The organism is Runella zeae DSM 19591 (assembly GCF_000423565.1).
GTDB lineage: Bacteria > Bacteroidota > Bacteroidia > Cytophagales > Spirosomataceae > Runella > Runella zeae.
Genome location: NZ_AUIF01000003.1, coordinates 171,596 through 229,266, shown reverse-complemented (window position 1 = coordinate 229,266; position 57,671 = coordinate 171,596). Strand labels below are relative to the sequence as shown.

Genomic DNA, 57,671 nt, shown 5'->3' with positions numbered 1-57,671 from the left:
TTGTGCCACAACGTAAACATGAATTAAGATGAACCTAAATCTATCTTTTCAAATCGCCCAAACTCATCTTTTAGCCAAAAAACGCCAAACCCTCGTAGCTATGCTGGGTGTAACGTTTGGAATAGCGATGTTTATCGTAATGATAAGTTTCATGCAAGGTGTCAATCAATTTTTAGAAGATTCGGCATTGGATGCCAGTCCTCACGTAAGGATATACAACGAGGTAAATACCCAACGCCCTAGTATTTTGGATGATACTTTCAAACAACAAGGCACGCTCAATATTGTATATCACCAAAAACCTAAACAGCAACTGGCTCGTATTAAAAATGGCCTTCAAATGGTAAGCATGATCGAGCAAATGCCCGGCGTACTAGGGGTATCTCCTGAAGTGAGTTCACAAGCTTTTTTCAACAACGGCCCCATTCAGATTTCGGGGGTGATAGCGGGCATTGATTATCCTCGCGAAAATCGCCTCTATAACCTAGACAGTCGTATCAAAACGGGTAGTTTCAAATCGCTTTTGGCCAACCCAAACGGTATTGTATTGGGTGCTACTTTGGCTCGTAAACTCAATGTAAGGCTGGGCGATAAAGTCAGTGTCACCACCCCACTCGGTGGCAATATCACTTTAAGAGTAGTAGGAACGTTTGGGTTTGGGATAGGCACTATCGACAACATCCGATGCTATACCAGTATCAGTACTGTTCAAGAAATTTTGGGAAAAGATGCAAGCTATATTACTGATATTCACATCAAAATGAATGACCCTCTTCAAGCCATTAGTTTTGGCAAAAAACTAAGTAAACAATTCAACACTTATGCTGAAGACTGGTCAACGGCTAATCAGGCTATCTTAGCGGGGGAAAAAATTCGAAATGTGATGACCTTTGTGGTATCTATGACGCTGTTGGTAGTAGCTGGATTCGGAATTTATAATATTATGAATATGAATGTCATCAACAAACTCAAGGACATTGCTATCTTGAAAGCTACGGGGTTTGGCAGCAAAGACGTCGTTGCGGTGTTTTTATTACAAGCCGTTATCATTGGACTAGCGGGTGGTTTACTAGGGCTAGGTATCGGTTTTGGTATTAGTCTGTTGCTCTCAATTACTCCTTTTGACACCGGCGACATGATTAGTCTCAAAACTTTTCCGGTTATTTTCAGGACCGAATATTACGCCATGGGATTAGTGTTTGGACTGATTACTACCATTTTGGCGGGTTATTTTCCTTCACGCAAAGCTTCCAAAATTGACCCTGTCGCTATCCTAAGAGGTTAAGTTTCCGCATTTTATCTTTACAGACATGACTAGTACTGTTCTTCAAGCCAGCCACATCAATAAGTATTTTTACGAACCCGAAAAGTTTCAGGTTTTGCAGAATATCAATTTTGAAGTAAAAAAAGGAGAATTTTTATCCATCATCGGCAAGTCGGGCTGTGGCAAATCTACCTTACTCTATATTTTATCTACGATGGATACGGATTATGAAGGTGTTTTGGACGTAAATGGTAGCCGCCTTACGGGTCTTAGTCAAGACCGTTTGGCTGATTTCCGAAACGAACACTTAGGGTTTGTTTTCCAGTTTCACTTTCTTTTACCAGAGTTTACGGTATTACAAAACGTAATGCTACCCGCCCAAAAACTTGGAAAATATAGTAACAAAGAAATAGAAGAGAGAGCCTACGAAAAGCTCAAACTAGTCAACATGGAAGCACACGCCCGTAAGCAGTCTTCTAAACTCTCGGGCGGTCAACAACAGCGCGTGGCCATCGCCCGTGCGCTCATCAACGACCCCACCATCATCATGGGAGACGAACCTACTGGCAACCTTGACAAAGCCAATTCTAATTTGGTTTTTGATATTTTCCGTAAGATTTCTCATGAAAATGGCCAAACCATCATCACCGTCACTCACGACCCCGACTTTGCCAAAGGCGGAGACAGAATCATCGAAATGTCAGACGGCAAAATCATAAGTGGAGGATAAAATCACTCCACTATGTGTCCTACAAATTGGGCCGTATTGTCAATGATTTTGCCACCTCGACGGTAGCCCAATCCACAAGCTTCGCCCGCCCAAAACACCCCCGCTTGGTAGCGCTGTCCGAGAGCATCTCGTGGAAATTCGACGTATTCTTGGTATATTTTTTCATAATCTCCGTAATCACCCTCAGCTGCCGAGACCACCGCCCCATTGCTTTCTAAAATACGCACATTAGCCCCTTCACGACCAAAAAGCACTTTTTCTACGCTCACTTTATTAGTCAAAGGCTGGCTCATCGTAGGCAATAAAAGCGGATGATTAGGATATAAATCCCACAGCAACTTTAAGATATACTTAGATTGAAACAACAAAGTATAGGCCGGATTGATAATCATCGCTTTTCCATTCTTAACGATTTGGGTCAGAATTTCGGCCAAGTCGGGTTCGTCATAGCCGATGTATTCCCAAGGCACGAGCTTAAACCAAAAGTCAAATTGTTCGAATTTACCATTGTGAGGATTTTGTTTGAAAATACCCTCACTAGGTGAAAATTCAACTTCATCCATATAGCTAAACTCCACATCAAAACCCGCCTCACGAGCCGCCTCTCCCAGCACCGCCACATTGGTATCGTCTTCGGGGGCATCGCGCATGGTCGAAAAAAGCAAAGTAGGTGCAAGGTGCATATTGCGACGACGAAGCTCCGCAAATTGTTCTTTCAAGGCTTCATAAACGTTATTGAATTGCTGGCTTTCGTCCATTTGATTGGCCTTAAGGTGCGCCCACTGGACCACCGCCGTTTCGGGAATACAGGTAGCCGTATCAGCATTAAATTCAATGAGTTTAATTGGCTCACGTTTTACCCCTCCGGCCAAATCAAAACGCCCATAAATATGCCAATGACGGTCATCTTCCCAGGTTATTTTGATAAGCTCAATAAGGTTTTCGGGAATACCCATTTCCTTCCATAAATTACGGTCTATGGCATGTTGGGCAGCTTCGGTATAAATCTCATATAATTCGTTGGCGGCATTGAAATACGCCTCTGCTTCATACGATTTGATAGTTACTACTTCATTGGCAAGATAAGGCAACGTATCAGCCCCTAGCATCCAATCCCAGCCTACATTTCGTAACTGAGCTTCAGGGTTTTGATTCAAATATCGAGTGTTTATCATGAACTGAATTTCTTAAACAATTAATTAATTTTAACCACCAAAACTGCGTCCGCTACGGCTAAAGAACCCACTTCTCCCACTACTAGGGCGCGAAGCCGAGCTTTTGCGATAGCTATGGTAACTATCATGAATTCCCGAAGAGCGCTGATATACCGAGGAGTTGGCATATACTCCCGAAGTATACTGTCGCTCGCGGCTTTCATTATAGTATTGGGAAGAATTATTACGCCCCAGCATATACCCCATCCCTCCCCACAAGAGCGCGTTGGAGAGAGAGCTACTGTGATGATAATGTGAGTGATAATGATTGGGATTGCTATAATAATCGCGCGTAGTGGAATCCGACCTCACCAATCCTCGCGCTTCAGCTACCGTAAGAGTGTCCCGTCTTCCGTCAAAATAACGAACAATTGCTCCGGCTTCAGATTCTTTGCTGACGGCCACTTCGTCCGTAATTTTAAACTCTCCCGGCTTCATTTCAGTAATGTAGGTTCTTACGGGGCGTCCTTTGTAAGATGTTTGTTGCTGATAGCCCTCATCCGAAGAACCTCCGCAGCTCTGAAGTGCCATACTTCCTTGAAGCAGCGCCACCGTCAGAGCAGCTCCGATTGTAATATCTTTGACAGTCTTCACGACTGTCCCTTTCCGAATAGGTGTCATGTTTGTAAAGGTTGGGGTGATAATCAACGATAAAGTTAATGTTTCATGGCTAAAAAAGGTGCAACAAAGATACGGCAGTGATTTAAAGGTCTGCAATCAAAATAGGATGAGTAGCTTTTTTCAAGAAAGGGTGTCTTGTAAAAACTGGATGAACGGCGTCAGACTATATGTTTTTAGCATTAAATCTACCTTTAAGAGTAGCTTTAAATGGTTTTCACCCTATATTTACGCCCAGTTTTAAAAAACCGTTAATTCACCAATAAATTCATAATCCCAATGAAAATTACTGTAGTAGGAGCAGGTGCAGTAGGCGCAACCTGTGCCGACAACATCGCCCGCCGTCAGTTGGCCCAGGAAGTAGTATTGCTCGACATCAAAGAAGGCTTGTCGGAAGGTAAAGCGCTTGATATGTTTCAAACAGCTACTTTGAACGGGTTTGATACTAAAATCACTGGTTCGACAAATGACTACGAAAAAACAAAAGGTTCGGAAGTGGTAGTTATCACTTCAGGAATTCCTCGTAAACCGGGCATGACTCGTGAAGAACTCATCGGTATCAACGCAGGTATCGTTAAGGGAGTTGCCGAAAACATCTTAAAATATTCGCCCAAGGCGATCATCATCATCGTATCTAACCCAATGGATACTATGACTTATTTGGCATTCAAAGAATTGGGATTGCCCAAAAAGCGTATCATTGGAATGGGCGGTATCCTAGATAGCGCACGCTTCAAAACTTATCTTTCGTTGGCGATGAATGTATCTCCTAACGACCTTCATGGAATGGTAATTGGAGGCCACGGAGATACTACAATGATTCCTTTGACTCGTTTGGCTACCTACAACGGTATTCCAGTAAGTCGCTTCTTGTCAGAAGAGCAACTACAGCAAGTAGCTGCCGATACTATGGTAGGCGGTGCTACTTTGACCAAATTGATTGGTACTTCGGCATGGTATGCGCCAGGCGCTGCTGTCGCTACTTTGGTAGAAAGCATCGTTCGTGACCAAAAACGCATTTTCCCATGTTCAGTATATCTTAATGGCGAGTATGGTCAAAAAGACATTTGTATGGGTGTACCTGTAGTGATTGGTGCAGGCGGTTGGGAAAAAATCGTTAGCCTTCGCTTAAGCGAATCTGAAAAAGCGGCTTTTGCCAAATCAGCAGACGCTGTCCGCAACATGAACAATGTACTATCAACAATGTAATTCTTTGATAGAAGTATTAAAAAAGCGGGGTGCCATAAGTACCTCGCTTTTATTTTGGGTAAAAGCCAGTGCTTATTATCTTTATTACTAAAAAATAAGGCTTACTTTTCATGAAAAAAGTATTAATAAATTGTTTAGTTGGATTAGTAACATCTTCGCTTTGGACTCAGGCTCAGAATCGCCCCATGACCGAAGATGATTATTATCGCATTGTTACACTACCCATCCCCGAAAACATACAACTCGAAATTGGTGGTGTAGCCGTATTGCCTGATGGCCGTGTGGCTGCTTCTACTCGGCGAGGGGAAGTGTGGATGATAAACAATCCCTACCTCAAAGGTTCAGGCCAACCCACTTACAAACGCTTTGCCCACGGCTTACATGAGCCTCTTGGTCTTTTGTATCGCCCTGATGGCTCTTTTTTGGTTTCACAGCGGGGTGAAATCACCCACCTTATCGACTCCGACAACGACGGCACCGCTGATGTGTATGAGTCTTTTTACAAATGGCCTCTTTCGGGCAATTATCATGAGTATTCTTATGGGCCCGTGTTAGCTCCTAACGGCGATTTGTTGGTGACCCTCAACCTTGATTGGATTGGCCGTGGCGCAAGTTTAGCAAAATGGAGAGGTTGGCTTTTAAAATTTGATGATAAAGGAAATATGACTCCCATTGCGACGGGTCTACGTTCACCAGCAGGCTATGCGGCGTTGCAGTCAGGAGATATATTTTATACCGAAAACCAAGGTGACTGGGTAGGCTCGGGCCGAATGACTCACCTTGAGCCCGGCGATTTTGCGGGTAATCCTGCCGGCCTCCGCTGGAGCCAAGAACCCGAATCGCCCGTCAAATTGAAAGAACAAGACATTCCCAACACGGGCGAGCCTCTTTATGAAGTAGCCAAAAGAGTACCTGGCTTAAAACCTCCAGCCGTATGGTTTCCTCATACGTTGATGGGCATCTCTACCTCCGACATACGCGAAGACATTACAAAAGGAGCATTTGGGCCTTTTGAGGGGCAACTTTTTGTAGGCGACCAAGGCCACAGCAAAATCATGCGCGTAATGCTCGAAAAAGTAAACGGCAAATGGCAAGGTATCTGTTTTCCTTTCCGTGAAGGTTTTCAATCAGGGATTTTACGAATGGTATGGGGGCTTGACGGGTCGATGTTTGTTGGTCAAACAAGCCGTGGATGGTCAGCTACCGGAAAAGACGATTTTGGATTACAACGTCTTGTATGGACTGGCAAAACTCCTTTCGAGATGAAGGCGGTTCGGTCCATGCCTGATGGATTTGAAGTAGAGTTTACAATGCCTGTTGACAAAGCAACCGCTCAGAATGTAGATTCTTATCAATTCAATACCTTTACTTATAAGTACCACCGTACGTATGGTAGCCCTATCATCAATGCGTCGGAACGAGTAATTCGTCATATTGCCGTGTCTGACAATGGTCTAAAGGCTCGCATTGTGCTAGACAGCCTAAAGCTAGGATATATTCATGAAATCAAAGCTGAAGGCGTTCGTTCTGCTGCTGGATTGCCTCTTTTACACAATGTAGGTTATTATACATTAAACGAAATTGCAGACGGGCAAAAAATCCCTAGCTCTCAGTGGAATGCCGCTCAGCCAAAGGCCGCGACTGTCACGACTGACCACAGCAATCATAGCATGCCTACCGCTACTCCTTCTACTAACAAAGGACCTGCAAGCGCTAAACGTAACACCGAACAACCCGCAGACTGGACAAACGGCCCTGACCAAACCATCATTGTTGGTACCAAACCGGGTCTTAAATTTGACATCAGTGATGTACAAGTAAAAGCAGGAAGCCGTATCAAATGGATTTTCAACAACAACGACGATATGCTTCACAATTGCGTGATTGTGAAACCCGGCACAGCCAACCCTGTTGGAGATGCTGCCATTAAGCTAGGTCTAAAGGGTTCGGATATGCAGTATGTTCCAAAATCGGCTAACGTGCTCTTTCATACTAATATACTGCAACCCGAGACAAGCGAAGCTATTTACTTCGTAGCTCCAAAAGAACCCGGAGAATATACATTTTTATGCACATTCCCCGGTCACCATACGCTTATGCAAGGAAAACTGAAAGTCACTAAATAATGAATGACTCTGTTACTGCCGGGTACGATTACTCATTTCTAATGGAGTAAAGTCTTTGAAGGTGCGGCCGATAGCTTTATCGGTCGCTTCTTTTTTATTCTCCCACCCGGCGTCTAAATCAAGTGTAACAAGCCCTTTGATCGCAAGAGCAGCTCGGAACTCATCTCTCTTTTTAGCAAAATCGTTTTGACGTCTCGCTGCTTTCAATGCAAACTCGCGAGCAAAAACATCTCCTTTATTCTGGATTTCGATTTTTTTCTCCAACACATAATTATAACGGTCGAGCAAGTCACGTAAAGGTTTTCCAATCACCTCCGCCGCTTCCAGCGCCCCAATCGTCACAATCGTAGTACCTCCTACTGCCGACACAATCGATTTTGTCTGAGGCGCTTTGATGACCGCTGGCGATAGCCCCGTGGTAGCGCCCAAGCCAGCATTTACCATTGAGCGGTTTTTCTTTCCTTTTTTAGCTTTCAGATAAGAACGCTTCAATTCTTGTTCTTTTTCACTTAGCTGAGTCACCAAATTCCAAGCTTCTACTAGCGAAGCTCGGTACAAGTCATACATCTGACGATCTTTTTCAGCTTCATTGACAGCATTCAGAATAGTAAACCTTATTTTTTGTTCATCACGATTCTGTTCTTTATCAATCACAAAAAAAGTAATTGTGAAAGATAAAGAGTCATTAGGATCCTTTACAAAGTCATAGCTAGGAGTCCAGATAAACTCATATTGATTAGGAGTATTTTTGACCAAAGTGCTTGAAGGCACATCTGGATTATCGGTCACAAAATCAAAAGCAGCAATATCATCATCTCCGTTGGGATCAGACAAGAAAAACTTAAGATTAATCGTCGTATTTTCTTTGTGTTTAAAATACTCACCTTTTGGAATTTGGATAATACTCGGAGGTAAGTCCATTTGCGTAGCTTCTACTTTGATGCGTCCTTTTGCACGGGATTTTGCAGGTTGGTCTTCTACCAAAAAATCAATGTAGATAGGCTGATTTTTAAGGTTATTGAATTGCGTAAGTGAGGGCTGCCATGTAAGCTCCCCTGCCGATGATAGTTTAGCCCCTTCGGGTAAAGTTTCCGTCACAGGAATCACCACGATAGGGTCACTGTCCTCGTCTTTGAGGGCATTCGGGTCTATTCGGTAAATATTTTGCGTACGGTTTTGTACATAAAACGGCTTGAGTTCTTCTACGCGTGGAGGGCGATTGACATGAAGAACTTTCAGTTCTATCGACCGAGTAGCGGTTTCGTTTTGATTATTGCGCGCCTCAAAAATAAGCTGAATTGATTTTTGGGTGTTGGTTCGGTCAGCCATATCATAAGAAGGTACCCACGAAAAATACCCCGTCGAATCAAACTCCATGCCTTCTACTAAGCCTTGCATGGCTACAAAAGTGACGGAGTCTCCTTTTCCTCCCACGGTTTTGAGAGTAAACTCAATACGGCTTCCTTCCGAAACTATATTCCAATTAGGTTCATTGGGTACTTCTATCTGAAAATTAGTTTTATTGTCTTGGGCCCAAATCAAATGAATACAACCAACGAACGCCAGAACAAAAAAATGAATTGAATATCTCATAATAGCAGCTAAATTCTCATCTGATTTAATACAACGCAAAATTAAGGCTTTGATTTCACGAGTCAGTCAAAAAATTGCTTTATTTCTACACCTTATTCAGAAAGACTTGAAAAATCAAGGCGTTTATTTGGACAATTTCAAGATTGCTCCAAAATTATTTATCCTTTACTAGACTTCTATTGATAATTACTTGATATTTAACAAAAAAGACCCCAAAAACACTTCAACAAACCATGAAATCTTTGATAGTCACATGGGCAATAAGCCTTCTATTTTCATGTTCTTTTGCACAGTCAACAAGGCTCCGTGATTTGGGAGTGAAAATAGGAATCCTACCAACGGGAAGCTTAAACGCAATCACTGACGTCAAAGGACTTAAAGTAGGTCACACTACCCTATCTATAGGTGACAGTATACGTACAGGTGTAACAGCGATTATACCTTACGAAGGTAATATATTTCAGCAAAAAATACCCGCCGCCATCGAATTAGGCAATGGATTTGGCAAATTGGCCGGCTATAGTCAAGTGGCTGAGTTAGGCAATATCGAAACTCCTATCGTACTTACCAATACCCTCAGCGTGCCAGTCGCTACGGGGGCTTTGGTCGAGTGGACACTGCGTCAAAAAGGTAACGAAACCGTTCGCTCCGTCAATCCTATCGTGGGAGAAACCAACGATAGCTATCTCAACGACATCCGAGGAAGGCATGTTCAGCAAAAAGATGTACTTAAAGCCCTAGAAAACGCATCTTCTGGCGCAGTCAAGGAAGGAAATGTGGGAGCCGGTACGGGCACGGTCTGTTTTGGATGGAAAGGCGGAATAGGCACCTCTTCTCGCAAACTCCCCGCCAAAGTAGGCGGCTATACGGTAGGAGTATTGGTACAAACAAACTTTGGGGGAGTACTCGAAATCGCAGGAGCGCCCGTAGGCGTCGAACTTGGAAAATACCCTTTCAAAGAAACCCTAGACAAATCGAGCGATGGCTCTTGTATGATTGTGGTAGCTACCGACGCTCCTCTGGACGCCCGTAATCTCAAACGTCTTGCCAAAAGAGCATTGATTGGACTAGGAAAAACGGGCGGGATTATGTCTAATGGAAGTGGAGATTATGTGATTGCATTCTCCACGGCCTATACTATTCCGCACGATTCCAATGGTAAACTTGAAACCTATCAGCTCATCCACAATGACGACACTTCTGGCCTTTTTTTGGCTGTAATAGAAGCAACCGAAGAAGCCATCTTAAATTCTCTCACTGCTGCCGAGACTACACGTGGCTACCAAGGGCATACAATCGAGAAACTTCCGCTTCCAGAATTGAAACAAATCTTAAAAAAATACGGAAAAATAAAATAAGAAGCTTTTAGCGACGCTCAGGCTGACTTTCCAAGTTGAACAAGTCATTCAATACATCAATGAGGGTTTCGGCTTCTCCACGTTTGCAGGCTGCTTTGAGCTGAAGTACTGGAAGTTTGATGATTTTTTGCATCATACTAGAGGTAATCTTATCCACTTTGGCTACTTCCTCTTCCGACAATCCCTTCATAAAACGCGACATCTCTTCTTGACGGATTTGTTCGAGGGCGTTTTTGAGCTTCTGAATGGTAGGAGATACCACCATTTCTTTTGACCAATCACTAAACTCTTCCAAGGCTTGAGTAATGATTGATTCTACGTGAGGTATAGAATCTAAACGACGGCTCAAAGCCTCATTAGCCCGGTTTTGGATATTATCTATGTTGTAGACAATCATACCCGGCACTTGCTCTACATCCGCAGCAATGCTCCTCGGCACCGACAAATCAATCAGGTATTTGAAAGAATAACGGGATGCAGATTGGAGAAGAGATTGAGTAATAAAGGGTTCATCTCTTACAATCGACGAAATAACTACGTCAGCTTTGTTTATTTCCTCTTCTACATTTTCAAAATCAGCAACCCCAAAACCAAGCTCAGAAGCAAGCGATTGAGCTTTTTGAAGAGTACGATTGACGATCGTAATATTGGTATATTCTTTTTCTTTGAGGTTACGACATACATCCGTTCCAATCTCGCCCACTCCCAATACCAAAATAGAAGGATTTTCTTTCAAGGCCGTTACTTGCTCAATAAGCTCCACCGCTACATATGAAGTAGAAGCCGCTCCATCTCTAAAAGAGGTCTCTTGAGCCACTCGTTTATTAGCAAAGAAAATAGTATGCAAAAGACGATGCAAAAAGGGCCCCGCCATTCCCAAATCTACTGACCATTGATAAGCATGCTTGACTTGGTTGGGAATTTGCATATCTCCTACTACTTGCGAATGCAACCCCGTAGCTACTTCAAACAAATGACGTACAGCCGCTTGCTGAGTAGAATAGTAAGCAAAATAAGGCAGATATGCTTCTGTATTGATGAGACCTTTTTCTATCAAGAGCAACTTAGCAATAGCCACGTTGTGGTCTTCGACAGAGTTATAATAAAACTCAGTACGGTTACAGGTAGAAACAACCAAAATATCAGAACCACCGAAAAATTCTTGCACTTTTACCATCAAGGCTTTGGCCTCGTCTTCATTTAATGCAATTTGCTCACGAATTTCAAGTGGAGCTGTTTTATAAGAAATACCAACACTTCTAAACTGTAGAGATTCCATGTCACTTACCTTACAAAAAGTTTACAAAGTTATTTCAAAAACCGTTTTCAAAGAATTAAAATGCGATTACAAAGTAATTTAGAACAAGTATAAATTAGACATAACCTATTTAATGCAAGATGGGCTTCTTTAAAAATGGGAATAATGACTTTTGACACCCCCAAAAACTGACTTTTGTCATATTTGTACGACCTCCTAACATATCTTGAGCCAAAAGCTATTAATGCACTATTACAGAGGCTCTCAGCGTTTGGATCTATGTACGCTTTTTCCCAAAAACTAGATGTGCTAATGACCTATCTTCTTTAATTTAGAAAGTATCTAAACAGCTACCGCCTACAGAAATCTGCTCATTTAGGGTGCTTTAGGTTAAAGTAATGTCACTTTTTTTGGGAGAGACCCCAATAGCTTTTTTAGATAAACAGTTGTATCCTTATAAATTTGTCGTTGATACTTCCCAATAGATTCTACAAAATCATCATTCTGCGCCTAATCAAAACATGAAGCTGCCTACTATAGATATTTACAGCCAAAAAAATTTGTATCAGATTTTTATTGGAATTAACCTTGCCCTTATTGGCATTGCCTCTGTTTTTTATACTTACAACATTGTCGAAAGCCTAGAAGCTCGCGAGAAGCGGCAGCTTACGGTATTTGCCCAACTCATTGAATATCAAGCCAATCACACAGACCTAACCGAAGATTACACTTCTTTGTTTGAGATTGTGAAAGAAAATATCCAACAAAGCCGCATACAGACTATCATTTTGAGCGAAGATTTAGAACCCACTGGCGACATCAATTTAGACCTTCCAACCAATCTTCCCTTAGCGCAGCGACAAGTGCGTGTAAAGGAAGCTTTTGAAGAAATCAAAGAAGACAACCCTCCTATATTAGTTGATTTGTTAGGTACCAAACAGTACATTTATTTTAGTGACTCTCCCCTATTAGTACAGATGCGTTACTATCCTTATGTACAGCTATTAAGCTTATTGGTTTTGGCTTTCTTGGCCTATCTGGTTTTCAGTGCCTCGCGAACCGCCGAGCAAAACCGCGTTTGGGTAGGTCTTGCCAAAGAAACGGCTCATCAACTCGGTACACCCATCGCTTCATTGATGGGATGGATTGAATTTTTTCGTACCGACCCCGAACGCTATCCTGATGAATATACCCTTGAAATGGAAAAAGACATCAAACGGCTGGAGATGATTACGTCTCGTTTTTCTAATATTGGCTCTACTCCTACGATGAAGTATGAAAAGATAGCCGAAGTGGTAGGCCCTTTCTTAGATTATCTCAAACGCCGCATCTCTACCAAAGTAGAGCTTACCTTTGTAAATGAGCTTGATACAGAGAAAACTATGTTTTTGAACCGAAATCTTTTTGAATGGGTCATTGAAAACATCTGCAAAAACGCCGTAGATGCCATGACGGGTGTCGGAGCTATCAAAGTCAGGATGTTTGCCCTTAACAAACAAGAGGTTGCGATTGATATAAGTGATACCGGAAAGGGCATTCCTCGTTCGAGTTGGCAAAAAGTATTCAAACCAGGTATCAGTACAAAAAAACGAGGATGGGGATTAGGACTAACTTTGGCCAAAAGAATTGTGGAAGAGTATCATGGTGGTAGGCTTTTTGTCAAATCTTCCGAAGTAGGGAAAGGAACTACTTTCAGAATTATTTTACGAAGGTGAGTTTAGTCCTCAGTCGGGCCTTCTTCACGGGTTTCCTTTTCAAGTTTTTCTTGAGCTAGCTCTTTATCTTCTTCCGTCGGCTCAGGCTCGTCATGAATTATCGCTGCCCGTGGCTCATATTGAAGCTTTATATACATCGGAAAGTGATCCGAACCACTATTTTTGAGACGAGCAATTTTGATGAGTGTAAAGTCTATCGAACAAAAAACATGGTCGAGAGGAAAACGAAGAAAGGGAATTTTGGCATGAAAAGTATTAAAAAAGCCTCTCCCACGCCGAGGATCTAACAAGCCGCTCATTTTTTGGAACAAAGAGGTAGTATAGCTCCACGCTACATCATTCAGATCGCCACAGACCAATACGGGCAGCTTACTTTCTTTGGCCATTTTTGCCACTATCAAAAGTTCTTTGTCTCGTTCTGTTGAACGCGGGTTTTCTTGAGGAACAGGAGGCGTAGGATGAATACAAAAAAGCTGGATAAATTCTCCCGACCTTAACTGTAGCTTGGAGTGAATAGAAGGTACACCTTCCTCTACCAAGTATTCTACTCGCTCTTCGGACAAAGGAAGTTTAGAATAAAGCAGCATCCCGTACGTATTTTCGAGAGGGACATGCACAAAATAAGGATAGGTTTTTTCTAGCGCGGCTAAATTCTCCTTCCACCATTGATCAGTTTCGGAAAGCAATACAATATCCGAATCCACTTGGGCAAATAGCTTAAGAAAAGGCTGACAAGAGCGATTGTATTGATATACATTCCACATTACTAGGCTCACCGTACGGTCGGGATTAGTGATATGAGTTTTGAGTAACTGTTTAGAAGCAAAAGGTGTAAAAGGAAAAACCTGCCAAAAAAGATAAATACTAGTGCCCAGCATTACCATTATTACTCCCCAATCTTTCCAATCATTTCTGAAATCCACAAAGGGATAAATCAATATGATAGAAAGTGCCAATAGGAGTTTCTGTACACGAGGAAACTCAAACACGCGAAACGTCCAATAATCGCTTCTGACAAAAGGCAGGAGTGTGGTGACTAAAATGAATCCACTCAACGATTGTAAAAACAGCTTCAAGGTATTGCAGGATTGAAAGGTCTACAACATTAGTGAATAAACACCCTTTATCAAAAACTGTAAGCAATTATTTGCAATTAAATAACGTCAATCAAAGAAGGAGCAAATAGCCCAAAACTCGTTTTCGCACAATATTTTTCTAAAAATTTGTGCATTTCTATAAAAAATATCCAAAATACAACAAACGGGTATTTGGGTTTGATATAACAAACAACTAATTTTGCGGCCTGAATGGATGAGTTAATAGTTATCCGGGTCTTCGTTGAATCTTAATTCCAAAATTATCAACGAGTAACGATAACCATTAACGGATAACAAATAACTGATAACGTTTATTTTATAATAATGGCAAACACAACAAACATAGGCAAAGTAACGCAGGTGATTGGCCCAGTTGTGGACGTGAGTTTTGAGGGAGAAGGCAAACGGCTACCAGCAATCCTTGACGCATTGGAACTAACCAAGCCTAATGGACAAAAGGTAATCTTAGAATGTCAGCAACACCTTGGAGAAGATCGCGTACGCACTATTGCGATGGAAGGTACCGAAGGTATCCAAAGAGGTCTTGAAGTAATCGACCTTGGAGGCCCCATCAAAATGCCCATCGGGGAAGATATAAAGGGTCGCCTCTTCAACGTGGTAGGTGACGCTATCGATGGTATGAAGCAAGTTGATAAGTCAAACGGCTTATCAATTCACCGCTCTGCTCCAAAATTTGAAGACTTAGCCACTTCTACCGAGGTTCTTTATACCGGTATCAAAGTGATTGACCTTTTAGCACCTTATGTAAAAGGAGGTAAAATCGGTTTGTTTGGTGGTGCGGGTGTAGGTAAAACAGTATTGATCCAAGAGCTTATCAACAACATCGCCAAAGCTTATGCTGGTCTTTCAGTATTTGCAGGGGTAGGTGAACGTACTCGTGAAGGAAACGACTTGATGCGTGAAATGATCGAAGCGGGTATCATCAAGTATGGTGAAGCTTTCAAACATAGCATGGAAGAAGGTGGCTGGGATCTGTCGAAAGTAGATTATGAGGAGCTCAAAAATTCTCAGGCGACTTTCGTGTTTGGTCAAATGAACGAGCCTCCAGGAGCGCGTGCTCGCGTAGCTTTGTCAGGATTGACCGTAGCTGAGTACTTCCGCGATGGCGACGGCACCGGCCAAGGTCGCGATATTCTTTTCTTTATCGACAACATCTTCCGCTTTACTCAAGCAGGTTCTGAGGTATCAGCTCTTTTGGGGCGTATGCCATCAGCGGTAGGTTATCAGCCTACGTTGGCTACCGAAATGGGCGCCATGCAAGAGCGTATTACTTCTACCAAGCGTGGTTCTATCACTTCGGTACAGGCGGTATACGTTCCTGCCGATGACTTGACTGACCCTGCTCCTGCTACCACTTTTGCTCACTTGGATGCCACTACGGTATTGAGTCGTAAAATTGCCGAGTTGGGTATTTATCCTGCGGTGGATCCGCTTGATTCAACTAGCCGTATCCTTACCGCAGAAACTCTCGGTGATGCCCACTATAACTGTGCTCAACGCGTAAAAGCTATCTTGCAACGTTACAAAGAATTGCAAGACATTATCGCAATCTTGGGTATGGAAGAATTGTCAGAAGAAGATAAGCTTACCGTAAACCGCGCTCGTCGTGTACAACGTTTCTTGTCACAACCATTCTTCGTAGCTGAAGCGTTTACCGGCTTGAAAGGGGTACTTGTTGATATCAACGATACTATCAAAGGCTTCAACCAAATCATGGATGGAGATTTTGACCACTTGCCAGAAGCAGCCTTCAACCTTGTCGGTACTATCCAAGACGCTGCCGAAAAAGGTGAGCGTCTGTTGAGAGAAGCGGCGGGTAAATAATTTGGAAATGAGTTGATTTGAAAATTTGGAAAAGAGCATTTTCAAATTTTCAAATTTTCAAATTGATATACTATGACACTAGAAATCATTACTCCTGATAAAAAAGTCTTTTCAGGCGAAGCCAGTGCGGTAACGTTCCCTGGCACCGAAGGGCAGTTTCAAGTATTAAATAGCCACGCGCCCCTCGTAAGTACCCTTGGCAAAGGCAATATCGTCGTAGAAGGCTCTCATAAAGAAACTTTTACGGTAGACGGTGGTGTAGTAGAAGTACTCAACAACAAAGTGCTTGTACTAGCCGAATCGATTTTATAGGTGCTTTTGCACCCAAAAATACCAGCGTGGGACTCTAAAAGTTCCACGCTTTTTTTGTGCTTCTTTCTTTAAGCTTTTCTTTATCATTTAATCTTTTTCACTATTTTCAAAGTATATTTCAACAAATCACAAAATCATAAAAGATGAAATCCATTCAGCGTTTGGGTCTAATTATTTTCTTGTTAGGCTTTGGATTGTGGCTTTATACTTTGTCAATGAATGAATTTAGGCTTACGACAACGATTTTAGAAAACAATCTTAAGCCAGAGCATCAAGCCACTTTGGGAAAAGCCTTACAACCTTTGCTCAACAAAACTTACACCAATGGATGGCTTTTTACTTATGAATTTGACCAAATTTTCAATCGTCTTAATAACTCCTACAAAGCCGCTCAACAGTGGGATAAAGTCATTTATGACGAATATAGTTTTAATATTACTAAAGCATCTGCTAGCGGCCCACTCAAAACCCAGCCATTTTTGTGGTTGTTTTTGACCTTTGGCTTGTCCATTATAGGAATACTACTCTACATACTTCCTGATATTCAACAGCTTGCAGGCATCAAAAACAATCATATTTTTCAAAATGGGGCAACTTCTCGTGGATGGATTGGCTGGGGAGTAGGCACTTTTCTGATTTTTTTCTACATTCTTCTTTATTATTATCCCCAATATTTAGTCAATTGGACGATATTGGTCGACCCCATCAGCCAATCATTAAATGGCGGCGAAGCTAGTCGGTGGTTTTTGTACGGCTTTTTGTACACTGTCTGCGTAGCGGTAATGGGTATCAGAATGCTTATCAAATACCGCCATAGCCGCTATCAACAATGGCGAACCCTGTCTGTGGTTTTTTTCCAGACAGCCATCGCTTTTATCCTTCCCGAAATACTGGTCAGCCTCAACAAGCCCTATTACGACTTCAAAAATATCTGGCCTTTAGATTATGATTTTTTCTTTGACTATCACCTAAACAGCCTGATTCAAAGCGGTGGACTGGGCATTTTTATGTTGGTATGGGGTATCTTGCTTTTCTTGGTGGGAGTTCCTATCATGACTTATTTTTTTGGAAAACGTTGGTATTGCTCTTGGGTGTGCGGATGTGGCGGCCTTGCCGAAACACTTGGTGACCCCTATCGCCAACTCTCTGACAAATCACTTAAATCATGGAAAATAGAACGTTACCTTATTCATGGAGTACTGGCATTTGCAGTAGTGATGACCGCTATGGTGCTTTACACGTATTTTACAGGCTCGGCTAACGTGCTTTTTATAGATAGTAATAGCGTCCGTTCTGCTTACGGATTTTGGATTGGAGGTATTTTTGCAGGAGTGGTAGGAACGGGCTTTTATCCTCTAATGGGCAATCGAGTATGGTGCCGGTTTGGTTGCCCTTTGGCGGCCTATTTAGGCTTATGGCAAAAAAAGAAATCACGTTTTAGAATTACTACCAATGGCGGACAATGTATTTCGTGTGGCAATTGTTCTACTTATTGCGAAATGGGCATCGACGTACGAGCTTATGCCCAACGTGGCCAAGATATTGTGAGATCTTCTTGTGTAGGTTGCGGGATTTGTTCCGCAGTATGCCCTCGCGGCGTCCTTAATCTTGAAAATGCTTCAGAAAATTCGCGCGTCATGATTGCTCCTGAAATATTACTTGGCAATGACATGAACCATCAACACCGTCAATCCTAAAATCCATAACGAAGCCCTGCTCCTAGTCCAAATAACTGAGGTTTAGCTTCAAAAATCGCACTCGACCGCGTCGTCGAACCTAATGATTGCTGGTAATTGCCACTCACCAAAGTAGTCCAATGTTTATTCATACGATACTGGACTCTCAATCCAGTACTAGCCGACAACGACAATGTACGATAGGGATTGTCGGCACCACTCACAGTCACTATTCGCTCTTGTCCAGTTTCGAAACTATTTCGTAGAAAAATATTATTTACCACTCCACCCAATACCCACAATGAAAGCTTGCTTTTGGCTTTGATGATGGCATACCCAGCTTGTACAGGTACTTGAAGGTATTGATAAGAATTACTGATGCTTTGAGTAGTAGCCAAAGTCTGAATTTGTGATTTGTCGGTGATAAATCCAGGAAAATCACTGGTAACGTTCTTGGAGTTATTAGTACTATAATTTACAGCGGCCTCCAAGTTGTTGACATAGGTATTGCTGAAGACGTCAAATCCGCTTGTTCCTTCAAACCTTGAATTTCCTTGTAAATAATTCAGCCCTGTTTCCAGAGACCAGCGTTGGTTGAGTTGAAGCCCACCCTGCCATTGTAAAGCATACGAAAGAGACGGGCGATTGGTACTGGTAGTGCTGCGATTGGCGACATTTGCCAACGCATACTGACCTGATGCATTAAATGCTCTATTAGAGGCGTTTCCACCAATCGACACGCCTGCATTATAACTTGCCGGCATTACTCCTACAGAGGCCCAGTATTCTTTTGGGAGAGATTTTTTCTTATTTGCAGACTCGCTGGGTACCTCTTGATAAGCCACCCAAGGTTGCCGTTCTGTAAGTCCCAGCAAGTCTTGCAAATTTTTGATAGAAATTGAATTAATAGAACGTGATACGGATATAATGTCTTGATTGGTAGCTGCTGCTACCGCCTCTGTACTTGTATTTTCCACATTAGAAAGAGAGAGTTCAGTAGAAGGCCGCTTCTCAATTTTAGATGCCACAGCATTAACTTCTGATGTGGGCGATAGTTTCTCATTTTGGGAGTTCGTTTTCAGGGTCTTTGTAGACTTTGGGGAAGAAAAAGCCAACTCAGCCAACTCTTGTTTTTTAGGCGATTTTAGAGACGTAGCGGCTTCTTCTCTTGCTGTACTCTTTTGTGGTACTTCAGCAACCGAAGCTGCCGCGTTAGGAGCCAATATCGCATTGTTTTTTTCTACCCTCTTACTTTTAGCATTACTTTGAGCAATATCATTTGGGGAGCTAGTAGTTTGGTTGAACCACCCCACTCCCACCGATAGCATTATGAGCGCTACACTTGCTGCAGCAAGCCATCTCATACCCTGAGCACTTTTCCAAAAAGGTACAATCAAGGCACGCTCTTCGTCTTCATCCAATCTTTCCTCAATTTTTGCCCACACCGAAGCCGGAGGAGCTTCTTCTGCCTCCTCAAAAGCTTTGCGCCAGTTGTACTCAAAATTATTTTCTTCCGCAGTATCCATTTCTCAATTCCAAACTTATTTTTCTTACTTACTTCCTCTCTGCACTTTCTAATATCTTGGCTTGTAATAATTGTTTCGCGCGAGCATATTGCGATTTAGATGTACCTTCTGATATACCTAGCATTTCCGCGATTTCGTTGTGTTGATACCCTTCTATTGCGTAGAGATTAAATACCGACTGACACCCCGGTGGCAATTCTCTGACCATCGCTAATAGCTGTTGGTACTGAATGCCCGAAAGTGCGGTTTCGGTTTCGGAGGCTACTTCCATATGATTGTCTACATCGGCTTGATCCAAATAAGGTTTTTCTTTGCGTAGATATGAAATAGCCGTATTGATAACCACCCTCTTTATCCATGCTTCGAGCGGGCAGTCATAACGAAAGGTATGAATTTGACCAAAAACCTTTACAAATGCTTCCTGAAGCACATCTTCAGCCTCAAAACGACTACGTGTGTAGCGTTGACAGACAGCAAACATCCGCCCAGCAAAGCGCTCATAGAGCGTTCGCTGGGATATGCGGTCTTTATTTCGACACCCTTCTACTAACGTTCGTTCATCTTTCATGTATGCCGTTATACCCACAAGACGCTAGTGAGTACAAAAAAGTTGGAATGACACAGCAAAAATTTAAAAAACTTTAGGCCTTCGTCTTCAATTGTTCAATTAGCCTTAAAGCCTCGCTTATTCTTTTTTCCAATGCTTCCCAGTCTTGATTTTTGAGGATTTCGGGAGTCAGTAGGCGCGAACCTATTCCGACCGCATCGGCTCCCGCCCCAAACCAAGCTTTCAAGCTTTCGTGGGTTGGTTCTACGCCGCCTGTTACTAGCACTGTAGTCCAGGGCATCGGTGCTTTGAGTGCTTTTACAAACGACGGCCCGAGGCTATCGCCAGGAAATAACTTCACGATTTCGACGCCCCAAGCCTCTGCATTCGAAATCTCCGTCAACGTAGCGCAGCCTGGCAAATACGCTACTTTACGGAGATTGCATACTTTAGCTACTTCTGGATTGAAACTCGGACTTACGATAAAATTGGCTCCTAGTTGCAAATACAACGCTGCGGTAGCGGGGTCAATGATAGTGCCTACTCCAAGTACCAAATCGGGATAATCTTGCCGCGCAAATTTGACTAACTCTGCAAATAACTCATGCGCAAAATCACCCCTATTTGTCAACTCAAATGCTCTTATTCCTGCTTTATAGCTAGCTTTCAAAACATTTTTACAGATATCTAAGTCATTATTACTAAACAATGGAACCAAAGGAACTTGGTGCATTGCTTGATACACATGAAGACGAGAAAAGCGAGCCATAAGAAATTAAACAGTTTATGATTAAAATAAGTAAATAAGTACAATCAAACAAGGCCAATAACTTTCACTAAGTCACTGGCTATCAACCCAAAACAACAATTAACAGATACCAATTAACTGTGCGTGAGCCCTTAAATGAGTCTTTTGGGTGAACAATTTAAGGTTCCTTTTTAGTTAATTCAAAAACAACTTTTTCCTAATCACTAATGATTACAATTGTAGTCGGTACCAATCGCCGCCGTTCTAAGTCAAAACAAGTGGCCGAGTTTTATCAGAAATTACTCACCAACTTAAATGCCCCTAGTCAGATTTTAGACCTGTCTGATCTTCCTGATGATTTTATAAGAACGGCATTGTATGAAAATAACGGTAAAAACGAAACATTTAACCACTTTCGACAAATGATGCATGAGTCAAGCAAGTACGTTTTTATTGTACCCGAATACAACAATTCTTATCCTGGTGCTTTGAAAGTATTTATTGATGGCTTGAGCTACCCGAGCGAGTTGCTCCACAAAAAAGCCGCGCTCGTAGGAATTTCGGACGGTATGCAAGGCGGAGCTTTGGCGCTGAGTCATCTCAACGATGTATTTAACTATCTTGGCATGAATGTGCTCGCCCAACGTGTCAAGATTCCATTTATGAAAAAAAACTTTGTAGAAGGCAGCATTCAAGACAATCTTATCAACAGACTTATCCACGAACAAGCAGAATTGTTAGTAAATTTTTAAATTGCCGCCATTCCAATTTATCATCCATAAAATCATTGACACATGGCACATAGTTTTGATATTCCTTTTGAGGGACCATCCGACAAAATCTTAGAAAAAGCAAAAAAAGCAATCGAAGCCGGCAATGGCACCATGAGTGGTGACCCTTCCAAAGGTTCGTTTTCGCTACCCGCTGGCATTAGTAAAGTAAAGGGAGAATATTTGGTTGAAAACAGTACACTAAAAGTGACAATCACCGATAAGCCGATTTATGTGAGCGGCGACATGATTGAAAATATCCTAAAAAAACATCTCGCTTAAAAACACCAAGGTCATAGACTCGCAGTGGTCTATGACCTTGAATTCAAAAACTCCAGTGCTCTTCGTTCTGCCCAGGTATATTCGTCGTTTTTGACCAAAAAACCCACATGCCCCCCTGTTTTGGGCGTTTCGACAAAAATCAAATCGTGCTTTTCGGCCAAAGATTTAGGAACACAATCTTCATTGAGAATGGGGTCGTTTTGAGCATTGCAAATCAACACTGGCACTTTGACGTCTTTAATAAAATTGGCCGCTGATGCTTGTTCATAAAAATCGTCAGCATCGCGATATCCATTAATCGGTGCCGAAAAAAAATCGTCAAACTCTTTCCAAACTTTCACATTTTGGAGATTGCTCAAGTCAATCACCCCAGGATGAAGCGTCGCTTTATGGGTCATTTTCTTGACCAATTTTTTCATAAACCTTTCGCGGTACAAACGATTAGAGGGTAAATCGAGCAGTTGAGCACTTGTCTTGAGGTTGGTAGGTGCCGAAAACGCCGCTACACCGCGTATGATATCGGGCATATTTCGGCCCTGTACACCGGTATATTTGAGCGCAATATTCCCCCCCATACTATAGCCTACCAATACCACACTTTCGTAATTTTTGGTACGAATCGCATGATTGATGACCTCGCTTATATCTCCGATTTCGCCATGATTGTAGAGCCGAAAGGCTCGGTTCATCTCTCCGCTACACGAACGACAATTCCACGCCAATACGTCCCATCCGTGCTGCGCAAAAAGTTTGGCAGTCCCCTTGATATAATGCCGATGAGAATCACCCTCCAAGCCATGCGTTAAGACAACAAGTTTTTTGCTGGATTTGTCAATCCAATCAATATCTACAAAATCCCCATCAGACAACGTAAATCGCTCTCGCTCATACACTACTCCTTCGACCTTTCGTAACAAACTCGGTACAACTGTCTGTAAGTGACCATTAAACAAATACCGTGGAGCACCCGGATAAGAAGACTGACGAATAATGGGCATGGCTTTAGTTTTTTGCAAAGTTGAGGGTATTTTTTCAGAAATCCTTTTTGTACTTGCCAAAGATTATTCTGAATTTATCCCTAAACTTCACTAGTCCGTCGACTCGATAGGTTGATAGAGTAGAACTTTAGACGTAAATTTGCGGTTAGTATTTTTTATATACAATCAACAACTATAAACTCTGTATCACGATGATACGTTCTCTTGCCGACCGTGTATATTTGGACAATGCCGCTACTACCCCTATCGACCGCGAAGTAATCGAAGCCATGCTTCCGTGGTTGACAGAACAATACGGCAATCCTTCGTCTATCCATGGTCATGGACGAGTGGTGAAGTCGGCCATCGAGCAATCCCGCAAAACCGTAGCTAATCTGCTCAACACCTCGCCGGCTCAGATTTTTTTTACATCGGGTGGTACAGAAGCAGACAATACGGCCATCACGTGTAGCATAGAGTGTTATCAGCTTACGCACGCTATTTCGTCACCGCTAGAGCATCATGCGGTATTGCATACTCTAGAACATTTGGCAAAAGCAGGAAAAATCAAACTCAGCATGGTAAACCTCGACGCCAAAGGACACGTAGATTTGAATCATTTGGAGGAATTACTTCGTACTTCGCCGCGCTCTTTGGTGTCGCTCATGCACGGCAACAACGAAATCGGCAACTTGTTGGATTTAGAAGTAGTAGGAAATCTGTGTGAGCAATATAACGCCATTTTTCATAGTGATACAGTACAAACTATGGGACATTTGAGGCATGATTTAAAACACCTCAAAACGCATTTTGTAGTAGGTGCTGCTCACAAATTCAACGGTCCTAAAGGAGTAGGCTTTTTGTATGTAAACGATAATATCAAAATAACTCCTTACATCTATGGCGGCGCTCAGGAGCGCAATATGCGCGGTGGTACTGAAAATGTGTATGGAATTGTAGGATTAGCCAAAGCGCTCGAAATTGCTTACCGAGACATGGACGCGCATCGCCAACATCTGGAAATGCTCAAGAAAAGAATGATTGCAGGATTTCGCGATAAGATAGAGGGCGTACGCTTCAACGGAGATTGCGACAACCTTGAGCGTAGCAATTATACGGTGTTGAATGTTAGCCTTCCAGCCTCTGACATAAGCGATATGTTGCTTTTCAACTTAGACATTGCCAAAATCTCTGCCTCCGGGGGTAGTGCTTGCTCAAGTGGCTCAGAGGTAGGCTCACACGTATTAGGAGCATTGGGAGTTAGCCCTGACCGAGGGAATGTTCGCTTTTCGTTTGGAAAATACAATACTGAAACCGAAATAGACTATGCAGTAGAGACCGTCGCCGAAATGTATAAAACCGTGGCAGTTTGATAAGGCTGATAGAGAAAGAGATACACTAAAGATTGGAGCGTATAATAGCCCGACAGAACGTCAAAATTTGTAGTCAAAAAGGGTTAGGTTAGACTTCTCCGAAGTACTTATTGTAAATGAGAAAACTCAATGCTACAAAGATTAGGCTTCACCGAAGCCATTCTTACACCATAACGTTCTCCTATTCTGCCTCGGAGAGGCGCAAGGTTTGTAGCGGAAAAGTCCCCACAAAAAACAAATGACTTCGGAGAAGTCAAACAGAAGCAGAATATTAAACGACATTTATAAAAAGGATAGCTACCATAACTACTATGATAAACATAAAAAGACCTTCTATTTGCATTTGAGCATTTGTACATACTCAAAAACACAAATCAGAAGGTCTCATCTATGAATCACCTAACTTCGGGATGATTCATGTTTTTTATTGATGTTAAGCTATCCACGCTTCTACCTCTTCTTTTTTGGGCATTGGGGCATCGATTTTCAACTTCTTGCGCAATCCCCCCAAGTCATTAAAGACTTTGTTGGGATTGGCTTCTTTGAGGGCATCAATAGTCAAAAAGCCCATTTTTTGTAAGGCAGGCACCCAAATTGCGGGCACTCCTTGCGCTACATAATCGGCCTCAGTTGCCATTTCTACTTTCTTTTCTGGGCGCATTTGTGGGAAAAACAATACTTCCTGAATGCTTGTTTGGTCGGTAAGCATCATCGTAAGTCGGTCTATCCCAATACCGATGCCCGAAGTAGTAGGCATTCCATATTCTAACGAACGAATAAAATCTTCGTCCATCGCCATTGCTTCTTCATCGCCTCGTTCGGCCAAACGCAACTGCTCCTCAAAACGCTCACGTTGGTCGATAGGGTCGTTTAATTCAGAGTAAGCGTTAGCTACTTCTTTTCCATTAATAAACAATTCAAAACGCTCCACAAGCCCTGGTTTGCTACGGTGCTTTTTGGTCAATGGCGACATTTCGACGGGATAATCGATGATAAACGTAGGCTGAATAAGGTTATCTTCTACTTTAGCCCCAAAAATCTCATCAATCAACTTGGCCACGCCCATAGTGCTATCGGTTTCGATACCCCATTCTTTACATTGAGCGATAAGTTCTTCTTCGGTTTTCCCTTCTACATTGACTCCCGTAAACTTCTCAATTGCCTCAAAAATGCTCAATCGCTCATACGGGCCTGCAAAATCAATTTCGTTACCCCACGATTGTACTTTTGTAGTACCGTGCACCGCCAAAGCCACTTTTTCGAGGATTTCTTCGGTGATGTTCATCATCCAATGATAATCTTTGTAAGCCACATAAAACTCCAAAGAGGTAAACTCAGGATTATGAGTACGGTCCATGCCTTCGTTGCGAAACATCTTTCCAAACTCATATACGCCATCAAAACCGCCTACAATAAGACGTTTGAGATAGAGTTCGTTGGCGATACGCATATACAAAGACATATCAAGCGTATTGTGGTGGGTTTTGAAAGGACGTGCCGTTGCACCCCCATGAATTGGCTGCAAAATGGGCGTTTCTACTTCGAGCCAGCCTTTATCATCAAAAATACGGCGCATGGTGCTGATGATTTTGGCCCGCTTCACAAAAATATCTTTCACGTGGGGGTTCACAATCAAATCCACATACCGCTGACGATAGCGCAGTTCTGGGTCAGTAAAGCCGTCGTAGGTTTTGCCATCGGCCTCTTTTACTACAGGTAGAGGCTTCAAAGATTTATTGAGAATCTTAAACTCTTGGACATGAATCGATACCTCGCCCGTTTGGGTTGTAAATACATACCCTTTTACGCCGATAATGTCGCCAATATCAAGGAGTTTCTTAAAAACCGTATTGTAAAGGGTTTTGTCATCTTCTGGACACAAATCATCACGGCGAAAATAAAGCTGAATACGCCCTGTACTGTCTTGTAACTCTACAAAAGAAGCACTTCCCATGATGCGAAAGCTCATCAAACGCCCTGCAATGGCGACACTTTTATAGTTAAGCTTATCGTTTTCGTAGTTTTTATGAATATCAGCCGCCGTAACATTGACCTCAAACATCTCGGCTGGATAGGGGTCTATCCCCATTTTCATCAATTCTTCGCGCTTTTGTCGGCGCAGTAATTCCTGTTCGCTTAGCATTTATTTATTATTTATTGTCCGTTACATGTTATTTGTAACTTTGCCTTCCGACAATTAGTACGCAAAATTAGGTAAAAGACTCTAAAACCCAGTAGATACATGAAAATCTCCAAAATCATTATCAAAGATTTTCACCAATTCAAAGATTTTGAGCTAGACCTGACACATCCAGAGACGGGTAAGCCTTTAGAGAAGGTGTGCTTCATAGGAAGTAACGGAACCGGGAAGACGAAGCTCTTAAAAATTATAGATACCTTATTAAATCCCTCTTCTACAAGCGAAGAATTGCTTTTTTGTAAAACAATCTCAGTTGAAGCACAACCACTTTGGTTGGTACTATACAAAGGAAATAGATTTGTATTTAATGTAGAGATAGAAACGATTCCTGATTGGCAAACTAAAATAGTTAGTCACATCGAAGCTTCCGAAATGCTTATCTATAAGTCAAATGTAATCAGTTATCCTTTTGATAACTATCTAGTCGACAAAACTACAATCGAACAAAATCAACCAGATTTACATATATATATCCCTTCTGAAACAGAGAGTAATCAGTTTATACAGCTTTCAGATGTACCTACTACCAATGTGGATGAAGCACTTAAAATGTTTCATCATTTCCCCACTCATCATGTTGTTTCAAACGAAACGATTTCTGATTTTTGGAGAACTCTCATATACTATCTCAAAAAGAGAGAGAGTGACTTTCAGTCTTTTCAAAATTTAGAAGAAAATCAAAATCAAATCGTAAGAAACGTAAAGGCAAAATTTGACCAGAAAAACCCCAATATTTTGAATGAAATTGCCTTCATTTGGGACGCAATACTTTCAAAAAGTGGGCTAGAATTTGACACTTCTAGTGCTCAAAATCCTATTCAACTAACCGACAATCTTAAAGCTTACATAAAACTAAAAGGAACCAACAAATACATTAACTACCGAGACCTAAGTACAGGCATCCGTAATTTTATATTCAAGATCGGTCATATTTATTCCTTATATTTTAATCGAAACATACAACGAGGTATTTTACTGATTGACGAACCAGAAAATAGCCTTTTCCCAGATTTTCTATATGATTTAGTAGACATTTACCAAAGCATTATCCAAAATACCCAAACCTTCATTGCTACCCACAACCCCATTATAGCTGCTCAATTTGAGTCATACGAGCGTTTTATTTTAGAATTCGTTGACGAAGGTTATGTTCAAGTAAGGCGAGGAACTGTACCTATTGGCGACGACCCAAACGATATTCTATCCAAAGATTTTGGCGTACGTAGTCTATTAGGGAAGGAAGGCGTAAAAAAATGGGAACGCTATATCGAACTCCGTACACTCATTCGGCTAACCAATAACCCTGATGAAAAAAGTAAATTGCTGGATGAATTCATGAAAATCGGAAACGAATATAATTTCTCCAATGCGTTATCTTAGAAAATACCCCGATTCTCCACTGGCTCAGTCCGAATTAAGCTACGATAAGGTCAGTGATAGACTTCCTATCCGCAAACAACTGCTGAAGGAACAGCAAGGATTTTGTGCTTATTCCGAACGTTTTGTTAAATCAACCGACGAAACACATATTGAGCATTTTGACCCACGCTTAAAAGAAACATCGCAAGACAATTACTTTAATTGGTACGCCGTCTTACCAAGATTTAATTCTCAAAAGCCTAAGCATATTGAACCTTTTCTCCCTATTCTATCTCCTACTGCTCTCGATTTATCTGCTCGTATTACTTACCAAAGTGAAATAGGCGTTTTTCAGGCTACAAACCCCCATGATATTGAAGCTAAAAATCTAGTAAAATTTCTAAAATGGGATAGTTATGAATTGCATGAAGATTGCCAAAAGCATCTTCAGCGCATCAAAACCCTCCAAGAATTATGCGGAGATGAAACCCTCTTCCTAGAAAAACTTACTTTTGATAAAGACAATCTCAGCTTTGCCACTGCTTTAGAAGCCGAATTCGGTCTCAATATATCCGAACTTTTAGCCCGTGTAGCCTAAAAAACTTCTTTCATCCATTCATACTGTCCAACTACCTTTCGTAAATCATTCAAGAGGATAGCCAAACAAATTTTGTATCATTGTGATATTATTTTAATATCAATATACTCGCATGAAAGAAAAAGAACTTACCTCAGCCTCTGGTTATGTATTTGTTGTTTTAGGCATATTGCTTTGGCTTTTTGGGGGCATGTTTGCCTCTAGCAATGCTGGTGCATTAGCCGCCCTTACTTTTATTGCAGGGGTCATCATGACAGCAGGTCTTACCGTTATCAACCCCAACGAAGCCGCCGTTGCTACTTTTTTTGGAGAGTACATCGGTACCATGAAGCAAAATGGATTGCGATGGGTCAATCCCCTCTATCGCCGCCGGAAAATAAGCCTCCGTGCTCGTAATCTCAACGGCCAAAAATTGAAAGTGAACGACAAAATGGGCAACCCTATCGAAATCGCTGCCGTAGTGGTCTGGAACGTTGAAGATACCGCCAAAGCCGTTTTTGAAGTAGATGACTACCAAAAATTCGTCGAAATACAGTCGGAAGCCGCCGTAAGAAAATTAGCGGGTATGTACTGCTACGATACTATCGAAGACGAAGATGCTACGATCACTTTGCGCGATGGCTCCGGAAAAATCAATGAGATGCTCGAACAAGAGCTCAACGAACGCCTCGAACGTGCGGGCGTAGCCGTGCTAGAAGCTCGCATTAGCCACTTGGCCTACTCACCCGAAATCGCCGGGGCTATGCTTCAACGTCAGCAAGCTTCGGCTGTGGTAGCAGCCCGCAAACAAATCGTGGACGGCGCCGTAGGCATGGTAGAAATGGCCTTGGCCAAACTCTCCGAAAAAGAAATTGTACATCTCGACGAAGAGCGCAAAGCCGCTATGGTCAGCAACTTGCTGGTAGTTCTTTGTGGCGAGAAATCCGTCAGTCCCGTACTCAACACGGGCACACTCTACAATTAATCTTTCGTATAATAGCGTGATGGTCAGAAAAGTTTCTTTTGAAAAAAAGAGCTTTTCTGACATTTTTGCTTCTCAATCACCCTTGATAAAGGTTTACGATGGCTAGTGAAAAAAAAGCATTTGTACTCAGAATCAGCCCCGAGATGTTGAAAGAGCTTGAACTGTGGGCTCAAGAAGAATTTAGAAGTACAAATGGTCAAATAGAATACCTCCTCAGCGACGCGCTCCGCAAACGGCGGAAAGCCCCTAAGCAATCGCCTTCTTCTAATCCTGAATAAAATTTTGGGAGTCTTTCCGAACATTGAAGAACGCAACAGCTAGCATATAAGAGGTGTCAGATAGAAGCTATGCTTCCAAAACGGCATTCTCACATTCTGCCGATGACTCATGTTTGGTGGAAAATTAAGTTTCTCTTTTTTTGTTTGGCTATTACCCAATTCGGGGGAACAAATCCTACAAAAGCACTAAAAAATATTAGTTACTTTTTATTGGAAGTGAGTATATTTGGGAAATAGTCGAAATGGTTATGGTTATACTCTACCCGTTGGCTGCAAGGCTATTTGACACCCTACAAACTTTGAAAGATGAATGACAGAATAGAAGATAATCCTTCACATAAAAAATTAAAGAAAGAGCTTGATGGGGCAGATGCACTAAGCAAGCTAACAGGTTTATTGTCATTGTTTGGAGCAAATTCTAAAGACCTAAAAGAAGCTTTTGAACCTTTTGCAGACATTCAAAAACAATTTGACCTGATTTCCAAAAGCCCTGACAAATTCAATGACCATTTTTCCCAAAAAGGCTGGATAGCACCTGAATCGATGAATAGTGATTTAATGCTTACTTGTATTGAATTTGCAGAGAAAGGACATAGTGAATTAGCGGAACAAGAACTTATAAATTATTATAGTTCAGACAAAATGCAATGGTTGACATACCAACTTAAAGGCACTAAGGAATTTTCTATAAGGTACTCGTTAATCAAAGCAGCCTACGAGGACACAATAGCAGAAAAATATTATGCTTGTATTCCTGTTTTATTATTAGTTATAGACGGTGGCGTAAATGATGTTGATAGAAATAAAGGATTTTTTGCGGAGAATACAGACTTGACTGCATGGGATTCTATTGCAGCCCATAGTTCAGGTTTAGCAACTTTAAAAGAAATTTTCAACTACCCGAGAAAGCGAACAACAGAAGAAGAAATTACTATGCCTTATAGACATGGAATTCTTCATGGCAGAGACATTAACTATGCAAATAAAACTGTTGCTGCAAAATGCTGGGCTGCTCTTTTTGCATTAAATGATTGGGCGAAGGCTGTAAAAGACGGCAAAAAGAATCCGCCCCCAGATGAACCAAAACTTAGTTTTGGTGAAAGTATAAATGAATTAAAGACGACGCTTGAAAAGTGTACAGAGAGTCAAAAAAGGAATAAGGAAGTTAGCCGGAAAGTAGATGAATGGTCAGCAAGGAATCTTGAAATTGGGGTTAACGTTCCGCCAAAAGGTTTACCAAATGATTATGAAGCGTTTACACCAGAAAGAGAAGCTATATCATTCATAGAAAATTGGAAAAGTAAAAACTATGGAGCAATCGCAAAACAGATACATTTTTTTACCAAAGGAGAAATCAATTGGGGAAAGGAAGCAGGTAAAGTTAGAAAAATCTTTCAAAATAAAATTCTAAAAGATTATGCTATCACGAATATAAAAGACTGTTCGCCAGCAATCACAGAAGTCACCTTGTCTGTTGACCTTATTTACGAAGAAAAAGAATACAACATAGAAATCACATTGCGACTCATTTATGATGGACCAAACGGGGAAATTTTAATCTTCGGTGACAAAGGTGGACAATGGAAATTTATTGAATCTTTTTTCCATAAAATTGACTATCTCTACTGACAAGCCCAGCAGCCAACAAAAGGTTTGCGGCAACGCTGGCGAACGGGATAACAATCGGAAGTTGTAATACTATCAGCTAATATCGGGCTATACCGAATTCTATTTGGGTTTTAGTTGTTGACTCCAACTTGTTTTTTTTAATTGACTTCAGTTGCCAGGCGGACACAGCAACAATTCCAACTCTGCGGCAAGCCCTAACGTTAGCGGCTACTTTAGGACTACATCGCAACAAACGACAACTTGATAAAAGAACTTTACATATCTAGTGGACTTGGTGATTTGTTTAAGGCTCCACCACGCGGCCGCTTTGTTCTTCGATTAAATCCCGAAAGTTTTCGGAATGCTAAAAATCCCCATCGCAAAACCCTTAACCCTAGGCAATGGCAGGACGACGATACAGCAGACCTACATTTCCTTAAAGAACAACAACGCCTCTATCCTCAGGCGTTTGTTTGACTCCACCGCTAGATAATTTTTTAAGTACATCTATTTCATTTTTGCTAACTTGAGGTCAAAATATACCTTTTTGTTAGTAGTATGAAATTGAAACATCTATTATTAGGCGGAATCGCTTTATTATCTTCACATTTAGGTTTTTCGCAAGTAGGCGCTTGGCAGTTCAACAACTACGCCGGTCTCCAAGGAAGTTATTTAAACCCTGCCTCCTTGAGCGATTCGCGGATTGGATGGCAAGTCAATCTAGCCTCTATTTATACACGCGGTGGAGTGAAGGAAGTAGACTATCCAAGCAACTATGTGCTTTTTTCGGGAACATCCCTAAAACTCAATAAACAAACTTGGGCACCCACTTATACGGATGTAAGAGGGCCGGGCTTTATGCTTCAATTGCCTAATTCTCACGCCTTTGGAATCACTACGCGCTATCGCGCTGCTAGCCTTAAAATTGGCGCTTCTGAGAGTACCAACCCCATCAATAGCATTTGGGAAACGGAAGCTTTCAATGAAGTTGCCTTGTCGTATGCACTGCCGGTATTTTCCCACAAAAATCACCGCATCAGAGCAGGAGCTACTTACAAACTTCTTGGTGGGGTATTTTATGACGGTCTAAACGCCAACGGAAATATCGGAAGCAGCGGTTTTTCGGGAAATATTCGTGGGGCATCATCGGGTTTCAATCAGTCGTTTGAATGGTCCCAAATAATTCCCAAAGCAAACGGAGGAGGCGCTTTTGATGTAGGTGTTATTTACGATTTTATCCCTGATGTCGAAAATTATCTTTATAAAATGGACGGGAAAGAACTTTATGATGTCACCGAAAACAAATATTTAGTGAGAGTTGGGTTATCATTGCTCGACAATGGTTCTCTTTCTTACAAAGCTTTACAAGCTCGTGACGCCACTTTCACTAATCATATCGTACCCACTAAATTTGGTGAAGAAAATTTAGTCAAAGATCTAAGGGGACTTCTTCTTACAGACGGGACAGCCCAGGCACGTGACAATATTTCCCGTAAACTCCCTAGTATCTTTACGGCCAATGTGGACGTGCGCCTAGGCAAAAAGGGATGGTACCTTAATGCTTTGGTAAATAGTGCAAAAAAAACAGCAAACGCTTATAATCCTTTTCTACTAGCAGCGCTTACCCCTCGAATTGAAAAAGACGGGGCCGAATTTTCGATGCCTGTCAGCTACTGGAGAGATACCAAACAATGGGCCGTAGGGATTCATGTTAAATTAGGAGGGTTGTTTTTTGGCACCGAAAGTATCAATTCTCTTTTTGGCAGCAAAAGCCCCGCGCCTACGGTCTATGCAGGCTTTTCGATTCAGGGTTGGGCAAAAAAAATAAAGGATTCCGATGGAGATGCCGTCTCAAACAAACGAGATGAATGTCCCGACTTAGCAGGACTTTGGACTTTCAAAGGCTGCCCCGACCGTGATGGCGACGGTATCAAAGACGCTGACGACCAATGCCCCGAACACGCTGGCCCCAAAGAAACCAACGGCTGCCCCGATTCTGATGGTGATGGTATTTTTGATAAAAATGATGCTTGCCCCAACGCCGCTGGCCCACAAAAATTCAACGGCTGCCCCGACACCGACAACGACGGTATCGCCGATAGCGAAGATGCTTGCCCCGATAAAGCTGGCCTAGCGGAGTTTGGTGGGTGTCCCGATACCGACGGTGATGGCCTCATGGACAAAGAAGACGAATGCCCCGATGTGAAAGGCTCTAAACTCTTGCGTGGCTGCCCCGACTCTGACGGCGATGGTATTGCCGACAAAGACGACCGCTGTCCCGACCAAAAAGGCTCTCCTGAACATGGCGGCTGCCCTGATAAAGACAATGACGGCCTAGCCGACAATGCCGACCAATGCCCCGATGAGGCTGGATGGAAAGCCTTAGAGGGCTGTTTGCCTAAGGTATTTTTTAAATCCGACCCTGCTCTTAGTGTTACACTCAACAATGCACTAAAAACCTTATCGACCCAGCTCCTGACGACCTCTGCCAACGAAGTACCTGATTTGACCGCTATCAAAAACTGGCTTAACGAACATCCTTCTGCTACCTTGAATGTGGTATTTGCAGGTTCTAAAGCCGAAAATCTCAAGGCTGAATTGTTGCCAGTAATTCAAAAAACATTGGGTTCGCTGCGATACGAAACCACCGTTGAGCCTCAACTCAGCACCAACGGCTCAGGCATACTACTCAGATTTATTAATAAGCCTTAATTAATCATGAGATTATTACTTTTACTATTATTACCATTTTTGATGTGGGGTCAGGGACGAAAACGCCTCCCTAGCCCCATCAATGAAACCGAACATATCGAATACGCTCCCTCTATCAGTGCCGACGGGCGAACGCTCATTTTTCAGTCTGACAAATACGGGCTGTTTGTGAATGCCGCCAAAAAAGTCCCTCAAATCAATTCGGATGGGCGTTCCGACAAAATACTTGATGAATATGAGGCCAACTTTTTTGGAATATATGAGGTAAAACTTCATCCATCGGGCGAATGGATGAAACCCAACCATATTGCCCCTATCAACGAATACGCCCGCGAAATGATGACACCCGTCATGGGCGGCCCCAGCATAAGCTACGATGGTAATACGCTATTCTTTTTTGCCAACTTTGGTAAAAGTGGATACGGTCGAGAAGATATTTACTACTCAATACGCGAAAAAAACGGCTGGAGCAAGCCTATCAATATCGGCTCCACTATCAATACCGACGGCTATGAAGGCTTCCCGAGTGTATCACCCGATGGCAAACGGCTGTATTTTACCCGTGAGGATGTTGGAAAAAATGTCGATGGCAAGCAATGTTACCGTATCATGGTATCCGAAAAAGGTCGCAATGGCAAATGGAAACCACCTTTTGAGCTTCCTCCACCGGTCAATTTGGACTGCGAAAAAGCCCCTCGCATCATGGCCGATAGCCGTACGTTGGTGTTTTCTTCCATTAAAAAATCGGGCAAAGGAGATTTTGACCTTTATAAATCAGTATTGCAAGACAACGGCAACTGGTCAGAACCACAACCTTTGGAATTTGTCAATACCAAAAAATCTGACTTGTTTGTGGCCATAAGCCCTTGCGGCGATTTAATGTATTTTGTGAGCAATGGCGATATTTTTACGACCCCCGTTCCCGATGAACTACGTCCGTTTAAGATAGCCACTGTACAAGGCTATGTTTTGGATTCGCTAACTAAAGCTCCTATTGCGGCCACTATCGTGGTCAAAGATGTGGCCTCGGGGCAGTCAGTGGCAGTATTGGAAAACAATCCCTCCGACGGGCGTTTTACGGCGCTTGTTCCTGTTACGGGCGAATACGAACTTTCGGTCAATCTTGCAGAATTTTTCACCAAAAACATCCTTATCACCAAAGATTTTTACAAAAACTGCGAGGTGATTTCCCGCGATTTTTTGCTTCAAAAATTGCCAAGTACGACCGCGAATGCTCCCTCTCTTGCTACTAACAAAACCTCTAGCCCCTCCGCAAATCCTTCTAGACCTACCGTAGCGATTGTAGAGCTAGATACTCCACCCACTGAAAAGAAAGAAGAAACGCCCGTACTAGCTACCAATGCTCCTTACTCCTCTCCTACCCAGCCACCTGCCACTCCTACACCCAAGGCGTTGGAAGAGATAGAGCTGGTGGCCGATTCGCCTTCTACTCAATCCGTAAAAGTATCTGCCGAAGGTCAAAAACCCGATGATAGCAAGTTGATTGTCGAATACGCCCTGATATTGCGGATTGTAGATAAAGAGACCAACGAATTTGTTGCCAATCCTCAAGTGATTTTGAAAGACAAAGAAGGCAAACCAACTTCCTTGAAATCCGAAATTTTAAACAATGAGTTTTATATCAAAGTCAAAGAAGGGGATGAATTTGGACTTACCGTACAAGCCGCTGGCTTTCTGCCTTTTAGCGCTGCTATTCCTAAATTGACACAAGATAAACGTGTAACGGTAAAACTTGCTAAAAACTTACCCAGTGTACTCAATATCGTAATGGTGGATGCACAAACCAATCAGCCTTTGAGTGGAATAGCTCGTGTCAAGTCAGCCACAGGCAAAGAAACGCTCCTTCAAGTCAGCAATGGAAAAGCGCAAGTCTCTCTTACTTCAAATGACAACTTCCAAATCACCGGCGAAACCAATGGCTATTTTCCCTTGTCTAAAACTTTGCAAGTTGAACTTCCCGCCGAAGGCAACAAAATCTATGATTTAGAGCTTCGTCTTGTATCAGATGAGTATTTTATCACCGCCGAAGCCTACAACATCGAAAATGCCCAACCCATTGCTTCTGCTCGTATTTATGTCTTGGATGCCTCTGGAAAACGTGTATTAGAACTTACCGCTGATGCCACAGGAAAGGCGACTGCCAAACTACCATCCAAGGCTAATTATACCGTAGAATGCGTAGCAGAAGGCTTTCAGACGGCTACCCAAACCCTCAAGGATTTGCAGCACCAAACCATCGTACAGTTTAAGCTAGTACCTATCAAGAAAAAAGAAAAGGAGCTAAAACTTATTGTATTGGATGCTTACACGGGCGAAGAACTTAACCTCAAAGCTACCCTCAACGGCAAACCCACTGAGCGACCTACTCCGTTTTTTGTGAAAGGGACGGAAGGTGAACGCTTTGAACTAAAACTATCAGGCGAAGGAATTGACCAAAATCCGATTGCTTTTGCTTTTGTGGATTCACTCATCAATCGTACAAGTCTTACCTTGCGCGTGCCAAGGTCTACCTATGATTTTGATTTTGGAGTGGTATCTCGCAAAGACCGAGGTGCCGTGGCCAAAACACAATTCAAAGTAATAGATTTACAAACCAAAGCCGAGGTGCCTGTATCAGCGGCCAACGGTAAATTCAAATATTCACTACAGCCTACCAAACAATACGCGTTGCAAATCAAAGCAGATGGGTTTGAAGACTTCAACACCCGCATCGAAACCCTGAAGTGGATTTCGGACGGAGAGTTGGAGAAAACTTTTGTTTTAATACCCAAAGTTGCACAAACTCCTCCTCCTGCTTCTTCGGTAGCTAGTAGTCCTACGGTCATCGAATCCAAGACTTTTGGTAAGATTGAAAAAGGAAAGGCAATTATCCTCAAAAACATTTATTTTGACCAAAGTAGCCCCGTTTTACGTACCGATTCTTATCCCGAATTAGACGCCCTTGCAGAAGTAATGAACCAAAATCCTTCGATTCGTATCGAAATTAAAGGCCATACCGACAATGTCGGCGATTTTGATTTGAATGTAAAACTTTCCAAGGAGCGTTGCCAATCGGTAGAAGCGTATTTGATTCAAAAAGGAATCACTAAAGAGCGTTTGCAGAGTGTAGGAAGAGGGAGCCTCGACCCTATCGCACCTAATACTAGCGAAGAAAACAAGAAAAAAAATCGTCGTGTAGAGTTTACCGTACTTTAGGGAGGGGTCATTTGCGTAACTTTGCAGTATGCACTTATACATTCATATTCCTTTTTGCAAACAAGCTTGTCACTATTGCGACTTTCATTTTAGTACCAATCTAAAACTAAAAGCCGATTTGGTGGCTGCTATTTGTCATGAAATTGCGCTTCAAAAAGATTATTTACCACACAATACCCTCCAAACCATTTACTTTGGTGGTGGTACTCCTTCTTTGCTTACTACCGAAGAATTAGGGAAAATTTTTGAGACTATTCACCTTTATTTTCAGATAGAAACTAATGCCGAGATTACGCTTGAAGCCAATCCGGATGATTTGAGTTATGAAAAACTAATGTCATTGAAACCCTTCGTAAATAGGCTTAGTATTGGGCTACAGTCCTTTCATGAGCCTTATTTGCGATTTATGAATCGTGCTCATAGTGCCTCACAATCTTATTCAAGTGTCAAGCTAGCACAAGACTGTGGTTTCGACAACCTGACCATTGATTTGATTTATGGCATGAGTCAAAAACAGTTAGGTATTTCTTCTTCTAGTGATAGTGATGACATTCGTCTGTGGGAAAAGGATTTGGAAATGGCCGTAGGGCTTAGCACACCCCATATTTCGGCTTATAATCTGACCATTGAACCTCAAACAGCCTTGGGAAATTGGTTAAGAAAAGGCAAAATCAAAGCAGTAGAAGAAGAACTATCAGCGCGTCATTTTGAGATGATGGTAGCGTATTTAGAAAATCATCATTTTGAGCAATACGAAATTTCAAACTTTGCTCGAAATCATCAATACGCTATCCACAACAGCAGCTATTGGAAGCGCCGCCCTTACCTAGGAATTGGGCCAAGCGCTCATTCTTTCAATGGTAGCACTCGCCAATACAACATCTCTAATAACATAAAGTATCTCAAATCATTAGAAGCAAAATCGCTCAATTTCGAAATAGAAACACTTACCCCCTTCGACCAAGTAAATGATTATATTCTGACAAGTCTACGCACGATTTGGGGGTGTGATTTGGGGATTATTCAGGAAATTTCGGGAATAAACTTACTAGAAGTACAAAAACATTACCTTAAGTCGTTTGTTGAAAAAGCATGGCTTTATGTAGAAAACAATAAACTCTTTCTCACTCGCACAGGAAGACTTTTTGCCGACCGTATTGCTGCCGACTTGTTTTTGGTTTGAAAGATTCTCCCTTTTTTTTCGATTTTTGTATTTCTAAATACTAAAAACTCGCTCTAACCCTCTGATATGGCTGTCAATCGAATTCGCACTACTCCTCCTCCTTCCCCCAAATCCACTCCCACTCGTAGTTGGAAATCAGTAGTAACTCGTATTGTGTTGAAAGGTATCCTTTACTTTTTTATTGGGTCAGTCATTTGGGTAACGGTTCTCAAATTTGTGCCTGTTTGGGTCACTCCGCTTATGATAGCGCGCAAAATAGAAGCAATCGCCGATGGCCGTGATAGTAAAATTCATTCTGATTGGACTTCGTTCGACGAGATGTCAAAAGAAGCCCCTTTGTCGGTTGTTTCTTCCGAAGACCAGCTTTTTCCTGAGCATTGGGGATTTGATTTTAAGTCTATGAACAATGCGTTTAGATACAACCTCAAAGGGAAAAAAATCAGGGGAGCGAGTACAATCTCCCAACAAGTCGCCAAAAATGTGTTTTTGTGGCAAGGACGTAGCTATATTCGGAAAGGACTAGAAGCTTATTTTACAGTATTGATTGAGGTCATTTGGGGTAAAAAACGCATCTTAGAAGTTTATCTCAATGTAGCCGAAACCGGCAAAATGACGTTTGGGTATGAAGCGGCAGCCCAACGTTTTTTTAATAAATCTGCCTCTGCCCTCACTCGCTCCGAAGCCGCTCGGATTGCAGCGGTATTGCCTAGCCCGCTTCGATTTTCTGCCAAAAACCCTTCCAATTATGTGCAGAAGCGTACCCAGCAAATAGCCCGTCAGATGCGCATGCTTGGACGCGATTATATCGCCCATCTATAACCTTTTGTTTACCAAAAACAGCCTTTCATTTACAGATAATTATTTTATAAGATTCTTTCTTTTTCTTAGATTTTTTTGGCACAATTGTTGAGAAGAGCATCTGCATACCCTACATAACACATCACCTTTCTTGATGCTTAGTGTCAATATTGAAAAGACAATCAAGTAAATCAAAGAGGAAATTGAAGACAGAAATACGTTGGACAAAACATCTATCCCAGTTCAACAAATTCTCATTTATCCAGTAACAGTGTAGGGTATGGCAAGACATTTAAGGTACTATCTTTGGCTAATGTTAATAGCCATTTTGGAGGTTCTGACTCCACAAGAGGCCAAGAGTCAAATATTACCATGTGGAGTTCCACATGAGTCTCAAGAAAGTATTTTAGAGAGAGAAAAAATTCTTTTCAAGCTCAAACAACAGTTTGTAAAAAATTTTCAGACCGCCAATCATACCATACAGTACATCCCTATCAAAGCCCATATATTGACCCGTTCTAATGGAACTGGAGGTCTCAGCCTTGCAGATTTAAACAAAGCCCTCAATCAAGCTAATACTTATTTTATCAATGTAGGCTCCGGAATTCAATTTTATTTCTGTGGCTCAGTCAATTATATAAATAGCGACACTTTCTTTGAGTTTAACACAAACAATGAGACTAGCCTTTGTGCGGTCAACGACGTCAATAATGCCATCAATGTATATTTTCCTAATAGTATCCTGTTCGGTTCTTTAGAGGTTTCAGGCTATGCTTATATGCCTAGCACCTTGAGCGTGACAAATAGAGTATTTGTACGAATCAGCAATGCTACCGATTCGCGCACCCTCCCTCACGAACTGGGTCATTATTTCAACTTACTTCATACTTTTCAAAATAGTACCTCTACCAACCTTACTGAGCGAGAATATGTAACACGGGATCCCTTACAAGGTGCCAACTGCTCTACCACGGGAGATTTGCTGTGTGATACACCTGCTGACCCATTTGGTAGAGATTCATTAAGTTTGTTTGGCTGTAGTTTTCAAGGAATCGCTCGCGACCCTCAGGGCAACCTTTATAATCCCTCTCTCTCCAATATTATGTCTTATTATCCCATTACATGTGGTAATAATTTTACTTCTGGGCAGTATAGTCGCATGAATGATGGCCTACTACTTCGTACCTATGGTGGAAATCAATATACCTTAAACTGTGGCCCACTCGTAACAAGCATCAACGTACCTAGTAATCTTACAGGAACCTTAGGGATGTCGGGTGTATCATTGTCTTTTACCGACAATTCTTCTAACGAAACAGGATTTATTATTGAGCGTTCTACTACGTCAAATACCGAAGGTTTTGTAGCCATTGGCGGTTTAGCCCCAAATGTTACCACTTTTCTAGACCAAAATACTACTGCTTTCACCACTTATTTTTATCGGGTCAAAGCCTCGAATTCTACCGATCAGTACAGCCCTGTTTTTGTAATCTCAACAGCCCTCAATTACTGCCAAGCTACCTACAATACCTCCTGCAATACCGTCCCGGTTGTGATTGATGATTTTGAGTTAAAACAAGGTTCTACTTTTATTATTAATCAAGGAGATAGCAACTGCTCTCCAAATAATTATGGCGATTTTACCAACACTAGCTACAATGTAATAGCTGGCAACACCTATAGTTTTGTAGCAAGAGCCACTTACAATGGTAGCGGACTTTATTATGACCAACACTTGTCGATATGGTTAGATTGGGACAGAGATGGCATATTTGAGCTAGAAGAACGTGTTTTCAAAAGCGATAGCATATCCCAAATGCCTCGGATGAACCCTACGGCTTCTGGATCGTTCAGCATTCCAGTGGGAGTGTCTTCAGGAACGGTAAGAATGCGTGTACGGTCTTCTTTCAATTTTGGCCCAAGTAGTGCTGCAATTCCTCCGTGCGGCCCCCTTGACTTTGGGGAGGTGCATGATTATAATTTGGCCGTAACAGGCGCTGTGACTCCTACCATCACTACCACCTCTGTAACACCAAGCACTCTATGCGCAGGCCAAACCATAAGTGTGGGTTTTACTGCAAGTTCGCCTTCGACACCCTATATGGTTCAGCTTTCTGATCTTAACGGTAACAATTTTGTTGATATTCCGACTTCAGGAAATAGTAGCCCTTTGACCGCCACGATTCCCCTTTCTACTCCTACAGGTAGTGGCTATAAAGTCAGAGTAAATGCTGTATCTCCTAATGTAATTGGAAGTGAAAGCTCTAGTTTTACTATCAATGCCATCCCAGCGGCTCCCACCGCCGTGGCTACGGTGACTTACTGCCAAAATCAAACTCCCGTACCCTTATCAGCCTCAGGTACTAACCTCAAGTGGTACTCCAACGCCTCAGGAGGCTCTGGAAACACCACCGCTCCTACCCCAGTCACGACTACCGTAGGGACTGTTAGCTTTTGGGTATCACAGACTGTCAATAGCTGCGAAAGCAGCCGCACCAAAATTGATGTAGTAGTTTTGCAAACGCCTGCTGCACCGTCGGTCGTTAGTCCTGTCAATTATACTCAGGGACAAACTTCAGTTCCTTTAACCGCTACTGGTCAAAACCTTAAGTGGTATACTACATCTTCTGGAGGGACTGCATTGCTTTCAGCACCTACTCCCTCTACCGCCACAATCGGAAGCACGCTCTATTATGTCTCACAAACTGTTAATAATTGCGAAAGCTCCAGAGCAAGCATTCAGGTCAACGTCACCTCAGCCCCTCCAGTGGCGACATGCTTTGAAGTAAAAGTATACTTGGAAGGTCTCTGGAATGGAACTCAATTACCCACCTTTTTGAATCAAAAAGGCTTGCTTCCTGGCCAAACCCCTACCGATACTGCATTAGGAGTACCTACTCCCGCCGGTCAACCTTACAAAGTAGCGCCGTGGTATTATATGGGCAATGAGTCGATTATCCAATATGACAACAATGTGGTGGATTGGGTACTGTTATCGTTGCGAACGAATGTAGCTGATACCAACACTACGGTTTATCAAACAGCGGCCTTACTGCGCAATACCGGGGAGGTTACGCTTGTATCAGCGTGCCCCCTTCTCAACCCTTCTGATTCCTATTATGTAGTGATTGAGCACCGAAATCATATAGGAGCTGTTTCCCATATACCTGTTTCTATTGTCAATAATAAAATCACTTATGACTTTACACAACAGCAATCTTATATACCAATCAATACACCCGCATCGGGACAAAAAAAGATTGGAGCGGTATATTGTTTATATGCAGGAGATTCCCGCAAAAATAGTTTTTCAGAAATCAACGCCAATGATTCGTCATTATGGCGAATCGACAATGGAAAGTTTTCTCGCTATATATCAACCGATTATAATCTCAATGGCGATATCAATGCTATTGATGATAGCTTATGGCGGCTCAACAACGGCAAATTCTCAGGAATTACATTTTAAACTGGCACATTTATTGCTTGAATATACCTAAAGGACAAATACAGAGTCCGCAAAAATTGAACCATATTTTTAACTCATTAAATATGAAAAAATTTTTCACTTTTTCTTTTTTCGCAGTCAGTCTGTTTTTTTCGACACTACTGCAAGCCCAAACTTCCACAGGAAGGTATGAAGTAAGACTTGTACATGACGCCTATAATTGCGCCAAAGACTCTGTAGTTGTCTGTGTAGAAATCCGCGCTACCTCTGCTGATAGTGCTTTTGTAATGGGTAATGCCAATTTTTTAATATTGTACCCCAACAACCAACTTAGCGCGCCTACCATCAGACGTAGAGGGATATTCAGTGGAGGCTCCTATGCCACTATGACTATGACCCGGACCGACGGCGACCCTACAAGCGCCCTTAGCATCAACGTGGTAAATACAGATGTAGGAGGAGCTGGCGTGCCAGTTAGTACAGCTTGGCAGACCGTAGCGTGCATTGCCTTTAGTACCGCAGGTAATACTAGCAAATGCTACAATCTTACATTGAGCGCTAGCAATCCAGCTACCATCGTAACACGCTCTTTTGAAAATCCTTCTGATCCAGAAGGAATCTCCCTTACACAAGAAGTAACCCAAGGGAATTTGACTTCTATCACCAATCAATGCCCCGCCAATCCAACGGTTGCATTATCAGGAGGTGGTACTATCAACGCTGGAAATACGGCAACACTCACCGTTACATCACAAAATAATGTTTTGCCTGCCCAAGTGACTTTATCGGGCGGAATTCAAGTAAGCTTGACGGCTCAAGAACCTAGCAAAAACGTTTTGGTTTCGCCCAATGCTGATACTACTTATCAAATACTAAGTGTAAATGGTGACTGTGGAGCGGGGACAGGGCAAGGAGAAGCTACAGTGTTGGTAGTGAGTCCTCAAAACTGTCCGCCAGCAATATGTATTCCCATCACTGCCCGAATCATCAAATAACCTTGTTTTTATTAAAAATACCCAAAAGATAAGTGGCTGCTTTCATAGGCAGCCATTTGCCATTTTTAATATACTCTTCCATTTGAGGTAGGCTATTTATAATATCGTTATTTTGATAAAATTGCTCTTCGAGAGACTGCCGAATAAGTGCGTGTAACCATTCCAAATTTTGCTCTTGACGATGTCTGGTATAAAATCCATTAGCCATAGTGAGCTGCATATATTGCTCTACCATCGCCCAAACCTCCGCAATGCCTCGTTTTTCTAAGGCGGAAGAAGTCAATACTTTAGGAGACCATCCATTGGCATTAGGCATCAATAAGTGAAACGCATTTTGGTATTCTAGCACTGCTCTCTGAGCAGCCGCTTTGTTTTCACCGTCAGCTTTTGTAATCACAATTGCATCGGCCATTTCCATGATGCCTTTTTTGATACCTTGTAGTTCATCTCCTGCTCCCGCCAACATGAGAAGTAAAAAAAAGTCTACCATTCCTTTGACCAATGTTTCGGATTGACCTACCCCAACAGTCTCTACCAAAACTACGTCAAAACCCGCTGCTTCACACAACAATATGGTCTCTCTTGTTTTATTAGCCACTCCCCCCAATGACCCACCAGACGGCGAAGGACGAATGTATGCCATAGGGTCATGCGCTAACTCTTCCATACGAGTTTTATCCCCCATAATGCTCCCCTTTGTGAGTTGGCTTGTAGGGTCTATGGCTAAAACAGCTAGCTTTTTGCCGTGTTGTGTAAGGTGTTTACCAAAGGTTTCAATAAAAGTGCTTTTTCCTACCCCCGGCACTCCCGTAATACCCACCCGAACCGACCGCCCACTATGAGGTAATATTTGCTCTAGTACAACCTGTGCAAGCTCTTTATCAGAAGAAAGTTGACTTTCTACCAAAGTAATCGCACGACTTAGTACAAGGCGGTTTCCCGTCAATACTCCTTCTACATAGGCTTCGATAGAAAGACGATTTCTGACCAAAAGTAGGAAATGTTTGTTTGAAAAATTACAAAGATAGTAGCTAAAAAAGCTTCTAGACTAATCTTCGGTAGAAGCTTGCTTCAGTAGAATACTTTCTGCCCAGAGCATGTCATCAGAAGTGGTGATTTTGATGTTTTCGTAGTCACCTTCTACAAGAGTAATAGGATAACCTGCAAAATCCAACACACTAGCGCAATCCGTAAAAGTAGATTGTTCTTCTTTTTCAAAGGCCGTTCTCATCCAATCAAGCCTGAATGTCTGGGGAGTCTGAACTAGTCGATAATCACTGCGATTTACGGCTTGATTAGAGCCGTCTTCGTTTGTTATTCTTACTGAATCTTTGAGAGGAACACAGGTCACTGCGGCACCATGCAACTGAGCAGTTTCAAAACTCTTATGGATAATTTCGGAAGTCACAAAGGGTCGTACGCCATCGTGTACTGCTACTACTCCTTCTTTGGCGGTGATTCTTTTCAAGCCATTTTTGACAGATTGAAAACGGGTATTTCCGCCAGTGACGGTTATAATTGGAGGATAAAATTGGTATTTATCACAAAGCGCATACCACATTTTCATGGCATTGGCAGGTAGCACCAAAATCACTTGAAGTGAAAAATCGTAGGAAAGAAATTTTTCGATAGTATGCATCAAAATAGGCTTGCCGCCTATGAGCATAAACTGCTTGGGGATTTTGCTACCCATTCGGGTGCCACTTCCGCCTGCTACAATAATGGCAAATTTGGTCATAAAAAAGTCGTTGGTTAACAGTCGTTCGTCAAAATACTTAACTAAAGGACTTATTGACCAACGACTAAAAACTTAAATAATAAGCATTGCGTCGCCGTAGCTAAAAAACTTATATTTTTCTTTCATCGCTACTTCATATGCTTCCATGATAAGCTCATGGCCGCCAAAAGCGCAAGTCATCATCAACAAAATAGACTCTGGCAAATGGAAGTTTGTCAAAAGCGAATTTGATATTTTGAAATCATAGGGAGGAAAAATAAACTTATCTGTCCAACCTTCAAAAGGCTTAACGCGATTATTGGCCGAAACTGATGACTCAAGGGCTTTAAGCGAAGTAGTCCCAATGGCACATACCTTCTTACCTTTGTCCAAAGCTTCGTTTATCACATTGGCCGACGATTCCGTAATCAAGTAGTTTTCAGAATCAGTCTTGTGCTTAGTCAAATCTTCTACATCTACTTGACGAAACGTACCGACCCCCACATGCAACGTAATAGGCGTAAAATTAACGCCTTTGATTTCCATACGTCGCTGAATCACTTTCGTAAAGTGCATCCCTGCCGTAGGAGCAGCTACCGCTCCTACATGCTGCGCAAAAATCGTCTGATAACGCTCACGGTCAGCATCTTCTACTTTACGTTTGATATCACGGGGAAGAGGCGTCTCGCCTAGTTCATCAATCGCTTTCATCAATTCCTCATGATTTCCGTCATAAAGAAAGCGAATCGTACGACCACGAGAGGTGGTATTGTCGATTACCTCTGCCACTAAGTCGCTATCTCCAAAATAGAGCTTGTTGCCTACTCGGATTTTGCGGGCAGGGTCAACCAACACGTCCCAAAGACGCATTTCACGGTTGAGCTCACGCAAAAGGAATACTTCGATTTTAGCACCCGTTTTTTCTTTTTGCCCATAAAGGCGCGCTGGAAAAACCTTGGTATCATTGACAACCATCGTGTCGCCTTCTCCGAAATAGTCAATGATTTCGGAAAATTTTTTGTGTTCTATCTTTTTGGTTTGACGATTTACTACCATTAGACGCGATTCGCCTCGCTCGGCAGGATAGAGCGCAACAAGGCTCTGGGGAAGGTCAAACTTAAACTCGGAAAGTTTCATATATCTTTTTGGCTCAAAGACACCTCAAAAAATTAAGACCGCAAAAGTACTAATAAACTCCTTATTATTAGTAACCTTTGCTTTTTTTTTTGATTAAACGGTTCTTTTGTTACCAAATGGCACTTTCTATTAGTTGATTGATTGATTTTGATTGTTTTAAGTTAAAAATTATGGTGCCACTACTACATTGAACGTAACATTGGCATCATCGCTGCCCGGCGTAGCTGTACCATTCTTAACAGGCACTCCTCCCACTGGCGGTTGATGACGAAGCTGTACTTGTATCGTACCAGTAGCTGCCGAAGTAGTCACGATTTTTCCAGTAAGCCCTATGGGATAGTTACGGCTATCTTTATCATCATAGGTGTAAGTCAATAGACCAGCTGGCTGTGGTATAACCACCACAAGGTGTTCGTCTGCTTCTTCTTTTATTTCCTCTGTGATATTATCTACTGGAGTGACACTTTCGTTCAAAAATTCGACTTCTAACTTATAATTACGATTTGTTTTTAAACCCACCGAGGCTATTGTAGGGGCACTCCCCCCTTCTCCGTCCAAATCTTTCCAATCGAAAGTTTGAGTAGTGGTGGTTCCGTTTTCGGTAAACTTCAGCCTTACTGTCGTGATAAGCTCATTTTCGTCTTCTGGTGCCGGTTCTTCTTTTTTACAACTTGTCACTAATGCAAGCGTCAATACCAACGCTAGAGCCCAAGAAAAATGTAATCTGTTCATAATGCGTGCGTTTATTTATTTTTATGTTAGAAATTCCACTTTATTCTCAAAGATATATTGCGCCCTTGCTCTAGCGAGTAGTACCTAAACCGGTTTAGATAGTCTCGGTAGGCGGCGTCCAATAGGTTTTGTGCTGTTAGACTCCATCCTATGCTTTTATTCCAATCCCCGCCAATCAACACACTCCACAAATGATAAGCCGCTGGTGGATCTACAAAATCGCTGTTGGGAGGCACCCGTTTTTGTTGGGCCGCCCATAGATGCGTAAGCGATAGATAGAGATTTTCCCATTTGCCTACTTGAGTCCAATTATACTTTAGGGTATTTTCAATTCTATTGGCTGGGATAAGTACCAAATATCCTTTTTCTTGAAGGTCATAAGCCTTCAAATAGGAAATTTTGGCGGTATGGGTAAGTTTTTTAGGAATGATTTCCCAACGCGTATCTACATCTACTCCGGTGAAAGAAGCGTTTGTTTGAACATACTTGAAATACGGAAAAGCACCTCTTACCGTCAAAATAGGCTCGGCTTGGGGCTTTAGATAAATATAATTTTGAATGAGGTTATGATACACTCCCACTTCTACTTGCCATTGCTTTCGATTATAATCAATACTTCCGATGAGATTATACGCCGTTTCGGGTTGCATTTGATCATTTCCTTCTTCGTAAGCAGCAGCACCGTGGTGAACCCCCTTGCTATACAATTCGTTGGGGCTAGGTGGGCGCCAAGCACTTCCCAAATTGACCCTCATCGATAAAGCCTCCGTGGCATTCCAAACACTACCAAGTGTACCAGACCAGCTACTAAACTGATGTTGGCGAGGCGAAAGGGCACTACCCACAAACTTAAAAATGTCTAGCTTCCGCCAATCATATCTAAGTCCAGCCTCCAACTCCCATTGATTACGTACCCACCTCTCAATCAAAAACATACCGATGTTTGTTTGATCAAAATCAGGAATGAGCGGACGCCCATCTGTAAAATTATACTGATACAATCCACTGAGTCCTATTTGGCCATTAATAGCGCCTTTGATAGGAGCGTGTTCGAAAATCAAATCACTTGTGTAAGTAGTAAGTCGAAACAACAATGCAGGTTTGGTAGCCGCTTGAGGCCCGTGCAAGTCATACTCCGCACGTCGATTAAACTGCCGTCCAAAAGTCCAAGTCAGGCGATTGGCACCTATATTATAAAAAGCTTTGCCTTTCAACAAATCATGATTAATCAGCTGATTAGGGCGCTCTATTTCTCTTTCAAAGTCAGCCTTAATGAAAGGTTCGCCATTTTTAATAACATTCAGCAAATCTGAAGTGCTACCTATATGCGAACCCGAAAATATGCCAATATTGGTATGAAACTGACTATAAAAAATCTCAGCTCCCACTTTGGCGTTTCGGTAGCCTGCTGTCAAAGAAAAATTGTGTTCTTTCACACCAGTATTTGCCAAAAAATAATCAGGGGTACGAATATTCCCGCCATTTTTGAGCGTACCTTGTATTCTCCACGCCCATCCTTTCCAATTCGCGATTCCTCCTTGCAATGTGCCTGATATTACGCCCATTCTCCCGTTTGAAAAAGCAGCCATATTGGCTTCTCCGCTTATTTTCGAATGCTTGGGAAGCTCATCAGGCTCTACCAAAATCACTCCTCCAATCGCATCTGAGCCATATCTTACTCCCGACGCCCCTTGAACTACTGTCACTCTTTTTGCCACAAAAGGATCTATCTCGGGCGCATGTTCAGAGCCCCATTGCTGGCCTTCTTGACGAATGCCATTGTTCATAATAAGAATACGATTGCTATGCAAACCATGTATTACGGGCTTAGCGATAGAAGCTCCTGTTTGTAACAAAGTCACCCCATTGAGTACTTTGAGCGCATCACCTAGCGTTTGGCCTTGATTTTGTTCTAAAGCTTTCCCTTCTAAAGAAATTGTTTTTTGAGAAAGAGAAGATTGAACCCGATGCGCCGTAATTTCGACATCTTGAAGATGAACTTCTTCTTCGGTAAGATTGATATCCTCTTCGGCACTATGGACTAGCGAAACGCTCGCTTTGACGGTTTTGTAGCCTATGATTTTACATTCTATAGTATAGTTCCCCTGACAAAGCTTATCTATCTTGTAGCGCCCCTCTGCATCCGTTATGCCATTTCGATTAGTTCCTTCTACGATGAGTATTGCCCCCACAATCGCCTGCCCCGTTTCTCGATCCTTGACGGTTCCTTTAATCAAACAATCACATGCTTGAGGAGACTGCGCTAAAAGCACATCAACCGTAAACAATCCCAACCACACTGCCCATATGTAAAACAAACGATTCAAACTCTGCTAGTTTTTCTGACAAAGGTAGCTCAACTGCAACTATGTTGCAAAAATAAATTCTTAAATAAAAAAATCCCACTGGAAATGTCATTAATTTCTAATGGGATATAGATTACTAAAAGTATTATAAGAAGCAATTTTTGCTTAATTACCGTTTTCTTCCGCGTCTGGGGTTCCGTCTTTAGGGCGCTCATAAATAAGCTTCCCTTTATCGTCCCACTCGCTCAACACTACCCCTTCTCCGTCTTCATACCAATACCGAGGGTAGCGAGTGATTTTTTTGCGTTGACGACGATACTGATAATATTCATTCCAAGTACCCACTGGCGCGTCATTATCATATTGCCCTTTGACCATGAGCTGCCCCGCGTCATAGTACATCAAATAATCTCCTTTGCGTTTACCATATTGTATCGGAATCACCTCTCGAATCTTGGTATGGGCAGAATCATAATATGATATAATAGATTCGGCCGGAAACCCGCGATACCATTTCGTTTTGTCAAGAAGCTTATAGTCTGCGTCATAGGCTTCCCAGCGTCCGTCTTTGGCTCCTATATAATAATTCCCTTCTTCTACCAAATTGCCTGCTACATAACGTTTATAAGGCCCATGCAGCAAAAGTGCGTTGTCTTTGTCTTTTATTAACGATTTACTCACCATACGATTACGGGGATCGTACCAGTTGATTTCCAAACCATCATATATTTTTGGAAAGCGATTTTCTTTCAATACATGAAACTCTATCTGAGTAATCCGATCACCGCTCCCCATACTCACAACCTGCTTCACAATCGCTAAACCTTCATATTCGGTATGATACTTTTTCTTTTTTTGACGACGCGCTTTTTCTTGTTTACGATATTCTTTGATTTTAAGGCCCAAGTCGGGCAATGTCTCATTAAAAAAACCAACCCCATCTGAAGGCTTGATAGACTTCCCAGCCACAGGGGCACCTACTCCCAAGCTAGGAGTTGACACGCCAATTTTTTGGAGCAAACTATCTGCTTCTGCTTTTTTGTCCCGAAATTTTTTAGATTTTTTTTCTGACTTGTCGGGCACCGTTTGTGCTTGCACTACTGCCAGACTAAAAAGTGCCACTGATACAATTGAAAATAGCTTTAGCATCTTTATCGCTTTTCCTTTTTCCATTTTTTGGTAAATAATCGAAACCTCCGTGAAGTGTCAAGCAACCACAGTACCAAAATTATACCAAATTAAAAAACGTAAGACTTTATAATTTGTTGTGAGCTACACTTAATCCTAAATGGTAGAGTTCAAATTTGCTCACTACGCTTTTACAATACGAATTACTTTTTGACCCGAGTCGCACTTCATCATACAAAAATACAAACCTGGCATCCACTGCTCACCGTTGAGTTGGGCCGTATAATTGCCCGCAGGTAAAGTAGCTTCTTTGAGTGTCATCACTTCTCTCCCTAGCATATCATAAAGCGATAGCTTAATACTCATTTTTTTATTAACAGAATACCGGATTTGGGTGGTCTCCACAAAAGGATTAGGGAAATTTTGCTCCAGTGAAAATTCGTCGTTATGAACCAAAAGCGGAGTAGTAGAAGTTCGAAAAATAGGTAAGGTAGAAAAATCTCTTTGCCCCATAATATCCTTAACTACTGGCGATTCGACGCCTAAATGATCTTGTAAGATGCTAGTATATATTTGCCTAAAATCAAATTCAAATTTAATATCTCCATTCGCATCTAAGTCTGTCAGGCTTGGGGTTTTCCCTATAATTCCCCCTCTTACGCTATTTCCAATCACAAACAATGGCGCTGCTGAGCCGTGGTCTGTTCCCATTGTACCGTTTTGATTTACTCGCCGCCCAAATTCCGAAAAAGTCATAACTACTACTTTATCGGCTAAGCCTCTTTTTTCTAGGTCTTTTTGAAATGCCGCTACAGCTTCCGACACCGTTTTAAGAAGGTTGGCGTGTGTACCAGTGGTGGTAGCATTCGCAACTACTTGATTAGCATGAGTATCAAACCCACCTATAGTGGTGAGATATACGGGCGTTTGGAGTCCTCCACCTATCAATTCACCTACTATCCTGAGTTGACTTGCCAATCCTGTAGAAGGGTAAGGAGATATATTTTTGGCCGAAATCTCCCATTTTTGTTTAATCACTCCTGAGTATGCCACCGACTGAGTCGCGATTTGCCGCATAAACTTCAGTTCTTCACCCGCCAATGTATCCGGAATAGGCTCATTGTCAATCGTGGTGCCATTGACCAAATTATAAAAATTGGTGGGACTGCTAAATACCACACCCGTAGACCCCAAATCTGTCTGAATCAACAAAGACTCGACCGAACCTAGCTGTACTGCCATCGGATGCCCAGGAATAGACACCGGGAAACCGGGATACATTTTTGTCAAATACCGTCCTGCCCATCCTTCATCCAACAACTCTTCAGCATTGGAAGCCGTCAGCCAAATATCTGTAGCTCTAAAATGTGACCGATTTGGATTTGCGTAGCCTACACTTTGCACGAGGGTCATTTTACCATTATCGTACAAATTTTTGAGGGCTATCATATTGGGGTTGAGCCCAATTTGACTGTTAAGTGGTAATACATCCTGCTTCCTGATCGCAATGTTTGCCCGGCGACTATAATAAGCTGCACTTTCGTAGGGGATGACAGTATTGAGACCGTCATTTCCGCCGGCCAATTGTACCAATACAAGGATTTTCCCGGCGGTCGCTTCCATCTGAACCGCAAAAGGATTATACGCAAACGCCTTGACAGGCACTCCGTTCATTCCAAAAGCTACGCCTCCTGAAACGAGACTCAACTGTTTTAAAAATTCTTTACGATTCATACGATTGGAAAATGAAGGAAATATTAAGAATTACGCAAATTGAAACTCAGGAAGCCGCATAATGGCCTTCAACAACGCTTTTATTTGGTTTTCAGCACCAGGTGTACTTGTGGACCAATTGGCCAATATTGTACTCCCAAGCAATGTATTGACTAAGGTTTGCTTTTTGGGAGAGCTTATTGGAAACTGTAAAAACACACTCACAATATCATCTACAAATTTGATGGCTTCCTCTGAGGTTTTATAGCTCCGAGCATAGTCTACTGGAGGGGGTATAAGCTTAAATTGTGTACTGCGGGTATTGCCCATAGCATTGACGACATAATCTGAGAAGCCTCCTCTAACGGCATAGGTAGTAGAACTAATCCAATCCCGCTGCCCTACCCATCCCTGGACATCAGGGGGCGAAAACAATTGCTGCTGAAGGGCTTGCGTTTGGCTAAAAATATAAGCCCAGTCCGCTGAAGGAGTAATCTGCACGGCAGTCAAGTCAAACGCCTTCAAAACACCCAAGGTAATTTCCATCGGGTTTTTGATTTTGGCACCTTTGTATTGAGTACTAAAAAACTCCTCGGAGGTCAACAAAAACGATAGCACAGGCCGAATCTCATAATTGTTTTGCCTAAATACGTTTGCCATTTGTTTGATAAAAGCTTCGTTTGGCTTATAAAACACAAACTCTTTGTAGAGCTTCCGACACACAAATTCCGCCGCTTGAGGCTTTTCTAAGATAATATCTATGATATTTTCGTGGTTAAAATTACCCGTTTTTCCAAAAAATGTTTTGTTAGAATTAGCAAAACGAGACGGCACAAAAGTGGCCGTTAGCCCATTGACTTGCCATCCTGTCAAAGCCAAGGCGGCTTGTTTTATATCTTCTTCGGTATAATTGCCAATACCCAACGTAAAAAGCTCCATTAGCTCACGAGCGTAGTTTTCATTGGGGCTATTGTTGCGGCTTAGTCTACCGTCCAAATAAATCAACATTGCGGGATCAATGGTAACTTCTTTGGTAAGTTGACGAAAATTCCCCCACGCCATACGCCGAAACAAAGCGTTTTGGATATACATATGTTGAGGGTAATTTACTTTGTCGCGAGCAGACACAAAATGATTATGCCAAAACAACACCATTTTTTCACGCATGTTGGTTTCTTCGGCAAGCATTCTATCATACCACCAATAAGTGAGTGAACGATATCGTTCTCCTTCTAAATTGTTGTTTACCGGTGTTTCAGTTATCCAATCTCCTGGCGGAGCAGGCAAAGGTGAATCAGCGAGAAGTTCTTTCTCTACAAATGCCTCTACGGTGGAGTAAGCGAGCGCTCTTTGTAGGTCTTTGCGCGAATACCCAAACAAACACCTTGATAGTAGATGTTTGGCATTAGATAAATCCCAAACTGGCATATTGGTAGCTTTTTTACAGATATTTACGTTTTATTCTTTTAAATAGACAAATTTGTACCAAAATGGTTTAATTTTTACCTATCAAAGATAATTTTTAATTTACTGATAATCAATCCTTAAAATTTATTGTTCGCATGCAGGTTGAAGTATGTACGTTTTCCATTGAATCTTGTTTGAATGCTCAAAAAGCAGGTGCGCAGCGCGTCGAACTGTGTGGTGGTCTTTATGAAGGTGGCACTACTCCGAGCTATGGTCTTATCAAACTTGCTCGAAGCTTATTATCTCTCAAAATATACGTCATGATTCGTCCTAGAGGGGGAGATTTTTGCTATGATACCTACGAAATTGAAACCATGAAATCTGACATAGAAACGGCTAAACAGTTAGGAGCTGACGGAGTAGTATTTGGTATTTTGGAGCCTAACGGTAAAGTAAATATTGAGGTCACCAAAGAATTGGTGCAAATAGCCTATCCTATGGGCGTAACTTTTCATCGTGCTTTCGATGTCACTCCCGATCCTTTTGAAGCCTTAGAGGCAATCATTGAGACCGGGGCTGAACGAATTTTGACCTCAGGCCAGCACAATACCGCTCCAGAAGGTTGGCAGCTTTTGGAACAAATTGTAAAAAAAGCAAACAACCGAATCGAAATAATGGCTGGCGCAGGCGTAAATGCCGACAATGCCCTACTTTTAGCCCAAACAGGCGTACATGCCCTTCACCTCACTGGCAAGGCCGTCCGGGAAGGTGCGATGATTTTTAAGAAAGAAGGCCTCAATATGGCTTCCGTCTTGCCAGCCAATGAGTACGAAATTATTTATAGTGATGAAGTCAAAATCAGGGCTTTAGTTGAAAAGTTTAATCAATAAAAAAGTATTTTTAAAATTTTTTATTAATTTAACTCGTTAATATTCTTACAAGTAGCTACCTTTGAATCCGAAAAAATCACTTCTTCTCTTGATATCATGATTACTGAACCTTTAATGATTCAAGCCCAAGCTGCCGACAGTGGCATTATAGGTCAAGCGATTACCTACGAAAAAATTCCCACCCAGATTTATGCAGATGCAAAAGATGCGTCTGGAGCAGTAGCGCAAGAAATCGCCGACTTGATCCGCAGCAAACAAAAAGAGGGCAAACCTTGTGTATTAGGTCTTGCGACGGGCTCCTCTCCCAAGACCGTGTATGCCCGTCTTATCAAAATGCACCGAGAAGAGGGCCTTAGTTTTAAGAATGTTATTACGTTCAACTTGGACGAATACTATCCCATGCAGCCTGATTCGATTCACAGCTACGTACGCTTTATGCGTGAGCAGCTTTTTGATCATGTTGACATTCCTAAAGAAAACTATTTCATTCCTGATGGTGCGATTCCGGCTCCAATGATTGCGGAATTTGCCCAAAGTTATGAAAACAAAATCAACGCCTTAGGAGGTATTGACTTTCAATTGTTAGGAATAGGGGGCAATGGGCACATTGGCTTCAATGAGCCTGGTTCGTTAATCAATTCGCGAACACGTCTGATGACGCTAGACCACTCCACTCGGGCGGCGGCGGCTATGGAGTTTGGCGGGCTACATCAAGTTCCCAAAAAAGCCATTACCATGGGGGTATCTATCATCATGAATGCCAAGCGTATAGTACTCCTCGCTTGGGGCGAGCGCAAAGCACCCATGATCAAAGCCTCAGTAGAAGGCCCCGTAACAGAACATGTACCTGCATCGTATCTCCAAGCTCACCCCAATACGTCTTTCTTTGTAGATGAGCGTGCTGCCTCAGAGCTTACTCGCGTAAAAACACCGTGGCTAGTAGATACAGTAGAGTGGGACAACTCTATGATAAAAAAAGCCGTGACACATTTGTCTTTGACCCTTAAAAAGCCAATTCTTAAACTCACTACCAAAGATTACAACGACAATGGGATGAGTGATATGCTTGCGGCTCACGGTTCAGCCTACGACATCAACATCAATGTTTTCAATCAGCTTCAGCATACTATTACAGGATGGCCTGGCGGAAAACCAAACGCTGATGATACTCACCGTCCCGAGAGAGCATTACCTGCCAAAAAGCGGGTGATTATTTTCAGCCCTCACCCCGACGATGATATTATCTCAATGGGAGGTACTTTCCAGCGTCTCGTTGACCAAGGTCATGAGGTGCATGTAGCTTACCAAACCTCTGGCAACATTGCCGTTGCTGACGATGAAGCTTTTCGTTTTATCGACTTTGTGGTAGACTATAACCAGAAGTTTGGCATAGAAAGCCCCGCCGCCATGAAAATTTTTGAGGATGCAAAAGAATTCCTCAAAAAGAAAAAAGACAGCGAAATCGATACACCAGAAGTTCGGTATGTAAAGGGTATTATTCGTAGAGGCGAAGCCAAATCTACTTGCCGTTTTGTGGGCACGGAGCATTTTCACTTCTTAGATATGCCTTTTTATGAAACCGGCACAATCCAAAAGAAACCCATTAGCGATGATGATGTCAAAATCATTGTTAATTTGATAGAAGAGGTGAAACCACACCAAATTTATGCTGCTGGCGATTTTGCTGACCCTCATGGCACTCACAAGGTATGTTGGGACGCCATCGAAGCAGCCCTTAAACAATTGAAGCACAAAAACTTCATGAAAGATTGCTGGGTATGGCTTTATCGTGGTGCATGGGCCGAGTGGGACATCCACGAAATCGAAATGGCTGTACCAATGAGTCCTGACCAAGTTGTCAAAAAACGTCTTGGTATCTTCAAACACCAATCCCAAAAAGACGGTGTTGTGTTCCAGGGAGAAGACTCACGAGAATTTTGGCAACGTGCAGAAGAACGTAACAGCGGAACAGCTCGCTTATACGACCAATTGGGCTTAGCAGAGTACGAAGCTATGGAAGCCTTTGTACGTTGGCATTTTTAATAGTGTTTTTGGTAAACAATATACAATAAGATAATAATCAAGCGTTAGCAGGTGTAAAACTCGCTAACGCTTTGTTTTTTTACGCTTATATTTGCTGCAACGTTCTTATTCATCTTTCGTATGCGTACGGTTTTGTTACTGCTACTATCAAATGTTTTTATGACAACCGCTTGGTATTGGCACCTGAAGTTTAAAGAAACTTCACTTTGGAAAGTTATCTTAGTTAGTTGGCTTATTGCTTTTTTAGAATATTGCATCGCCGTTCCTGCTAATCGTATCGGTTCCTATGAGTTTAATGCTTTCGAGCTTAAAACGATTCAAGAAGTAGTAAGTCTGACTGTATTTGTAGGATTTGCAGTTTTTTATCTAAAAGAAGAAGTTCGTTGGAATTATTTGGTGGGCTTTGGTCTGATGGTTTTGGCAGTATTCTTTGTTTTTAAAAAATGGTAATTTGCCGTTTTTATTCTATTTTGAATGAAACAACAACTCATAAAAATATCCGTTTTGGTTGCCATCCTCATTGGCATCAATCTCCTAGCATCTTTTGTTTTTTTGAGATGGGACTTAACCCAAGAAAAACGCTATACCATTTCTGATGCGACCAAAAACCTACTCCAAAACCTAGACGAACAAATCGTCATCAATGTATATTTATCAGGAGACTTTCCGCCTGGTTTTGAGCGACTTGAGAGAGCAATCAAAGAAACCTTAGAATCATTTGCTGACTACGGAGGAAGCAACATTGCCTATAGATTTATCGAGCCCAATGATCCAAAACTCCAAGAAGAGCTGACTCAAAAAGGTCTTATTCCTACCAATCTTTTTGCCAATGAAGACGGCAAACGCACGGAGAGGCTGATTTTCCCGGGTGCTCTTATTTTTTATGGAGGCAAAGAATACCCTGTTCAGTTATTGAAAGGAAATCAAGCTTCTGGTCCTGAAGAACGCCTCAATCAATCTTATGAAGGGGTAGAATTTGAGCTCGCATCGACGATTAGACG

46 protein-coding genes (2 of these 46 running past the window's edge) are annotated in these 57,671 nt (G+C 42.1%); 28 read left to right on the top strand and 18 right to left on the bottom strand.

The genetic code is table 11. The features are described 5' to 3' along the window. The 3 genes in view from G563_RS0101065 to G563_RS0101055 are tightly spaced (at most 25 nt apart) and all read left to right on the top strand, a layout consistent with a single transcriptional unit that may run on beyond the window. Positions 1-27, top strand: the 3' portion of a protein-coding gene (locus G563_RS0101065) for a hypothetical protein (RefSeq protein WP_028663659.1). It extends 324 nt beyond the left edge of the window; the window shows 27 of its 351 coding nt (coding positions 325-351); its start codon lies beyond the left edge, outside the window; the stop codon is at positions 25-27. 1 nt (position 28) lies between these two features. After that, the gene (locus G563_RS0101060; protein WP_028663658.1) at positions 29-1,285 is read left to right on the top strand and encodes an ABC transporter permease; all 1,257 of its coding nucleotides are present in this window, start codon (positions 29-31) and stop codon (positions 1,283-1,285) included. Between the two features lie 25 nt (positions 1,286-1,310). Beyond that, positions 1,311-1,994 carry an ABC transporter ATP-binding protein gene (locus G563_RS0101055; RefSeq protein ID WP_028663657.1) on the top strand — a complete coding sequence of 228 codons (684 nt, stop codon included), beginning with the start codon at positions 1,311-1,313 and terminating at the stop codon, positions 1,992-1,994. A gap of 2 nt (positions 1,995-1,996) precedes the next feature. On the opposite strand, the gene G563_RS0101050 is transcribed toward G563_RS0101055, so the two are convergent. Both G563_RS0101050 and G563_RS0101045 read right to left on the bottom strand, forming a co-directional pair. Continuing rightward, entirely contained in the window at positions 1,997-3,169 is a 1,173-nt protein-coding gene (locus G563_RS0101050; RefSeq protein WP_028663656.1) for a glutathionylspermidine synthase family protein, read from the bottom strand. 30 nt (positions 3,170-3,199) lie between these two features. Continuing rightward, a complete protein-coding gene (locus G563_RS0101045) occupies positions 3,200-3,829 on the bottom strand; it encodes a Cj0371 family chemotaxis-regulating polar lipoprotein (protein WP_028663655.1) in 630 nt (209 codons plus the stop codon). A 276-nt stretch (positions 3,830-4,105) separates the two neighbouring features. Here G563_RS0101045 and mdh point away from each other — a divergent pair, with 276 nt between their 5' ends. Beyond that, positions 4,106-5,035, top strand: a complete 930-nt coding sequence (gene mdh, locus G563_RS0101035) for a malate dehydrogenase (RefSeq protein WP_028663653.1) — start codon at positions 4,106-4,108, stop codon at positions 5,033-5,035. A gap of 110 nt (positions 5,036-5,145) precedes the next feature. Continuing rightward, positions 5,146-7,161: a plastocyanin/azurin family copper-binding protein gene (locus G563_RS0101025; protein WP_028663652.1), complete on the top strand. Its 2,016-nt coding sequence runs from the start codon at positions 5,146-5,148 to the stop codon at positions 7,159-7,161. Between the two features lie 12 nt (positions 7,162-7,173). Here the strand turns inward: G563_RS0101025 and G563_RS0101020 are convergent, their stop codons facing one another. After that, positions 7,174-8,754 (bottom strand): hypothetical protein, encoded by a 1,581-nt coding sequence (locus G563_RS0101020; protein ID WP_028663651.1) that lies wholly within the window; start codon positions 8,752-8,754, stop codon positions 7,174-7,176. Between the two features lie 233 nt (positions 8,755-8,987). Here G563_RS0101020 and G563_RS0101015 point away from each other — a divergent pair, with 233 nt between their 5' ends. Further along, positions 8,988-10,112: a DmpA family aminopeptidase gene (locus G563_RS0101015; protein WP_028663650.1), complete on the top strand. Its 1,125-nt coding sequence runs from the start codon at positions 8,988-8,990 to the stop codon at positions 10,110-10,112. 7 nt (positions 10,113-10,119) lie between these two features. Here G563_RS0101015 and hemA read toward each other — a convergent pair whose 3' ends face one another. Beyond that, positions 10,120-11,391, bottom strand: coding sequence for a glutamyl-tRNA reductase (hemA, locus tag G563_RS0101010; protein WP_028663649.1), 1,272 nt, complete (start codon positions 11,389-11,391; stop codon positions 10,120-10,122). A 500-nt stretch (positions 11,392-11,891) separates the two neighbouring features. Between hemA and G563_RS0101005 the strand changes: the two genes are divergently transcribed. Then, complete coding sequence (locus tag G563_RS0101005) at positions 11,892-13,085, top strand: ATP-binding protein (RefSeq protein ID WP_028663648.1); 1,194 nt, start codon at positions 11,892-11,894, stop codon at positions 13,083-13,085. Positions 13,086-13,087: 2 nt separating this feature from the next. Here G563_RS0101005 and G563_RS0101000 read toward each other — a convergent pair whose 3' ends face one another. Continuing rightward, on the bottom strand, positions 13,088-14,161 hold the full coding sequence (locus G563_RS0101000) for an endonuclease/exonuclease/phosphatase family protein (protein WP_028663647.1): 1,074 nt from the start codon (positions 14,159-14,161) through the stop codon (positions 13,088-13,090). Positions 14,162-14,506: 345 nt separating this feature from the next. Between G563_RS0101000 and atpD the strand changes: the two genes are divergently transcribed. The 3 genes from atpD to G563_RS0100980 all read left to right on the top strand — a co-directional run bounded on the left by atpD (position 14,507) and on the right by G563_RS0100980 (position 18,036). After that, the gene (gene atpD, locus G563_RS0100995) at positions 14,507-16,027 is read left to right on the top strand and encodes a F0F1 ATP synthase subunit beta (protein ID WP_028663646.1); all 1,521 of its coding nucleotides are present in this window, start codon (positions 14,507-14,509) and stop codon (positions 16,025-16,027) included. A 72-nt stretch (positions 16,028-16,099) separates the two neighbouring features. Continuing rightward, the gene (gene atpC / locus G563_RS0100990; protein WP_028663645.1) at positions 16,100-16,339 is read left to right on the top strand and encodes an ATP synthase F1 subunit epsilon; all 240 of its coding nucleotides are present in this window, start codon (positions 16,100-16,102) and stop codon (positions 16,337-16,339) included. Between the two features lie 143 nt (positions 16,340-16,482). Next, positions 16,483-18,036 (top strand): 4Fe-4S binding protein, encoded by a 1,554-nt coding sequence (locus G563_RS0100980; protein WP_028663644.1) that lies wholly within the window; start codon positions 16,483-16,485, stop codon positions 18,034-18,036. On the opposite strand, the gene G563_RS0100975 is transcribed toward G563_RS0100980, so the two are convergent. The 3 genes from G563_RS0100975 to G563_RS0100965 form a co-directional block, all read right to left on the bottom strand. Further along, positions 18,033-19,541 carry an outer membrane beta-barrel protein gene (locus G563_RS0100975; protein WP_028663643.1) on the bottom strand — a complete coding sequence of 503 codons (1,509 nt, stop codon included), beginning with the start codon at positions 19,539-19,541 and terminating at the stop codon, positions 18,033-18,035. The genes G563_RS0100980 and G563_RS0100975 overlap by 4 nt on opposite strands. A 28-nt stretch (positions 19,542-19,569) precedes the next feature. Continuing rightward, positions 19,570-20,109 (bottom strand): RNA polymerase sigma factor, encoded by a 540-nt coding sequence (locus G563_RS0100970; protein ID WP_028663642.1) that lies wholly within the window; start codon positions 20,107-20,109, stop codon positions 19,570-19,572. 73 nt (positions 20,110-20,182) lie between these two features. After that, positions 20,183-20,857 (bottom strand): bifunctional 4-hydroxy-2-oxoglutarate aldolase/2-dehydro-3-deoxy-phosphogluconate aldolase, encoded by a 675-nt coding sequence (locus G563_RS0100965; RefSeq protein WP_028663641.1) that lies wholly within the window; start codon positions 20,855-20,857, stop codon positions 20,183-20,185. A 206-nt stretch (positions 20,858-21,063) separates the two neighbouring features. Between G563_RS0100965 and G563_RS0100960 the strand changes: the two genes are divergently transcribed. Both G563_RS0100960 and G563_RS0100955 read left to right on the top strand, forming a co-directional pair. Beyond that, positions 21,064-21,588 carry an NADPH-dependent FMN reductase gene (locus G563_RS0100960; protein ID WP_028663640.1) on the top strand — a complete coding sequence of 175 codons (525 nt, stop codon included), beginning with the start codon at positions 21,064-21,066 and terminating at the stop codon, positions 21,586-21,588. A 42-nt stretch (positions 21,589-21,630) separates the two neighbouring features. Further along, entirely contained in the window at positions 21,631-21,888 is a 258-nt protein-coding gene (locus tag G563_RS0100955) for a hypothetical protein (protein ID WP_028663639.1), read from the top strand. Between the two features lie 29 nt (positions 21,889-21,917). Here G563_RS0100955 and G563_RS0100950 read toward each other — a convergent pair whose 3' ends face one another. Continuing rightward, positions 21,918-22,886, bottom strand: a complete 969-nt coding sequence (locus tag G563_RS0100950; RefSeq protein ID WP_028663638.1) for a YheT family hydrolase — start codon at positions 22,884-22,886, stop codon at positions 21,918-21,920. A 191-nt stretch (positions 22,887-23,077) separates the two neighbouring features. On the opposite strand from G563_RS0100950, the gene G563_RS0100945 reads away from it, so the two are divergent. Next, positions 23,078-24,238: a cysteine desulfurase family protein gene (locus G563_RS0100945; RefSeq protein ID WP_028663637.1), complete on the top strand. Its 1,161-nt coding sequence runs from the start codon at positions 23,078-23,080 to the stop codon at positions 24,236-24,238. 433 nt (positions 24,239-24,671) lie between these two features. Here G563_RS0100945 and lysS read toward each other — a convergent pair whose 3' ends face one another. Next, the gene (gene lysS, locus G563_RS0100940) at positions 24,672-26,381 is read right to left on the bottom strand and encodes a lysine--tRNA ligase (protein WP_028663636.1); all 1,710 of its coding nucleotides are present in this window, start codon (positions 26,379-26,381) and stop codon (positions 24,672-24,674) included. Positions 26,382-26,480: 99 nt separating this feature from the next. Between lysS and G563_RS0100935 the strand changes: the two genes are divergently transcribed. The 11 genes from G563_RS0100935 (at position 26,481) to G563_RS0100885 (ending at position 43,597) form a co-directional block, all read left to right on the top strand. Next, a complete protein-coding gene (locus G563_RS0100935; RefSeq protein WP_028663635.1) occupies positions 26,481-27,818 on the top strand; it encodes an AAA family ATPase in 1,338 nt (445 codons plus the stop codon). After that, a complete protein-coding gene (locus tag G563_RS0100930; protein ID WP_028663634.1) occupies positions 27,805-28,395 on the top strand; it encodes an HNH endonuclease family protein in 591 nt (196 codons plus the stop codon). The genes G563_RS0100935 and G563_RS0100930 overlap by 14 nt, the downstream gene beginning before the upstream one ends. A 112-nt stretch (positions 28,396-28,507) precedes the next feature. After that, positions 28,508-29,359, top strand: coding sequence for an SPFH domain-containing protein (locus G563_RS0100925; RefSeq protein ID WP_028663633.1), 852 nt, complete (start codon positions 28,508-28,510; stop codon positions 29,357-29,359). A gap of 98 nt (positions 29,360-29,457) precedes the next feature. Continuing rightward, the gene (locus tag G563_RS0100920) at positions 29,458-29,637 is read left to right on the top strand and encodes a type II toxin-antitoxin system antitoxin (RefSeq protein WP_028663632.1); all 180 of its coding nucleotides are present in this window, start codon (positions 29,458-29,460) and stop codon (positions 29,635-29,637) included. A gap of 306 nt (positions 29,638-29,943) precedes the next feature. Beyond that, positions 29,944-31,266, top strand: coding sequence for a hypothetical protein (locus tag G563_RS33415; protein WP_051210676.1), 1,323 nt, complete (start codon positions 29,944-29,946; stop codon positions 31,264-31,266). 537 nt (positions 31,267-31,803) lie between these two features. Beyond that, positions 31,804-33,957: a DUF5723 family protein gene (locus G563_RS38600; protein WP_051210675.1), complete on the top strand. Its 2,154-nt coding sequence runs from the start codon at positions 31,804-31,806 to the stop codon at positions 33,955-33,957. 6 nt (positions 33,958-33,963) lie between these two features. Further along, positions 33,964-37,173 carry an OmpA family protein gene (locus G563_RS36635; RefSeq protein WP_084650719.1) on the top strand — a complete coding sequence of 1,070 codons (3,210 nt, stop codon included), beginning with the start codon at positions 33,964-33,966 and terminating at the stop codon, positions 37,171-37,173. Positions 37,174-37,201: 28 nt separating this feature from the next. Beyond that, entirely contained in the window at positions 37,202-38,356 is a 1,155-nt protein-coding gene (hemW, locus tag G563_RS0100900; protein WP_028663630.1) for a radical SAM family heme chaperone HemW, read from the top strand. A gap of 66 nt (positions 38,357-38,422) precedes the next feature. Beyond that, on the top strand, positions 38,423-39,175 hold the full coding sequence (gene mtgA / locus G563_RS0100895) for a monofunctional biosynthetic peptidoglycan transglycosylase (RefSeq protein ID WP_028663629.1): 753 nt from the start codon (positions 38,423-38,425) through the stop codon (positions 39,173-39,175). A 292-nt stretch (positions 39,176-39,467) separates the two neighbouring features. Next, positions 39,468-42,623: an Ig-like domain-containing protein gene (locus G563_RS36630; RefSeq protein WP_051210674.1), complete on the top strand. Its 3,156-nt coding sequence runs from the start codon at positions 39,468-39,470 to the stop codon at positions 42,621-42,623. 83 nt (positions 42,624-42,706) lie between these two features. After that, positions 42,707-43,597, top strand: coding sequence for a hypothetical protein (locus G563_RS0100885; RefSeq protein ID WP_028663628.1), 891 nt, complete (start codon positions 42,707-42,709; stop codon positions 43,595-43,597). On the opposite strand, the gene meaB is transcribed toward G563_RS0100885, so the two are convergent. The 8 genes from meaB to G563_RS0100845 all read right to left on the bottom strand — a co-directional run bounded on the left by meaB (position 43,590) and on the right by G563_RS0100845 (position 53,758). Continuing rightward, on the bottom strand, positions 43,590-44,588 hold the full coding sequence (meaB, locus tag G563_RS0100880) for a methylmalonyl Co-A mutase-associated GTPase MeaB (protein WP_028663627.1): 999 nt from the start codon (positions 44,586-44,588) through the stop codon (positions 43,590-43,592). The two genes, G563_RS0100885 and meaB, sit on opposite strands and share 8 nt — an antisense overlap. A 57-nt stretch (positions 44,589-44,645) precedes the next feature. Further along, on the bottom strand, positions 44,646-45,335 hold the full coding sequence (locus tag G563_RS0100875; protein ID WP_028663626.1) for a 2-C-methyl-D-erythritol 4-phosphate cytidylyltransferase: 690 nt from the start codon (positions 45,333-45,335) through the stop codon (positions 44,646-44,648). Positions 45,336-45,407: 72 nt separating this feature from the next. Then, positions 45,408-46,451: a tRNA preQ1(34) S-adenosylmethionine ribosyltransferase-isomerase QueA gene (gene queA / locus G563_RS0100870; protein ID WP_028663625.1), complete on the bottom strand. Its 1,044-nt coding sequence runs from the start codon at positions 46,449-46,451 to the stop codon at positions 45,408-45,410. Between the two features lie 168 nt (positions 46,452-46,619). Next, complete coding sequence (locus G563_RS0100865; RefSeq protein WP_028663624.1) at positions 46,620-47,183, bottom strand: hypothetical protein; 564 nt, start codon at positions 47,181-47,183, stop codon at positions 46,620-46,622. A gap of 26 nt (positions 47,184-47,209) precedes the next feature. Next, positions 47,210-49,510 (bottom strand): TonB-dependent receptor, encoded by a 2,301-nt coding sequence (locus G563_RS0100860; RefSeq protein WP_028663623.1) that lies wholly within the window; start codon positions 49,508-49,510, stop codon positions 47,210-47,212. Positions 49,511-49,654: 144 nt separating this feature from the next. Beyond that, positions 49,655-50,662, bottom strand: a complete 1,008-nt coding sequence (locus G563_RS33395) for a toxin-antitoxin system YwqK family antitoxin (protein WP_051210673.1) — start codon at positions 50,660-50,662, stop codon at positions 49,655-49,657. Positions 50,663-50,800: 138 nt separating this feature from the next. Then, positions 50,801-52,351 (bottom strand): DUF1501 domain-containing protein, encoded by a 1,551-nt coding sequence (locus G563_RS0100850; RefSeq protein ID WP_028663621.1) that lies wholly within the window; start codon positions 52,349-52,351, stop codon positions 50,801-50,803. A 30-nt stretch (positions 52,352-52,381) separates the two neighbouring features. Further along, positions 52,382-53,758 (bottom strand): DUF1800 domain-containing protein, encoded by a 1,377-nt coding sequence (locus tag G563_RS0100845; protein ID WP_028663620.1) that lies wholly within the window; start codon positions 53,756-53,758, stop codon positions 52,382-52,384. A 134-nt stretch (positions 53,759-53,892) separates the two neighbouring features. On the opposite strand from G563_RS0100845, the gene G563_RS0100840 reads away from it, so the two are divergent. From G563_RS0100840 to gldG, 4 genes are all read left to right on the top strand, one after another. Then, positions 53,893-54,627 carry a copper homeostasis protein CutC gene (locus tag G563_RS0100840; RefSeq protein ID WP_028663619.1) on the top strand — a complete coding sequence of 245 codons (735 nt, stop codon included), beginning with the start codon at positions 53,893-53,895 and terminating at the stop codon, positions 54,625-54,627. 96 nt (positions 54,628-54,723) lie between these two features. Beyond that, the gene (gene nagB, locus G563_RS0100835) at positions 54,724-56,670 is read left to right on the top strand and encodes a glucosamine-6-phosphate deaminase (RefSeq protein ID WP_028663618.1); all 1,947 of its coding nucleotides are present in this window, start codon (positions 54,724-54,726) and stop codon (positions 56,668-56,670) included. Between the two features lie 120 nt (positions 56,671-56,790). Then, positions 56,791-57,120, top strand: coding sequence for a DMT family protein (locus tag G563_RS0100830; RefSeq protein WP_028663617.1), 330 nt, complete (start codon positions 56,791-56,793; stop codon positions 57,118-57,120). 24 nt (positions 57,121-57,144) lie between these two features. Continuing rightward, positions 57,145-57,671 carry the 5' end (the start) of a gliding motility-associated ABC transporter substrate-binding protein GldG gene (gene gldG, locus G563_RS0100825; RefSeq protein ID WP_028663616.1) on the top strand. The gene runs 1,105 nt beyond the window's last position, so 527 of the gene's 1,632 nt are visible here — the first part of the coding sequence; its start codon is at positions 57,145-57,147; the stop codon falls past the right edge of the window.

Bases quoted from the DNA above. Each gene is read 5' to 3' on its own strand.
- G563_RS0101060 (WP_028663658.1), top strand. From the start codon at position 29: ATGAACCTAAATCTATCTTTTCAAATCGCCCAAACTCATCTTTTAGCC.
- G563_RS0101055 (WP_028663657.1), top strand. From the start codon at position 1,311: ATGACTAGTACTGTTCTTCAAGCCAGCCACATCAATAAGTATTTTTAC.
- G563_RS0101050 (WP_028663656.1), bottom strand. From the start codon at position 3,169: ATGATAAACACTCGATATTTGAATCAAAACCCTGAAGCTCAGTTACGA.
- G563_RS0101045 (WP_028663655.1), bottom strand. From the start codon at position 3,829: ATGACACCTATTCGGAAAGGGACAGTCGTGAAGACTGTCAAAGATATT.
- mdh (WP_028663653.1), top strand. From the start codon at position 4,106: ATGAAAATTACTGTAGTAGGAGCAGGTGCAGTAGGCGCAACCTGTGCC.
- G563_RS0101025 (WP_028663652.1), top strand. From the start codon at position 5,146: ATGAAAAAAGTATTAATAAATTGTTTAGTTGGATTAGTAACATCTTCG.
- G563_RS0101020 (WP_028663651.1), bottom strand. From the start codon at position 8,754: ATGAGATATTCAATTCATTTTTTTGTTCTGGCGTTCGTTGGTTGTATT.
- G563_RS0101015 (WP_028663650.1), top strand. From the start codon at position 8,988: ATGAAATCTTTGATAGTCACATGGGCAATAAGCCTTCTATTTTCATGT.
- hemA (WP_028663649.1), bottom strand. From the start codon at position 11,391: ATGGAATCTCTACAGTTTAGAAGTGTTGGTATTTCTTATAAAACAGCT.
- G563_RS0101005 (WP_028663648.1), top strand. From the start codon at position 11,892: ATGAAGCTGCCTACTATAGATATTTACAGCCAAAAAAATTTGTATCAG.
- atpD (WP_028663646.1), top strand. From the start codon at position 14,507: ATGGCAAACACAACAAACATAGGCAAAGTAACGCAGGTGATTGGCCCA.
- atpC (WP_028663645.1), top strand. From the start codon at position 16,100: ATGACACTAGAAATCATTACTCCTGATAAAAAAGTCTTTTCAGGCGAA.
- G563_RS0100980 (WP_028663644.1), top strand. From the start codon at position 16,483: ATGAAATCCATTCAGCGTTTGGGTCTAATTATTTTCTTGTTAGGCTTT.
- G563_RS0100975 (WP_028663643.1), bottom strand. From the start codon at position 19,541: ATGGATACTGCGGAAGAAAATAATTTTGAGTACAACTGGCGCAAAGCT.
- G563_RS0100970 (WP_028663642.1), bottom strand. From the start codon at position 20,109: ATGAAAGATGAACGAACGTTAGTAGAAGGGTGTCGAAATAAAGACCGC.
- G563_RS0100965 (WP_028663641.1), bottom strand. From the start codon at position 20,857: ATGGCTCGCTTTTCTCGTCTTCATGTGTATCAAGCAATGCACCAAGTT.
- G563_RS0100960 (WP_028663640.1), top strand. From the start codon at position 21,064: ATGATTACAATTGTAGTCGGTACCAATCGCCGCCGTTCTAAGTCAAAA.
- G563_RS0100955 (WP_028663639.1), top strand. From the start codon at position 21,631: ATGGCACATAGTTTTGATATTCCTTTTGAGGGACCATCCGACAAAATC.
- G563_RS0100950 (WP_028663638.1), bottom strand. From the start codon at position 22,886: ATGCCCATTATTCGTCAGTCTTCTTATCCGGGTGCTCCACGGTATTTG.
- G563_RS0100945 (WP_028663637.1), top strand. From the start codon at position 23,078: ATGATACGTTCTCTTGCCGACCGTGTATATTTGGACAATGCCGCTACT.
- lysS (WP_028663636.1), bottom strand. From the start codon at position 26,381: ATGCTAAGCGAACAGGAATTACTGCGCCGACAAAAGCGCGAAGAATTG.
- G563_RS0100935 (WP_028663635.1), top strand. From the start codon at position 26,481: ATGAAAATCTCCAAAATCATTATCAAAGATTTTCACCAATTCAAAGAT.
- G563_RS0100930 (WP_028663634.1), top strand. From the start codon at position 27,805: ATGCGTTATCTTAGAAAATACCCCGATTCTCCACTGGCTCAGTCCGAA.
- G563_RS0100925 (WP_028663633.1), top strand. From the start codon at position 28,508: ATGAAAGAAAAAGAACTTACCTCAGCCTCTGGTTATGTATTTGTTGTT.
- G563_RS0100920 (WP_028663632.1), top strand. From the start codon at position 29,458: ATGGCTAGTGAAAAAAAAGCATTTGTACTCAGAATCAGCCCCGAGATG.
- G563_RS33415 (WP_051210676.1), top strand. From the start codon at position 29,944: ATGAATGACAGAATAGAAGATAATCCTTCACATAAAAAATTAAAGAAA.
- G563_RS38600 (WP_051210675.1), top strand. From the start codon at position 31,804: ATGAAATTGAAACATCTATTATTAGGCGGAATCGCTTTATTATCTTCA.
- G563_RS36635 (WP_084650719.1), top strand. From the start codon at position 33,964: ATGAGATTATTACTTTTACTATTATTACCATTTTTGATGTGGGGTCAG.
- hemW (WP_028663630.1), top strand. From the start codon at position 37,202: ATGCACTTATACATTCATATTCCTTTTTGCAAACAAGCTTGTCACTAT.
- mtgA (WP_028663629.1), top strand. From the start codon at position 38,423: ATGGCTGTCAATCGAATTCGCACTACTCCTCCTCCTTCCCCCAAATCC.
- G563_RS36630 (WP_051210674.1), top strand. From the start codon at position 39,468: ATGTTAATAGCCATTTTGGAGGTTCTGACTCCACAAGAGGCCAAGAGT.
- G563_RS0100885 (WP_028663628.1), top strand. From the start codon at position 42,707: ATGAAAAAATTTTTCACTTTTTCTTTTTTCGCAGTCAGTCTGTTTTTT.
- G563_RS0100875 (WP_028663626.1), bottom strand. From the start codon at position 45,335: ATGACCAAATTTGCCATTATTGTAGCAGGCGGAAGTGGCACCCGAATG.
- queA (WP_028663625.1), bottom strand. From the start codon at position 46,451: ATGAAACTTTCCGAGTTTAAGTTTGACCTTCCCCAGAGCCTTGTTGCG.
- G563_RS0100865 (WP_028663624.1), bottom strand. From the start codon at position 47,183: ATGAACAGATTACATTTTTCTTGGGCTCTAGCGTTGGTATTGACGCTT.
- G563_RS33395 (WP_051210673.1), bottom strand. From the start codon at position 50,662: ATGGAAAAAGGAAAAGCGATAAAGATGCTAAAGCTATTTTCAATTGTA.
- G563_RS0100850 (WP_028663621.1), bottom strand. From the start codon at position 52,351: ATGAATCGTAAAGAATTTTTAAAACAGTTGAGTCTCGTTTCAGGAGGC.
- G563_RS0100845 (WP_028663620.1), bottom strand. From the start codon at position 53,758: ATGCCAGTTTGGGATTTATCTAATGCCAAACATCTACTATCAAGGTGT.
- G563_RS0100840 (WP_028663619.1), top strand. From the start codon at position 53,893: ATGCAGGTTGAAGTATGTACGTTTTCCATTGAATCTTGTTTGAATGCT.
- nagB (WP_028663618.1), top strand. From the start codon at position 54,724: ATGATTACTGAACCTTTAATGATTCAAGCCCAAGCTGCCGACAGTGGC.
- G563_RS0100830 (WP_028663617.1), top strand. From the start codon at position 56,791: ATGCGTACGGTTTTGTTACTGCTACTATCAAATGTTTTTATGACAACC.